We start from the raw sequence: 57,671 nt of genomic DNA on the forward strand, positions 1-57,671 counted from the left end.
AACTTGCTATCCATGAATATTTATATAATTTAAGGTTGTTTAACTTTATTCCAACCCTTTTTTTAAGTATAAAATCATATAAACTTAATGGTAAGTACGATATTATTCCTAATAAAACTATTATTAACATGTTTGACACTGTTAACTTATCTGCATATCTTTTAAATACATCCATATTAAAGGATTCAAATACATTCTTAAATTCTTTAATTACTACAATGAAAATTGCCAATGCAAAAATTATTTTTAGCCATTTAAACAATTTGTGCTTGTTCATTTATCAAATCCCTCCCTTAGTTTGTATATCAACAGTAATAAACTTGTACATATTTATATATTTTTTTACAAAATTCACACAAGCAATACACTATATTATAACTTATCTTACTAGTTGTATAAATTAAATTTATAAAATATACTTACACAATTGTAAATTATACCCTAATTTACATAATTTAACAAAAAACTCTTCAAATTTCAATATTTGTGTACATTTTGTGACTTCATTTTATATATTTTCACACAAAAACTTTCTTATGTGGTTAGTTGCATAAAAAAGGATAATATGTAATATTAGTATACATATTATCCTTTTTTATTATTCAACACCTTTATAGTAATGACCGGATGTTAATCCAGTATTTTCAAGCTCTTTGTATAATTTTTTAGATTTCATACCTATATTAAAATCATTTTCTATACACTCTTCAAAAGCTTCAATTATAGACTTTATTTCTTCATTTGATTCAAATGTTAAATCTATTCTAAATACATTTATTCCAGCTTTATTTAATTCACTTAAATCTTCTAATACACATAGTGGTTTAGAATTGTATATACTAGTTCTACAGAAAATATCTTGAGATAATCTGTAAGTCCCATCTTTAGCATCTTTTAGTGCATATAAACTCTTGTTGCAAATAGAACTTCTTTTATCTTTTTTACAGTTTCTAACTAAAACTCCCATTGGACAGTATTCACTAATCATAAGAGGTGTATATCCATAAACTATGCTTTCTATTTCACTATCAGTGTACTTTAACATATCTTTTATCTCTGTTAAATTTAACTCTTGAGATAAACAAATCGTATTTGCTCCTTCTGATTTATAGTGATTTATAGTTTCACTATTAAAAGAATTTAAGTAGCTACCTATATATATCTCTTTTCCCTTATATAAATTTACACAACCTAAATTTCCAGCTTGTACAGGTACTTTTTCAACCTTATTTAAAATAGCATAATCTTTATTTCTAAGAATTCTAGGAGGAGAGTAGATAAGCTTTATATTATTGTAACAAACTTCTTTAGCTTCTTCTAATGTGTTTATGTCTTCATAATATACTGCATCTATATCATATAATAATACAATTTTTAATTGTTCTATATTCTTAACTTTAACTCTTAGTTTTATATCTTTATCCTCTTTTATAACTTTTGGTGAATACTTTATAAAAGAATCTTTGAAGTTTCTATTTTTTATAACGACTCTTTCATTACTTAATTTATCTATAGCATCTCTTCTAAGTTGATTTAGTATACTTATTGGTAAACTTATATCTTCATCTATATCAACATCTATATTTCTCAATACATATGCTGTATTTCCTAGTTTCTTTATTTGAGATACTATTTTTTCCTCACCTAGAGCAACCTTCATGGCTTTCTCTACAAGCTTTTCATTTGTAACAGTTATATCATTTTCATATCCATCTTTTAGTCTAAGTTTTGGAGGTTGTCCAAGCTTTAATTCAATAGTCGCATCTATAGGAATTTTTATATTTTCAACATCTTCTTCAAATGATTTCTTAATAGTATTTAATAAATCACTATCTGATGTTTTATATACTATTTGTCCTTTTTTAGCTTCTCCTATAAAATCTAATTCTATAAGTTCTCCAGCTTCTCCTATATCACTTATTGTATTATTTTGCTTAATAATTCTTCCTATAGTTCCTCCACCTAAGTTAATTCCATCACCTTTTTTAAGTGTATTCTCTAATTTAATTTTTAAGCGTTTAGCTTTTTTATTGTAATCAATTACTTTTCCAATATAAAGTCCTACATTATTAGGTCGATTTGAGTTCATAACATCTTCTCCAACCTCTCCTAATAAGTATCCTTTTGTGAACTTTCTATTGAATATAGTATATAAATTATTCATAGTTTCATTTGATACATTTACTTGATTTTTTTCTAAATATGCATCTATAGTTTTTCTATAACTACTTATTACAGTTGCTACATATTCTGGACGTTTCATTCTTCCTTCAATCTTTAAAGAGTGTACTCCAGCTTCTATAACTCTATCTATTTCCTCTATTGTATTTAAATCCCTAGGGCTTAATAAATAATCGCCTTCTGTATCTATAACTTTACCTGAATTTATGTCTATTAACTCATACTTCTGTCTACATGGTTGAGCACATCTACCTCTATTTCCAGATCTGTTTCCTATCATACTACTCATTAAACACTGACCTGAATAGCATACACATAATGCTCCATGTACAAATATCTCAATATCAACATCAGTATTTTTACATATATGCTCAATTTCATCAATATTAAGTTCTCTAGCTAAAACAACCCTGTCAAATCCAAGGTTTTGTAAATATAATGTATCTTCTAGGGAATGTGCGACCATTTGTGTACTTGCATGCAATTCAAAATCTGGAAGTAACCTTTTTATTAGTTTAGCCATTCCTATATCTTGAAGTATAACTGCATCAACATCTATATCATATAAATATTTTATATAATTAAGAAAATCATCTATTTCATTTTGCTTTATAAGTGTATTTGCCGTTACAAATACTTTTACATTTCTTATATGCGCATACTTCACAGCTTCTTTTAATTCTTCTCTATCAAAGTTATTTGCTGAAGCTCTAGCACTAAATTCTTTTCCACCTAAATAAACTGCATTTGCTCCATTTTGTACAGCTGCTTTTAACGCATCAAAACTACCTACAGGTGCTAGTAATTCTGTATTCATAACTACCTCCTTATTGTCATTAAAAACTAAAACCTTCAGGTTATTTTTCCTGAAGGTTTCTAAAAGTATTCTATTATTTTAAAAGTTTTCCAGATGCTTTTATATAATTTAGCTCTTGTTCTAACTCTATGTTTTTCAACTGTAAATCATATAATTTGTTTTGGAAATCTGAAGCTAACTTTTCAGCTATTTCAGTTTTCTCATTAGCTTCATCTAAGTTCTTTTTAAGTTCTTCAATTTCTTCTTTAAGAGGATTCATTCCCTCTAATACATTAACTTTATTTTTTAGTTCTTCATTTAGAGAATCTATTTCATCTTGTTTTTTACCAAGCTCTTCAACTTTATTATTAAGTTCTAACTTTATTTTTTTCATCTCTAGTTGAACTTCTTGGTTAGGTTTTTCTGCTTTTTTAACTAATTCTTTATTCTCTTTAGTTAGCTTATCATTTTCTTCTGAACATTCAAATAGCAAATCAGTAATAGTTAATGCTGATAATATAGCCACTTGAGATGTACTAAGAATTGAATTAGCTTCTGATATTCTACTCATTTCCTCATCAACATAATGAGCTATTTTTATCATATAATCTTTAGATTTTTCAGATACCATAGGATATTCAGATCCATGTATCTTTACTGTAACTTTGTTCATCCTAACCCCCCCTACATTTGTTTCTTAATTAATTTGATCTTAAATTCGCATTTAGTTTTTCACTTAGCTCACTTACTATCTTATCATGAACTTTTGCTACGTCTTCATCAGTTAAAGTCTTATCTTTACTTCTGTAAGTTATTGAGTATGCTATAGATTTGTGCCCTTCTTCTATTTGAGCTCCCTTGTAAACATCAAATAATTGATAGCTTTCTAATATATCTGATCCATTAGCTTTTATTATATCTTCTATTTGTTTTACAAATACTTCATCCTTAACTAATAAAGCTATATCTCTAGTAGTTGCTGGATATTTAGGTAATGGATTATAAACTTTAGAATTATTTAAGTTCTCAAATACTAAGTCAATATCTATCTCTGCAACATATACTCTTTGATTTAAATCATAGTTTTCTAGTACATCTGGATGTAGCTCTCCGAATGTCCCTATACATATATTATTATACACTAATTTAGCACATCTTCCAGGGTGGAATGTTAAATTTTTAGTTTCTGGTTCAACTTCGTATCCATCAAATCCAACATTTGTTAATATAGTTTCTACTGCACCTTTTATAGAGAAGAAATCTACTTCTTTTCCGTACATTCCTATAGATAATTTCTTCGTTTCTACAGGTAATCCTTCTTGTGGTCTAAATGTATTTCCACATTCAAAAGCATAAACTTCTTCAACTTTATGAGATAAGTTTGTTGATATTACATCTAACATGTTAGGTATTAAAGTAGTTCTCATAACAGACGTTTCTTCACCTAAAGGATTTATAATTTTAACAAATTCTCTTCTCTCATCATCTTCAGCTAAGTTTAGCTTATCTACTCCTCTTGGACTTACAAATGAATATGTTAAAATTTCATTTAATCCAACAGCTATAGAATTAGATTTTACATTATCCATAAATTTTTGTTTATTTGTTTTTACTCCTGCTGTAGCATTACCTTCTAAAGTTGCAGATGGTATATTTTCATATCCATATATTCTAGCAACCTCTTCTAATATATCAGCATCTTCACATATATCTAATCTAAAACTTGGTACTTCTAATTCTAACTTATCAGATGAAATTAAATTACACTTAAACTCTAAGCTTTCAAGTATATTTATAAATTGATCCATAGGTACATTAACACCTAATAGTTTATTTATTCTTTCTGGGTTAGCAGTTATTTTTTGTACTTCTTCCTTTTTAGGGTAATAATCAAGCATACCATTAAGAACTGTACCACAACCTAATTCTTCTATTAATTGACAAGCTCTATTTACAGCAGCTTCTGTTAGATTTACATCTATTCCTTTTTCAAATCTTGATGAAGCTTCTGTTCTTAATCCTAATTTTTTAGATGTTGCTCTTATATTTTCCTTTGCAAAACTTGCTCCTTCAAGGAATATAGATGTAGTGTTATCTTTTACTTCAGAGTTTTCTCCTCCCATGATACCAGCTAAGTCTAAAGTCTTATCTTGGTTTCCTATAACTAACATATCTGATGTTAATGTTCTTTGGGCACCATCTAATGTAGTAAATTTTTCACCTTCTTGTGCAAGTTTTACTATCATCTTATTATATTTTATATCTTCTAAGTCAAATGCATGAAGTGGTTGACCAAGTTCTAACATAACATAATTAGTTATATCTACTATATTGTTTATAGGTCTCATACCTGCTTCTATAAGTCTTCTTTGCATCCAATATGGAGAAGGCCCTACTTTAACATCTTTAATAACCTTACCACAGTATCTTTTACATAATTCTGTTTGAACATCTATTTCAAACTTCATTTCTTCATCAGATCCATTTACAGTTATTTGTGGATATTTTAATTCTTTGCCTAAAGTTACTGCAGCTTCTCTAGCTATTCCTATTATTGATCTACAGTCAGGTCTATTTGATGTTATTTCAAATTCTATTAAAGCATCATTTATTCCTAATGCTTCTCTTACGTCCATACCTAGTTCAAATGAATCTTGGTGGTCTAATATATATATTCCATCTTTTTTATGTTCTTCTACATATTGAGAAGGTATAGTTAATTCTTCTGCTCCACAGAACATTCCCTCTGAAAGAACTCCTCTTAATTTACCTTTTTTTATTTTAAAATCACCTGGTAGAACAGCTCCTATTCTTGCAACTGAAACATAATCTCCAACATTTATATTTGTAGCATTAGTTACTATTTGAAGTATTTGACCATCAGCCACTTCAACTTTTGTAACCTTTAATCTATCTGCATCTGGATGTTGTTCTATTTCAAGTATTTTACATACTTCAACTCCATTAGTTTCTTTTCCGAAGAACTCTACTTTTTCAACCTTTGAACCAGTCATAGTCATCATATCAGCGAATTCTTGAGTTTCTCTATCTATATCAACGTAGTCTCTAAGCCATTTTAAAGGTACTAACATATCAAATCCTCCTAATTAAAATTGATTTAAAAATCTCATATCATTTTCGAATAATAGTCTTATGTCATCTATTTCATACTTAAGCATTGTTATTCTATCAAGACCCATACCAAAAGCAAATCCACTATAAACTTCAGGGTCTATTCCACAGTTTCTTAATACATTTGGATGTACCATACCAGCTCCTAATATTTCTATCCAACCTTCCCCTTTACACATCTGACATCCTGCACCTTGGCACTTAAAGCAAGTAACATCTACTTCTGCACTTGGCTCTGTGAATGGGAAGTTGTGTGGTCTAAATTTAGTTTTAGTATGTTCTCCAAATAACTTCTTAACAAACATATCTAATGTTCCTTTTAATTGAGCCATAGTAACATCTTTTCCGACTACAAGCCCTTCTATTTGATGGAACATTGGTGAATGTGTTGCATCTGGAGCATCAAATCTAAAACATCTACCTGGAGATATTATTTTTATTGGTAACTCTTCATTTTTCATTGTTCTAACTTGAACTGGAGATGTTTGAGTTCTAAGTAATAATTCATCATTTATATAGAATGTATCACTCATATCTCTAGATGGATGGTCTTTTGGTGCATTTAATGCATCAAAGTTATTTTCAACTGTTTCAACTTCTGGTCCTTCTGCTATCGAGAATCCCATTCCTATAAATATTTCATTTACTTCATCTATAATTTGAGATATAGGATGTTTTTTACCTACTTTAAATTCTTTAGCTGGCATAGTTACATCTAAAACTTCTTCAGCTAATTTTCTTTGCTTTTCAATATTTTTTAATTCATCTTTTTTAGTACTTATAGCAGTATCTATTGCTTCTCTAACTTCGTTAGCAACCTTTCCTATTACAGGTCTTTCTTCAGCTGATAATTTACCCATTTCTTTTAATATAGATGTTATTTCACCTTTTTTTCCTAAGTACTTAACTCTTAAAGACTCTATTTGCTCTATATCTTGCATGTCTTTTATTTCACTTAATGCTGCTTGTTGTAAATTAAGTAGTTTTTCTTGCACTATATTCACCCTTTCACTTTAATTTTTATACATCAAAAAAAGCCCTTCATCCCTATCTAGGGACGAAAGGCTATTGTTTCGCGGTACCACCCTAGTAGCTTGATTTATTAAAAATAATTCAAACCACTCGAAAAACGTAACGTGTTTTTAACGTCATAACCTACTTAAATTTCAGCCATGATACTCCAGAGGGAACTTCTTTTAATAACTTAGAAAGTACTTTCAGCCTAGGTACTTATCTCTGCGCTAAGGACTATTAAAATACTTTTCTCTTTCATAGTATTTTAAATATTAAACTTTGATTGTAAATTATATCATATATAGTGTGAATTTTCAATACAACTCTATTATATCATATATTTTTTGATTTCATACATAAGTATAGCTGAGCTTATAGCTGCATTTAAAGATTCAGCTTTTCCGTATATAGGTATTTTAACTAGTATATCTGATTTTTTTATAAGTTCATCATTAACACCATTAGCTTCATTACCTATAACAAGAGCTGTTTTATAGTTATATTCTACTCCATCATAAAAGTTATTTGTATTTAAATAACTTGATACAATATCAAATTTCCTATCTTTTAGTTCTTTTAATGCTTCATCTTGAGTCATATTTATTATTTTCATATCGAATATTGACCCCATTGTAGATCTCGTAACTTTACTATTATATATATCTACACAACCTTTTAAGTTTATTATAGCATCTACACCTGCTGCATCTGCTGTTCTTATTATAGTTCCCATGTTCCCTGGGTCTTGTATTCTATCTAAAATTAATACAAATCTGCAATTTTCATCTAAAATATCTTGAATATTATTTTTTTGTATACCAACAACTCCAACTATACCTTGAGTGCTTTCTGTATCTATAAACTCATTAAATATCTTATTTGTAGTTTTGTATACTTTTATATTTTTACTTTCTAAAACTTTTAAGAATTCAATATGTTCTTCTTTAGTCTCAAAATTTTCATTTATAAATACATATTGTAAATCTGCATTACAATCTATAGCTTGAGTTAAAATTCTAAATCCTTCTATTAAAAATTTAGACTCTTTTAATCTATTTTTGCTTTTTAAAAGAGATTTAGTTAATTTAACTTTTTCATTATCCTTACTACTTATCGATACTATCATTTTTTATTTTCTCCTAAATGAAAAGTCACTATCTGCTGTTATTGTACTTATTTTGCTGTTTTGACCTATAACAACTAATATACTTCCTGCATTTAATTTTTCTTCTGGAGATGGTGTAACATTTATAGTTTTATCACACTTTATAGCTAATACTGTTATTTCATATTTAGCTCTTAAATCTAATTCTATTAATGTCTTACCTTCCCATTCTCTAGGTGTAACAATTTCAACTATAGAATAGTCTGGATCTAACTCTATATGGTCTAATATATTATTTGAAACTAAATTGTGTGCTACTCTAACTCCCATATCTCTTTCAGGGAATACAACTCTATCAGCACCTATTTTATATAAAACTTTAGCTTGTAGTTCATCTTTTGCCTTACATACAATTTGCTCTACACCCATTTCCTTAGCTATTAACGTAGCCATTATAGAAGCTCTTATATCTGAACCTATCGCAATTATTGCTACATCAAAATTTCCCATACCTAAAGCTCTTAGTGCTTGTTCATCCGTAACATCTACAATCGCTGCATGTGTAACTTTCTCAGATATAGCTTGCACTGCATCATCACTTTTATCTATTGCCATTACTTGATGTCCTAGCAAATGCATTGTAGTTGCTACTGACGATCCAAATCTTCCACAACCTATAACTATATATTGTTTCATACCTGTTCTCTCCTAACTTTCTATCCTACTATAATTTTACCTTCTGGGAATCTTATAACTTGTTTTTTAACAGAATTTTTAGCGACTAAAGCTATAAATATAGTTAAAAATCCTACTCTTCCCATAAACATATACATCATTATTACTATTTTACCAAATACATTTAAATTAGGACTTCCTCCTATACTTGAACCTACTGTTGCAAATGCTGATGCAACCTCAAATGCAGATTCTATTAAGTCAAAGGACTCTTGTGTTAAGTTTATAATTAAAATCCCTAAAAATACAACTAATATTCCTATAAAGAATATTGCTATAGACTTTCTTACTGCATTAATTCCGACTCTTCTTTCAAATACCTCTATATCTTCTCTTTCAAATATAAAGCTTCTTACAGCAAGTACTATAGTTGCAATAGTTGTAGTTTTTATACCTCCACCTGTAGAACAAGGTGATGCTCCTATAAACATTAAAATAATCATTATAAATAAACTGCCTTGATGCATAGATGCTAAATCTATAGTATTAAATCCAGCAGTTCTAGGTGTAATTGATTGGAATAATGATCCTAATAATTTACCTTTTAATGAAAGATCTCCTAGTGTTTTAGGATTTGAATATTCTATAAATAATATAAATACCATACCAGTAATTATTAATGTTGCCGTTGTTATTAATACTACCTTTGAATGTATATTTAATTTAGATGGTTTTTTATTTTTTACTACATCTAAAATTACTGGGAATCCTATACCTCCAAGCACTATAAGAGCTGAGATAGTAAGACTTACAGTTATATTATTTACATACTTTGTAATTGAAGTAAATGGTCCACTTACATTTCCCATAAGGTCAAATCCAGCATTACAAAATGCTGAAATAGCATGGAAAATACTAAACCATGTTCCTTTAATTAAACCAAATTCCGGTATAAATACTGTTGATAATATTAACGCTCCAAATCCTTCTATTACAAATGTCATCAATAATACATATCTAGTTAGTTTAACTAACCCTGATAGATCAATTTGATTTAATGCCTCTTGTATAAGAAGTCTTTCTTTCAGATTTATCCTTTTTTTAGTTATTAATGCAAATAAAGTTGTTACTGTCATAAATCCTAAACCACCGACTTGAATTAATGCAATTATTACAATTTGTCCAAATAAGTTCCAATGTGTAGCTGTATCTACTACTACTAAACCTGTTACACAGACCGCAGACGTAGACGTAAATAAAGCATCTACAAATGGAGTAGATTCTCCCGTGTTTGTAGCAATAGGAAGTGTAAGTAGTATCGCTCCTATTAATATAACAGTAGCAAAACCAATTACCATTATTTGAGGTGGATTTAATTTATTGATCGGCTTTTTAATCTTTAAAATAAACTCTTTCACCTACTTTATCTCCTTCTGTATATATTATAATTAAATCTTCATTTTGTATAACTATATTATTGTGCTTATAACAATAATAAAATACATTATATACTTAGTTTTTAAATATATCTATACCTAAATGGAAATTTGTAATTTTAAAAATATTTATTATATCTTTACATAAATTTAACATATATAATTTTTTTAATTTGATAAAAATTTCACCTTGTTTTATATGCAAGTTTTATTAATTTTTCAGCAATTTTTTGTTTAATCTAATGTTTAAACGCATAAAAAAAACTCTGAGATTTAACCCAGAGTTTTATATAATTAAGCTAATTTTGATTTAGCAACTTCTACTAATTTAGCGAATCCTTGAGGATCGTTTATAGCCATTTCAGATAACATTTTTCTGTTAACTTCAACACCTGCTAATTTTAATCCGTTCATAAATCTTGAATAAGACATTCCGTTAGCTCTAGTACCTGCATTTATTCTTTGTATCCAAAGTTTTCTGAAATCTCTCTTCTTTAATTTTCTACCAACATAAGCATGCTTTAATGCTTTCATTACAAACTCGTTAGCTGGTCTGTATAATTTACTTCTTGATCCTCTGTAACCTTTTGCAAGTTTTAATACTTTCTTATGCTTCTTACGAGCGTTCATAGCTTTTTTAACTCTTGCCATCGTCGTAACCTCCTTCGTTTCTCTGTTCTAAATAATTTTTATCTATTTGTATTCGATCTTATAAGTATGGTAATAATTGTGCTATTCTTCTAGCATCACCTTCACTAACTACTCCAGACTTTCTTAATTGCATTTTAGTCTTAGCATCTTTCTTAGTTAGTATATGTCTTCTGAAAGCTTTACCTCTCTTTAATTTTCCACTAGCAGTCTTTTTGAATCTCTTAGCTGCTCCTCTATGAGTTTTCATTTTAGGCATATTAATATCCTCCTCTCAAATGTATATCTATTTTTTTGGATCTATCATTACAACCATGTTATTACCCTCAAATGCAGGGGCTTTTGTTGGTTCTCCAAACTCTTTTACTAGGTCTATAAACTTAAGCATTACTTGTTTTCCTAAATCCTTATGCCCTAGTTCTCTACCTCTAAATCTAAGTTCAACCTTAACTTTGTCTCCCTTTTTAAGGAATTTCATAGCTTGGTTAGCTTTTGTATTTATGTCGTTTTCTTCTATACCTGGTCTTAATCTAACTTCTTTTACAGTTACGACCTTTTGCTTTTTCTTAGATTCTTTTTCTTTTCTAGATTGTTCATATTTATGTTTACCATAATCCATTAATTTGCATACTGGTGGGTTCGCATTAGGTGATATTTTTACTAAATCTAAATTCTTCTCATTTGCCATTAATTGTGCATCTCTAGAAGTCATTATTCCAAGTTGCTCACCAGTTTCTGAAAGAACTCTTATTTCCTTATCTCTTATCTCATCATTGATTGCTAATTCCTTACTAATAGTAGGACACCTCCAATTTTATATTAAAAAAGGCGAATGATATCATCATCCGCCATATAAGTTACTACAATTAATAAAACTAATTCTTAAATCTTAACTTATATTTACCTTACTAACTTTATCGTTGTAAGGTGAGAAGCGGGCTTCTTCTTGTTTTTTATTACTCTATATACTATACCATCAGTTTAAATAAGTGTCAATTATTTTTTTAATTTTATAATTAATTATTTGATTTATGGACATACTTTTAATGAATTAAATATTTTTAATTTGAAAAATATAAAAATTTAATAATATTAATTTGAAAATCGGCAAATATATGTAATAACAACAATTTTTATAACTGAGGTGTTTGACTATGAAAATGTTAAATAATTTTTTTAAGAAAATCAACAACCCTGCGCCTGCGTTTAATCAGACCAAAATGGAAAAAGAAACTTCTAATGATAACTCTGATTCAACTAAGCCTAAAACAACATTCAATGATGTAGCTGGATTAGAAGAGGTCAAAGAAGAACTATTTGAAATAGTTGATTTTATGAAAAACCCAACAAAGTATCAAAAAATGGGTGCTAAAATTCCTAAGGGTGTTTTATTCTATGGACCTCCTGGTACAGGTAAAACATTGCTTGCGTCAGCTATGGCTGGTGAAACAAACGCATCATTTTTCAATGTAACAGGATCTGAATTCGTTGAAAAATATGTTGGTGTAGGGGCAAAAAGAGTTAGAACATTGTTTGAAAAGGCTAGAAAAGAAGCCCCTAGTATAATATTTATAGATGAAATTGACGCAATAGGAGCTAAAAGACATCTAGAAAGTAATAATGAAAAGGATCAAACATTAAACCAACTTCTTGTTGAGATGGATGGATTTAATAAAGATTCTAACATACTTATAGTAGGTTCAACTAATAGACTAGACTTATTAGATGATGCACTACTTAGACCAGGTAGATTTGACAGACATGTCCATATAGGAGAACCTAATTATCACACTAGATTAGAAATACTAAAAGTTCATACTAAAAACAAACCAATTGATAACTCCGTAGACTTAAACTTATTAGCTAAAAAAACTCACGGATTCAATGGTGCACACTTAGCAAATATAGCAAACGAAGCTGCCATATTTGCAGTAAGAGAAAGCAGCGAAAATATCAATAGTATTCATTTTGACAAAGCTATTGAAAGAGTTATCGCTGGACTTGAATCTAAAAGTTCAAAACTTATTGAAAAAGAAAAACGTATAGTGTCTTACCACGAAGCTGGTCATGCTCTAGTTAGTGATACATTAGGTATAAACCCTATACAAAAAATATCTATAATACCTAGAGGACAAGCACTCGGATATGTACTTCAACTTCCAGATGAAGATAGATATATCTATACTAAAGATGAACTTTTAGGAAAAATCAAAATCTTACTTGCAGGTAAAGCTGCTGAAGAAATAATATTTGGTCATAAATCTACAGGAGCTAAGGATGACTTGAAAAAAGTAACTGATATAGCAACTCAAATGGTTTGTGACTATGGTATGAGTAATCTTGGAGCTATGACTATAGATCAAAATCAAAAAAGCTTTTTATCAAAGCAAATCCAAGAAGAAACTACTAATATAATAGATTCTTGTTATAAAGAAACTCTTAATCTTCTAAACTCAAGTTTAAATGATCTTCATTTAGTTTCTCAACATCTATTTGACAAAGAAACTATGACTCATGAAGAGTTAAAAAATATAATAAGAAAAGAATGTGTATAAAAAAAAGTTAGCCTTAAAGGCTAACTTTTTTATTGTTTATTATGCTTGAATTACATTAGTTCTTTCTTCTACTTCTTTTAATACATTTGCAACAAACGCATCTACATCCATTGCACCCATTTCTCCATTATCTCTTGATCTTACAGAAACTTTCTTTTCATTAACTTCCTTTTCTCCAACTACTAACATGTAAGGAACTTTTTGAAGTTGAGCCTCTCTTATTTTATATCCGATTTTTTCCGCTCTATCATCAAGCTCTACTCTTATACCTTTATCAAATAATGCATTTCTAACTTCTTCTGCATATTCTTTAAATCTATCAGATACTAGTAATATTTTAGCTTGAACTGGAGATATCCAAGTTGGGAATTTACCAGCATAATGTTCTATTAATATACCTATAAATCTTTCTATACTTCCTAATGCAACTCTATGGATCATAACAGGTCTATGTTTTTCCCCATCTTCACCTACATAACTAATATCAAATCTTTGTGGTAATTGCATATCTAATTGTATAGTTCCACATTGCCAAGTTCTTCCTAAACAATCCTTTAAGTGGAAGTCTATCTTAGGACCATAGAATGCTCCATCTCCTTCATTTATTACATAAGGTAGATTTAATTCTTCTAAAGCTTCTCTTAATCCGTTTTCAGCTGCTTCCCACTCTTCATCTGTTCCCATTGAATCTTCTGGTCTAGTTGATAACTCTAAGTGATATTCAAATCCAAATGCAGAATACACCTTATCTATTAATGAAACAACACCTTTTATTTCATCTTTTATTTGTTCTGGTAGCATGAATATATGTGCATCATCTTGAGTAAATGCTCTAACTCTCTTAAGACCATTTAAAGCTCCAGATAATTCATGTCTATGAACTCTTCCTAACTCAGCCACTCTCATAGGGAAATCTTTGTATGAATGTTGCTTAAAGTTATAGTATAACATCCCACCTGGGCAGTTCATTGGTTTTATAGCAAATTGCATATCATCTATATCTACAGTGTACATGTTTTCTTTATAGTGATACCAGTGTCCTGAAGTTTCCCATAATTTTTGGTTTAATATTATAGGAGTTTCTATTTCTACATATCCGTCTTTTCTGTGTAATTCTCTCCAGAATTTTAATAATTCATTTTTAAGTTCCATACCTTTTGGTAAGAATAATGGGAATCCTGGCCCCTCTTCTGGTATGAAGAATAATTCTAATTCTCTACCTAATTTTCTATGGTCTCTTTTCTTAGCTTCTTCTACTAAGTGTAAGTATGCTTCTAAATCTTTGTTCTTTTCAAAAGATGTTCCATATATTCTTTGTAACATCTTATTTTTTTCATCTCCACGCCAGTAAGCCCCTGTTACGTTTTGAAGTCTTATAGCTTTAACCTTTTTAGTAGAAGATAAATGTGGCCCTCTACATAAATCTGTAAAATCTCCTTGTTTATAGAAAGATATAATTTCTCCTTCAGGTAGTTCTGATATAAGTTCTACCTTATAGTTTTCCCCTTGTTCTTCCATTAACTTTATAGCATCTTCTCTACTTAATTCAAATCTCTCTATAGCTAAATCTTCTTTAGCTATTTTTTTCATTTCAGCTTCTATCTTTTCTAAATCCTCTGGAGTTAATCTGTACTCTAAGTCTATATCATAGTAGAATCCATTTTCAATACTTGGCCCTATAGCTAATTTAGCTTCAGGGTATAGTCTTTTTATAGCTTGTGCTAGCATGTGAGCAGATGTATGTCTGAACACATCTTTTCCTTCTTCATCATCAAATTTAAATAAATTTAATTCGCAATCTTCATTAACTTCGAAATCTAACCCAACAACCTCTTCATTAACAGATGCAGCTACTATACTTCTAGCTAATCCTTCACTTATCGATTTAGCAATATCCATAACTGTAGTACCTTTAGAATACTCCTTTACAGATCCGTCTTTTAAAGTAACTTTTATCATGACCTTACCTCCTTAATTTTTTTTGTATAAAATAAAAAAACTCGGCCCATGAAAATCATGGGACGAGTAACATTCGCGGTTCCACCCAAGTTGGCATGTTATAAACATTGCCCTCTTGATGACTATAAGGTTGTCAACCGAGTACTTTTACTTATAAGCGCTTATAAGCTACTAAACTCTGCTCCAAGGTAGTTTTCAAATAGTCATTTTTAGATATACTTTCAGCCTATGATATATCCTCTCTGAAAATTGTTTCTATTTTACTCTTCCTTTTCATAGCAACTATATTAATATTAATACAAATTATATCAAATCAAGCGATATATATCAACTCTAAATATTATATAAATTTAAATATTTTTTTGTTACATAAAATTTATATAAAAATTGTTATTATACCTTGTATTATTCCTATAACAAAACCTAGTATTAATCCCAATAATTCTATATGCTTTAACTCATTGCTTGCTATACTAAGTATTATATCTTCTAATTCAAGTAAATCTAAGCTATCCACTTTTTCCTCTACTATTTGTTGTATATTTACTCTTTCATGCGCTTTTGATACAACTTCACTTCCTAGTTCATCAATAGAAGCACTAACTTCTTTTTCTATTATATCCTCTATATAGTTTTTTATAACAGATTTTATATAACTAGGTATAAGAGTCGCTTTTTCCTCTACTATAGAATTAACTTTAGACTTTATATATTCAGTAGCTTTTACTTTATCTTCTTCTGTTATTAAATTTTCTAATATATCATCTAAAGATACAAACTCATCTTGGATAACTTCTCCTATTTTTATAGCTATTTCTTTTCTTCGCTTCGGAATAAGCCCTATTATTTCAAAATTTGTAAGAGGTATTTTTATAGGATTTATAGGCCTAAATATAAGCTTTATAGCTAATTTATTAGTTACATATCCAATAATACCTCCAATAATTGCCATTATCAAAATTATATATATATTGTTCATCTCAAATCTCCTTATTATTTTAATTAGAAACAATATATATTTTATACTTTAATGATTTTTTTTCAATACATTTTTTAAATTTTAAGATTTATTTTTTTCTTCTACCTTTTCTTCAAATATCGCTTTTATAGTATCTATAATTTCTCTAGATGAGTTAGTTTGTAAAGAATCGTATATAATTATATGATTTGGGCACAAAGAAAGCAATGTACTAATTAGGAAATCTTCATAATTTAAATTTTCTTTTATAAACATATTTATTAACTCTTCATCATTTTCATTTTCTATTATGTTGTCATTTTTATCATATAATATAAACGAGTTATCTTTCCTTATGTATACTTTCAACGTGTCAATTTTAGTTTCTTGTACATTTATAAAATATCTTAATACACTAATAAATTCGTCATAATCTTTCTCTATTAAATATTCTTCTAGTGCATCTTCACAGATATTAGCTATATATCCCATTAGTTCTTTCATTCTAAACTTTACAAAACCATCCACATCTATATGGTCATTATTTAATATGTAATTATTCATTCTACAAAATATTATTTCTCTTAATAATAAATCTTTACTTTTAAATACTTCTAATGATTTTAAATATATTTTGTCTATTTCCTGATTATACTTATCTCCATATGATTTTTGTATATATTCCTTCAATATAACCTCTTTTATTACTTGCATCAAAATCTCTGTTATCTCTCTTGATATTTCTAGAACTGTTTCATCCGTTCTATCCTTAGTGCTTATTTTTATTTCTATAACATCATCATTGTAATTTATAATATTGCTAAACTTAGTTTGTTTTACAAATTGATTTACAGCTAATTCATATTTAGGCAATAAGCTCAGATAAATCTCTTTGTTGTCCATAGTCATCACTCCTTTCTAGTCATCAAAGGAATTATAGAACCTAAATCTAATAATTGTTCTTTGCTTAAACTTACTATTTCCTTATTTTTTGATTTTATAAATTTTTTTATAAGTTCATAATCTGGATGTTTTTTTACATCTCCTAAAAAAGCTATTTCATTTTTACTTATAAACCCTGTACATCCACCTATAAATCCATAATTTAATTGAAATAAATTTATATTTCCAGGTCTTATAAGAAGGCAATCTATACCGTATTGTTTTACAGATTTATATATCCCTTTATCAGAAGTTATAATTGAATTTTCATCAACTATACAAATCGAGCATTTGGAATATCCCTGTTTTACATTTATCTTTATAAGATTTTTTTTGTTTATGTAGTCTAAAATTTTTTCATCTGTATAATTAAAATTATGTATTGCAAATCTTCCCATCATAGTTACATTATATTGAATATTGTTAGGATATTTTTTTTCTATATAGCGACTTCCTTTAATTACATTAAATCCTAATGGAATTAATATCTCTGAATAAAACTCATATACATTTGGCGCTACTACTATATTTCCTTCACCTAAGTTGCATACACATATATCTGGATGATATTTTATAGCATCATAACATTCTTTACATTCTATAGTTTTTATTATTTGTATTTTTCTTCTTTTTAATTCTAGTTCTATATCGCAAGTAATTCTTTTATCTACCAACGCTAGACATAAATCACCATCAATTACAAAAGATTGTCTACTATGTACTACTTTCATTTCACCGTTCCTTCTATATCGATTTTACTTTTATAATGCAACTAATATTTTATATACTTATTTTCATTTTTAATAGACTAATAATAATTTTTTTATATTTATTTTAGACATAAAAAAAGATGATAGCAATGCTATCATCTTTTTTTATCTTTCACCTTTTTTATATGGATTCCCTAATGCTGCCGGAGCTTTAGAGGATTTTATAAATAACACTAACACCACTAATGTTATTACATATGGTATCATAGATAATAAATTCTCATTTATTCTAAATGGAAGTTCTGGGTTCCCAAAGAATACAGATAGAGCAGTTGAGAAACCAAATAGTAAACAAGCTGCCATAGCTCCTTGTGGCTTCCACTTACCGAATATAACAGCCGCCATAGCTATATATCCTTGTCCAGAGATCAATGTTGGTCTAAACGAAGAAACAATAGCTAAGCTCATAGATGCTCCTCCCAAACCAGCTAATATACCAGATGAAATTACCGCAATATATCTAACGCGATTTACATTAATACCTAAAGTATCTGCTGCTCCTGGATGTTCTCCAACAGATCTTATTCTAAGTCCTAACTTTGTTTTATATAAAACATACCACACTACAGCTACAAGTATAAATGCTATAAATACTGTTGCATAAGTGTTAAAAACTGTATTTAATATACTACCTTCTGCAAATAAACCATTTAAAGGTCTTGGTATTTTATCTTCCATAGCTATAGTTGGAGTCATCGTTGCTCCATCAAATAATATTTTTGAAGAAAATAATGCTACTCCAGGTGCAAGTAAATTTATAGCAACACCTGATATAGTATGATCTGCATTAAAACTTACAGTTGCAATAGCATGTATTAATGCAAATAAACCACCTGCTAATCCACCTATTAAAAAAGCTATCCATGGATTACCTACTAAATAACCTGCTGCTGCCCCTGCAAAAGCACCTATAGTCATCATACCCTCTAATCCTATATTAACTATACCTGAATTCTCTGATAATACTCCACCTAATGCTGTAAATATAAGGGGCGTAGAGTACATTAAAGTCGTACTTAAAATTAAAGCTAAATCTTCCATTATTCAAGTCCCCCTTGTTTCTTTTTATTCTTATATTTGATAAATAACATTCTTATTACACTACTTAATGCTATAAAGTAAACAATAGACCCTATAACAATGTTTATTACTTCTGATGGAGCTTGTATAGTTTGCATTTTTGTTCCACCATACTTAAGAGCTCCAAATAATAATCCTGAGAAAATTACACCTATAGGATTACTGTTAGCAATAAGTGCGACAGCTATCCCATCAAATCCATTTCCTTCTGGTGCTGCAAGTACTGTTATATTTTGTGCTACACCCATAACTTGAACTGCTCCTGCTAATGCTGCAAGCATACCTGCTATAGCCATAGATTTAAATATAGATGAATTTATATTTATTCCTCCATATTCAGCTCCAAATTTATTGTATCCAACACCTCTAAGTTCGTATCCTAAAGTTGTTTTAGATAATATAAAAGCTATTATTAAAACTAATATAATTGCTATTATTATACCCCAGTTAGCCTTTGTTGCTGGTCCTACTAGTCCCGTTAACCAATCTATACTTATGCTTGCACTCTCATTTATCATATGAGATGCTTCACTATTACCTTCTCTTAACCATGGTTGCATTATCATATAATTATTCAGATAAAACGCAATCCAGTTTAACATTATGGTAGATATAACTTCATTAACTCCAAATTTGGATTTTAAAAACCCTGCAAATCCTCCCCAACAGGCTCCCGCTAGTGCAGCTACAGCTAAAGTAAGAGGTATATGTATTATTGCTGGTAAATGAACTGTATATCCTACTATAGTTGCTGCTAAAGCACCTATAATAAACTGACCTTCTGCACCTATATTGAATAATCCTGTTTTAAACGCAAAAGCTATTGATAAACCTGTTAAAATTAACGGAGTAGCCTTTATAATAGTCCATGCTATATACTTAGGTTTACCGATTATTCCTTCAATCATTACTGAATAAGCTTCTATTGGATTAAATCCCGCTATAGTTAAAGCTATTGCCCCTACTAATAATCCTAAAAATATAGATATAATAGAAAATACTATCGTATTATTAGCAAAAGAAATTTTCTTTTTTGCCTTAACATCATTACTCATTATCTACACCTCCTGCCATCATAAATCCTAAAGTATTTTCATCCGCATTCTTAGCATCCACAATGCCAACTATTTTTCCTTCATAAATTACAGCTATTCTATCTGATAGATTCATAACTTCATCAAGTTCTAAAGATACTAATAAAACTGCATTGCCTGCATCTCTTTGTTCAACTATCGCCTTATGAACAAATTCAATTGCTCCAACATCTAACCCTCTAGTAGGTTGTGTTGCTATTAATACCTGAGGTTGTCCTGTCGCAGCTCTATCTACTCTTATGTTGTCAACCTCTCTACCAATTATGACCTTTTGTTGATTTCCTCCAGATAAAGATCTAGCCTTTAATGTAAAATCAGTTGGTCTAACATCAAATTCTTCTATTATTTCGTTTGCATGTTTTTCAATTTCTTTATTATTTAAAACTCCATTTTTAGAGAATCTTTTTTCTTTATATCTTTGTAAAACTGTATTTTCAGCAACTGTAAAATCTAGTATAAGCCCTCTTTTATGTCTATCCTCTGGTATATTTTTTATACCTTTTTTGAATATATTAATTGGCTTTTCATTTATAAGTTCAGATCCATTAACCTTTACACTTCCTGAATCTGCTTTTTTCAACCCAGTTAATATTTCAACAAGTTCAGATTGTCCATTTCCATCTACACCTGCTATTCCTAAAATTTCTCCAGCTCTTACCTCTAAAGATAAATCATTTAATACTTGTACTTTTCTATTGTCTTTAGCCCTTATATTTTTAACTTCAAGTATTATATCTCCTACTTTAGAATCTTCTTTATCAACTTTAAAGCTTACTTCTCTACCTACCATCATAGCTGCCAATTCATCTTCTGTTGTATCACATACCTTTACCGTTCCTATATCTTTACCTCTTCTTATGATAGTACAGTAATCTGCTGCCGCCTTTATTTCTTTTAATTTATGAGTTATTATTATTACTGATTTTCCTTGCTTAGTTAAGTTCTTTATAATATTCATAAGCTCATTTATTTCTTGTGGAGTTAAAACTGCAGTAGGTTCATCTAATATTAGTATATCTGCACCTCTGTATAAAGCTTTCAGTATTTCAACTCTTTGTTGCATCCCCACACTTATATCTTCTACTTTTGAATTAGGATCTACATGTAATCCATATTTTTTTGATAGATCACTAACATCTTCTATCGCTTTTTTCATGTCTATTGCTCCGATACCTTTTGTAGGTTCTGTACCTAGTATTATATTCTGAGCAACTGTAAATGGCTGTACTAACATGAAATGTTGGTGAACCATACCTATCCCATGAGATATCGCTACATTAGGGTTTTCCATTCTAACGTTTTCCCCTTTTATAAATATCTCCCCTGAAGTCGGATGATATAGCCCATAAAGAATATTCATTAATGTTGACTTTCCTGCTCCATTTTCACCTAATAAAGCATGTACCTCACCTTTATGTACAGTCAAATTTATATTATCGTTAGCTGTGAAATTTCCAAACTTTTTAGTTATACTTTTCATTTCTACAACTTTTAGACTGTGGTCTACATTGCTATTAATCATAGTTTATAATAACCCTCCTTATTTACTTATCGCCAATTTTATTATACTAAAAAATAAGTATTATAACAATTTAATTTCAACAAATAGTAGGTAATATTTTATTTATTGTACATACTTTTTGTTATTTTTTGTCATTTTTATAATTTAATTTTATATTTATTATAATTTAAATTTAAATTATAAGTTATAATACATTAGATTTCTTATAAATAACCATATTATTTATTTTTTATGTCATTCTAAATATTTATGTTATTTTTTGATAAATCCTCTTTATTTATAAAAAATTTTTTAATATTTTTTTAATTGTTTAATTTGCCTTCTTATATATAAAATTCATTTTAAATCTAATTTACATTTATTTACCTCAAACAATTTATTTAAATTTTTATAATAGTTAGTTTGGACGAAAAAAAAGACTAGCATAGCTAGTCTTTTTTATTAAATTAATTTAATTATTTTACATCTTTCATTGTAGATGGAACTTTTATTTCTCCACTCTTAATTTTGTCACCTTGTTTATTAACAAATTCTAATACATCTGGAGATACATCTTCTTTTGTAGTATCTGCTACTCCAACTCCATCTTCATTTAATCCATAAACAGTTACTTTTCCACCATTAAACTTACCATCAACTAAGTTTTTAACAGTATCATAAACCCCAACATCAACTCTCTTTATAGCTGAAGTTATAACAGTTTCTGGAGCAACACTATTTTGGTCTCTATCAACACCTATAGCTTTTTTACCAGCTTCTTTAGCTGCTTCTATAACTCCATTACCAGTATCCCCTGATGCATGGAATATTATATCTACACCATTAGATATCATTTGATTAGTTATAGATTTACCTTTTGCTGGATCAGCAAAACTATTTGCATATTGAGATATTACTTCAGCATCTGGTTTTGCAGCTTTAACTCCTGCTGTAAATCCAGCTTGGAAAGTTTCAATTACTGGTCCTTCCATTCCTCCAACAAATCCTACTTTATTAGTTTCTGTAAGTTTACCTGCTACTAATCCTACTAAGTATGATGATTCTTCTGCTTTAAACATTATACTTTCTACATTTTTAGGTGGTTTACCACCGAAATCAGCATCTATTAATGCAAATTTTTGATCTGGATAAGATTTTGAAGCATCACCTATAGCCTTTTCCATCTTAAATCCAACACCAATTACTAAGTTTGCTCCATCATCTATTGCTGTTTCTATGTTGTTAGCGTAATCTGATTCTTGCTTAGACTCTATGTACTTAACATCTACTCCTAAGTCTTTCTTAGCTTTTTCTAAACCTTCCCATGCACTTTGGTTAAAAGATTGGTCATTTACTCCACCAACGTCAGTTATCATAGTTACTTTTACTTTGTCATCCCCACCTGAATTGCTGTCTTTTGAATCTTTAGAAGGACTACATCCTACTAACATCGATCCTGCTAATACAGTAACAAGACCTATAGACAATAACTTTTTAAGTTTCATAATTACCTCCTATGAACATCTTTCTTATAATTTCTTACCATAAATTTTACACTATATGTAAAATATTTTCTACATTTAATTTTAATTTTATTCACTTTTTTTAATATTTAGTGTATACAATTTAAAAAAATAAGAAGATAGGAAATCTTTATCATAATCATAATAAGATTTCTTACCTTCTTTTTGAACCTATTTTTCAGTATATAGTATACACTTTATCTTAAATTAGGATACCCTATTTGTCTTAACGCTTCAAATAATACTATAGCCACAGAATTTGATAAATTTAAAGATCTAGCTTTTTCTATATCAACCATAGGTATTCTTATTGCAGTTTCTAAATTATCCATTATTAAGCTTTCAGGTAATCCTTTAGTTTCTTTTCCAAACACTATAAATGAATTTTCTTCATATTTTACATCTGAGTGTGTTTGTTTAGCTTTAGTTGTTGAGTAAAAGAATTTAGCATCTGGGTTTTGTTCTCTTACTTCATCAAAACTATCATAATATTTTATTTCAACTAAATCCCAATAATCTAAACCTGCTCTTTTTAGATATTTGTCATCCATACAAAAACCTAAGGGTCTAACTAAGTGAAGAGTTGTACCAGTTGCAGCACAACTTCTTATTATATTTCCTGTATTTTGTGGTATTTCAGGTTCTACCAATACGATATTTAAAGACATACGTAATCCTCCTTAACATTTTATAAGTCTAATTATATCAAAAGTTTTCATTTCTAAAAACTTATAAAAAAAATAAAATAATATAAATCTCCTTACATTAGGAGATTTATATTATTTCAGAGTTCAAATTTTTGGTTGTATCTACCTTTTTCTTTGTTCCCTTTATTAAAACTTTATTTTTAGGAGGGTAGTAGCTTTCATTAATTAATTCTTCATTTATAGAAGATCCATCTTCATTCTTATAAACTCTGTATGTTTTTACTTTGTATCCATTTCTGCCTTTGCTTTCTATTCTAGTTTCTCCTTCATATAAAGCTTTGCTTTCTTTTTCTATAGTTTTAGGCTTTATAATTCCTAATATATCAGTTCTTATATCTACTATTTTTTTATCATTTTCATTCCCATATATAGTAGTTATTATTTTATTATCTCTTACCTCATTTTTTATTAGAATAGGACTTTTATAATTATTTTTAAATATTAAATCAATATTTCCATAAGATACAGTAGCATCTCTTCCTTTTTCTATATATCCACTAGGTATACTATGATTTCTAGCTTGTACGATTTCAAGTCCTGAGTATAGTGCAGCATTATATACAGTACTAGATACCTGACATATTCCTCCACCCATTCCTAATTGCATTTCTCCATTTACTATTATAGGCGCACTCTTAAATCCTTGTTCTGTGCTTCTTTTACCTATAATATTATTAAATGAAAACTCTTCATTATAGTCTATTAATACATTATTTATTTTATTTATAGCTAATTTTATGTTACTAACTCTATTTTGATTTTTCGAGTTAAATTTTGTTTCATATTGACCTAATAATGTATTTATATTTGCCAACTTTTCATAAGTATATTTTGGATTTATCGTTTCTGTATATATATTAATATTTCCAAATTTTTTATTTTTTATATTTTTATCAATTTCACTAAGTAAAGCTTCTTTCTTTAAATTAACTCCATATACCTCTTTACTAATATTAAAATTGTTATTTTCTACTGTTATAGTAGCATCAACTGGTGTAATATCTATTTCTTTGGACAAATTATTGATATATTCATTTAATTTTGCTTTATCATATTCAGTATCAACATTTAATTTTATACTTTTACCTATACTTAAATTAAATTTTGTTTTTATATTATTAAAAAAGTCACTATCTCTACCTATGTTAATAGCTGTATTTACAGCATCATCTACTTTAAATTTAAAGTTAATTTCGTTTAAAGATAGATTATATTTCTTATCTCCATAAAATAATTCTATAGAATCTTGCTTATATAGAGAATTATTTAGTTTTTTTATCGCATCACTTTCTGTCAGTCCTGAGACATCAATATTTTCAATATATATATTTTTATAGATTTTACTTTCTTTGCTCATACAATAAGATTTATACGTCAATCCAAAACAATATAGCATAACTAATGTTACTAAGAAAAATATTTTCTGTCTCTTCAATTTTAGTCATTCCCTTCTTTATAATAGTCACAGTATTCAACTAATGGGCATATATTACATTCTGGTTTTCTTGCTTTACAAATTCTCCTTCCATGAAAAATTATTAAATGATGTGCTTTTGACCATCTTTTTTTCGGTAAAACTTTCATAAGTTCAAATTCTGTTTTTTCAGGAGTATCAGTTTTTACTAACCCAATTCTATTAGATACTCTAAATACATGAGTATCTACAGCAATTGCATCAACTCCAAAAGCATTACTTAGTACTACATTTGCAGTTTTTCTTCCCACTCCAGGAAGCTTTGTCAATTCTTCCATATTATCAGGCACTTGACCACCATAATTAGAACAAAGCAATACTGATGTTTCTTTTATTTTTTGAGCTTTGCTTTTATATAGCCCACAACTTTTTATTTCTTCACTAATTTCAAATGTATTAAGTTTAGCAAATTCTTCAGCTGTATTATACTTTTTAAACAATTCAGCTGTAACTTTATTAACCCTAACATCAGTGCATTGAGCAGATAATATAGTTGCAATTAGAAGTTCAAATGGAGTTGTATAATTTAATTCACACTCTGCATTTGGGTATGTTTCTTCTAATATATCTAATATTTTTTTTATATTTTCTCTATTTTTCTTTTTTGCTTTTGCCATTTTAAATTCCCCCTTGTTGTAATTTTACATATATAATATATAACAATTTTAAACATAATTTAAACATATATAAATTTATACTTATTAAGTTTTCTATCTATTTACTTATATTATTTATCAAAACAAAACAATATATATACTATAATTATATTTATTATCTTGTAATATTTTGTTATTTGCCCAAAATAAAGGAACTGCAGTAAAAATGCAGTTCCTTTATTTTTTATTTATCTAATTCACTATATTTTTTTAATTTTTCAATGGCTAAACTTTTAACTTCTTCAAAAGTTTTATCTGTCAATATTTCTATAGCCTCTTCAATTCTATCTATAGGATATATATGAAATCTACCTTCATTTATAGCATTTCTTACTTCTTCAACAAGAACTAGATTTCTAAGGTTATTCCTTGGTAATATTACACCTTCACTTCCTGTTAAACCTTTTTTCTTGCATGCATAATAAAATCCTTCTACTTTTTCAGTAACTCCACCTACAACTTGTATATCTCCTTTTTGATTTATAGAACCAGTTGCACCAATATTTTGTTTTATGGGAACACCACTTAATGATGATAACATAGCATAAAGCTCCGCTCCAGATGCACTGTCTCCATCTACACCACCATAGTTTTGTTCAAAACATATATTTGCATTAAGTGATAAAGGAAATTCTTGTGCTAAATTTTCTAGTAAAAATCCATTTAATATAAGAACGCCCTTACTGTGTATAGGTCCACTCATTTCAACTTCTCTTTCTATATTTACAATTCCAGAGCTTCCAGGTGCAGTAGTGACGGTTATTCTACAAGGTCTTCCAAATGAGTACTCACCCATATTTAAAACTGATAATCCATTTATAACTCCAACTTTAGATCCAGTTGTTGATATTAATGTAAATCCATTTTCTATAGATTCATCCATTTTCTTTTCTATTTTACTAAATCTTTCTCTTCTCTCTTTAATTGCTTTTAACACATCTTCTTTATCTACATATTCAGATCCTCTTATTTTTGAATAAGCATCTCCTTCTACTAAAATCTCTACAATTTTATTAAATTTAGTTGATAATTTTTCTCTATCACCTGTTATCCTAGTACTATACCTAACAACTTGCTCTACACCTTCATAAGTAAAATGATTTAAATTGTTACTATTACAATACGAAGCTATGAAGTTTGCTAATCTAGTTTCATTATAATCATTTTTTTTCATTTCATTGTCAAAATCTACAAATATTTTAAAATATTTATTAAACTCAGGATCATAGTTGTATAGTAAATTATACATATAGTTATTTCCTATAAGTACTACCTTTATATTGACAGGTATCTTTTCTGGCTTTATAGCTGTTTGTGTATCTAAAGTTATTTCGCCTTGTTGTATTGTTTTTTTAAGTATATCCCAAGATAAATTGTATCTTAAAAGTTGATCCACATACAGTACTAAGTAACCTCCATTAGCTTTATGCACTGCACCTGGTAACAACTTAGTGAAATCTGTTTTTACAGTACCATTATAGTACTCGTATTCCGCCTTCCCAAATAAGTTTGCCGGACTCGGGTTTATTTCCACAACTACAGGCGCTCCACATCTATCTAATCCATTATCTACCAACAAGTTCACTTTATATCTTGTAAAGTGTTCTTTATCGTACTTTTCTTTCAAATCTTCTTCATCCATATAGAATAAGTACACATATTCTAAAATATCATTTTTAGTATCATCTAAATACTTTCTTGCTTTTTCAAAGTCTCCATATCTTTCAAGTAAACTATCTATATGTGGATCTACTATATATTTCCCTACTTCATATTCTAAATCTAAAAGAGCTTCTTTTGCATCTTCTTCTATATCTTTAATTTTATATGCAATTTGTATAGCTGCATTTTCTAATTCCTTTTTAACTTTATAAAATTCTTCAGAAGTTGTATCTACATCTTCATCTTGTGGCGTGAAAATCATACCTACCTTACTATTTTTTAATTTAAATCCTTTTTCTTCTCCATACTTCTTAATTTTTTGGAGTAAGTTTTCTTTTTCAATTTCAAAGTCATCTAATAACTCATTTTTACTTATTTCAAATTCTTCACTTTCGAATGCATCCTTAAGTTCATCCAATAAACTTTCTATTAACTTTTCCATATCTTTCTTAAATAATTTACCCATACCTTTATCTAGTGCAATAGCTATAGGCTCTCTGCTATTTTCAAAGTTATATACATAGCACCAGTCTTTATGGTCATTTTTATTTTCTGCATGCATTTTTAAAGCACTAAGTACATAAGTAGTTTTCCCTGTACCACTATCCCCAGCTACAAAGATGTTATATGCAGGATTATCTATTTTAAGTCCAAGCTCCATAGCTTTTGTTGCATTTTCTTGCCCTATTATCTCATTTAAGCCCTCTAGTTGAGAGGTATTAGCATATCTAGCCATATCCATCCCCCTTTAAAATTCCTTTTTATATAATATGTTTCTATCTACTAAATGTTAAGTAAAAAAATAAAAAACTTCTAACTGTACAAGTTAAAAGTTTTATCTTTCTAGTATTTCAATATTTCTTTGTATTATCTTTTTACCTCTCCAACTAAAAGCTTTTTCTTTATATCTTCTTCTAAATTCTTTGTTTGATATATTATTTATTTCTTCTTCTTCTAAATTGTATATCAATTCTTCTTTGAATTCTTTAATATTTGTTTTTGAGATACTTATGTTGTGTGGGCATACATCTTGGCATATATCACATCCAAATATTTTTTTATTATTTTTCAATGCAATTTTTTCATCTTCACTTAAATCTTCTTTTTTCTGAGTTATATATGATAAACATTTTTTAGGATTCATTTCAAAATCACCTAGTATAGCTTTCCCAGGACAAGATGTTATACATTTTCCACATTTAGCACACGATTTTTCGCTTTTTTTATCTGATTCAAAATAATAGTTATTTATTATGTATCCTATAAAAACAAAAGAACCATACTCATCAGTTATTATATTGTTATTTATTCCATAATACCCTATTCCACTTGCACTTGCTAAATATCTATCCACTAATGGTCCATTATCTGCAAATATCATATATTGAAACCCTTCAATTTCACTATCTATATAATCTGCAATTTGTTGTAATTTTTCTTTTACAACTATATGATAATCCATTCCATAACAATACTTTGATAAATTAGAATCTACTACATCTTCAACGAAGTACGGGAAAGCACATACGATTATACTCTCTGCATTTTCCATGCTAGCTCTCGGATTAATTCTTTTCTCAATAGATGTTTCTTCCATTCCTGTTATAAAATCTTTTTTTGTTCTATCTTTTATAATATTCTCTAAGTCGTGATAAGGTCCAACTCCTGCTATTCCTACACAATTAATTCCTATACTTTTACAAAATTCTTTTAATTTATTTTTATTCATAAATTTCCCTTTCATTAATTTCTATTTACATTTATAATAACTAAGGTATAAAGGATGTGGTATATATGATAAAGTTGACAATTCCAGGTAGACCAATAAGTAAATCCAATTTTAAACTTCACAATATTCACGGTCAATCTTGGATGCCCTCTAAAGGCAAACACTCTAAGTACTTAGCATATGAAAATATGATTGCTGGATATATAAATACACAATACGATGGCCCCTGTATAGAAGAGGACCTTATAACTGTGTTGAAACTATATTTTCCAAATAAAAAAATGGGCGATTTACATAACTATCCTAAAAGTATATGTGATGGAATAGAAAAAAGCGGTATTATAAAAAATGATAAACAGTTAAAGCCAGTTCTTTTGTTTGATTTTATAGATAAAGAAAACCCAAGAGTAGAAATAGAGTTATATCCTTTGTCTGAGTACAAAGTTGATTATACTATTACTAAGAAATAGCAAATCCCCCTTTATAGGGGGATTTTTTTACCCTAAAATATTGGATACATCTTTTAGCATTTCTCTGATAGGTAATTCATATGGGCACTTACTTTCGCACTTCCCACATTCTATACAATTAGAAGCATTTACATCTAAACTTTTATATCTATCTTTTGACCACTCTTTTAAGTTGTATCTACTATAATATCCTTCAAGTAAAAAATTCATAGGTATATTTATCCCTACAGGGCAAGGCATACAGTATTCGCAACGTCTACAAAATCTATTCCCTAATTTTTTTATAATATCTTTTATCTCTAAATTTTCCTCATCAGTTATATTAAGATTATTTAAGACTGATGTATTTTCAATAACTTGATCTACACTATCCATTCCTGGAATAACTACATCTATATAGTCTTTAGATAATATATATTTTATAGCTAATTTTGCATTGTCAATAGCTCCTCCAGCAAGAGGCTTCATTACTATTACCCCTATCCCATTTTTATTAGCTTCTTTAAATATTTCATCAGCTTGATCTTCTACTATATTATACGGAAACTGAATTGTATCAAACTTCCCACTATTTACTGCTTTTTTTATTGTATCTATACTGTGACTCGTTATTCCTATATGCTTTATTTTTCCTTCTTCTTTACATTTTAAAAGAGCTGCATAAGCCATATCATTATCAAATATTCCATCATATTCATCTGGCTTTAAATTGTGAAGCTGATATAAATCTATATATTCAGTTTTAAAATTATTTAAACTTATATTTACATCTCTTATCATATCATCATAACTTCTAGACATACTTTTAGTAGCTAATATAAATTTATCCCTTTTACCTTCAATTGCATTCCCTATGTACTCTTCACTTATAGTATATCCTCTAGCTGAATCTATAAAGTTTATTCCTTGATTTATAAGCTCATTTATAACTAAATTTGTATCTTCTTGAGTTATTCTTTGTATTGGAATCCCTCCAAACCCAACTCTATTTAATTCAATATTAGTGCTTCCTAATTTTCTCATAAATCATCCCCCAATTTTATTTCATTTTTTTGATTTTCATAAATAATTAATTTCTCTTTTTATAAATTAAGACGATACTTTCTAAATATCGTCTCTTATTTTTATATTATATATGATTTTATTGTATTTGTTTTATAATATCTTTTATCATTTCAATTTCTCTTTTATGACCCTCATCTTCTAATGGAGTTTCTAAGAAAAACGGTAAATGTTTTAACTTAGGATGAGTAATAAATCTTATTATTGCATCTAATCCTATCTCACCTTCTCCAATACAAGCATGTCTATCTTTTTTCGCTCCAAAAGGCATCATGCTATCATTAAGGTGAACTGCCTTTAATTTATCTAAACCTATAATATTATCAAAATCATCTAAAACCGAATCTAAATCATTAACAATATCATATCCAGCTGAAAATACATGACAAGTATCTAAACATACGCCTAGCCTTTCATTATGATCAACCTTATCGATTATAGCCTTTACCTGGTCAAAACTAAACCCTATTTCAGTTCCCTTTCCAGACATCGTTTCAAGTAGTACCATTATATTTTCATTTCCAGTTATAGCTTCATTAAGCGCATTAGCTATTTTATCTATCCCTGTATCTACTCCTGACCCAACATGGCTACCTGGATGAAAACACATATATTCAATTCCTAAAGAATCCATTCTTTGAATGTCTTCTTTTATAACCATTCTTCCAAATTCATAAACTTCTTCCTTTGCACCAGCTAAGTTCATTGTATATGGAGCATGTGCTAATAGTGGGCCAAATTTATTGTCTTTTCTTATTTGTTGAAATTTCATTATATCTTTTTCATCAAAAGATTTAGCATTGCCACCTCTTGGATTTCTACTAAAAAATTGGAATGTATTTGCTCCTATACTTACAGCTGTTTCTGCAGCTTTTGCAAAACCTTTTGCTATCGAAATATGTGGTCCTATTACTATCACTATGTTCCCTCCTAAATTTTATATTCGTTTATAATATACCCAAAAAAATAAGTATCAACAAATTTTGTTGATACTTTATGCTTTGCATTTTTCTTCTAATGGTATCGTTATCAATGCTAAGTCGTATTTCATCTCAGCTTCATTATGTTTTCTATTTAATACAATTTCATTAATTTTTTCTTCTATTGTATTGGATAACTCTTTTATTTCGCTTTTACTTAAGCAAACTTGATTATAATTAGCTATGTACTCACTATCTATATCATTTTCCTCTATAGCTTTATAAAATAAGTTACTCATATTCTCAAACTTCGATATGCATATATCCCCTATATCTTTATCTTCTGTATTACTGTTAAAATTTAAAGCATTCTTACCTATAACAATATGCTTAGCTGTAGGATAATAATACTTTTCAACAATTCCAGATTTAACCTTCTCTTCTACTAAATCTAGTACGCCAACCTTATACAAAGTCTTTATGTGGTAATTTATTTTTGCATGCGGTTCATCTAGCAATTGAGATAATTGTTTTGCTGACAACGGAATTGATTTAAACGCATTTAAAATATCTATTCTTCTTGGATGTGCAATTGCTTTTATGCACTCTAAATCTCTTAGTACTAAAACTTCTTTCATTCCCCCACCACCCATAAAAATATTTAATTATATAAATAATTATATATTATCAAGTAGTAATTGTCAAAAAATTCTCTATTTTAGAATATATTTATTTTATACTGTTCACTTAAAGATTCTAATATCTTTATACCCGCAATACTATTACCTTTTTTATCAAGGGCAGGTCCATATATTCCAATTCCCATCTTTTTAGGAACTGAAGCTAATATACCACCTCCAACACCTGATTTTGCAGGAATCCCAACTTTTATTGCAAATTCTCCAGATGCGTCATACATTCCACACGTTACCATAAACGTCTTAACTATACGCGATATTCTTTCATCTATAAGTCTTTCTCCCGTTTCAACATCCACTCCATAAGATGCTAGGTTAACTCCTATTCTAGCTAAATCTATACAATCAATTTCTATAGAGCATTGTTTGAAGTATAAGTCTAAAACTTCTTCTACATCGCCATCTATAAACCCATCATTTTTCAAAAGATAAGCCATAGCTCTATTTCTATCTCCTGTTAATTTCTCCGATTCATATATATCATAATTTATTTTCAAATTATCATTTTTAGCTAGTGTTTTAAAAAAGTTTAACATTTTTTCTTCTTTTTCTTTAAGGTCTTTCCCTTTTATCATGGAAGTTGTAACTATAGCTCCTGCATTTATCATAGGGTTACAAGGCTTCTTACATTCTTTCGTTTCTAATTTCATAATAGAGTTAAATGGGTCTCCACTAGGCTCCATACCAACTTTAGAAAATACATGTTCCCAGTCATTTTCACTAAGCACTAAAGCTAATATTATAGGCTTAGATATGCTCTGGATTGTGAACTTTTTATCAAAATTTCCAGCCGTATGAATTTCATTATTCATATCAATCATGCATATACCTAAATCATCTTGTCTTGCATTTTTTAATTCTGGTATATAAGTTGCTACATGTCCATAATTTGTATATTTTCTGTTGTCTTCAAGTATTTGTTCTAATACATTTTCCATACACATTCCTCCTTATTTTTTAATAACGTCACAAGATTATAAGTAATATAATACAAAAAATCCTGGGTTTATGTCAACTTCCCAGGATTCCAAGTCTAATCAACAATTCTACTACCTCCAATAAATTCTCTAATTATAGATGTAGGAGGTATATCTAATTCATCGTCTAACTCTACAAAATATTGTAAAAACTTTAATATTCTATTAGACTCTATAAATGCTTCGTTGTCATCTTCAATTTGTTCTAAAAGTGGCTTTGCATATTTCTTTAAAACTGCTAACTCATATAAACAAGCTGAGTTAAACATTATATCAGCTTCTTCTTGATAAGGGAATATATTTTTATCTTCTCCTCTTCTTACTGACCACCAATTTAAAATAGTTTTTTCAGCACTATATCCTCTAAAATTGTAGTCTCTCACTATTCTTCTTATAAGTCTTAAGTCTGTTGTTGGTATTCTATTATGGTTATCTAAATTTATTTGAGTAAGAACACTTATATATATTTTAAATTTATCCTTATCATCTATACTCTGTGTTAGCATTGGATTTAATGCATGTATACCTTCTAGAATAATAGGTTGGTCTTTTTCAATTTTTAAAGTTTTTCCACTAAATTCTCTTTTTCCTGTTTTAAAATTAAATTTTGGAAGTTTAATTTCTTCACCTTTTAATAATTTTTCTAAATCACTGTTAAATAATTCTAAGTCTATTGCATATATAGATTCAAAATCAAAATTACCAAACTCATCTAAAGGAGTATCTTCTCTATCAACAAAATAGTCATCTAAAGAAATAGGCACCGGATGTAAGTTATTAACTTTTAATTGTATAGATAATCTGTGTGCAAAACTTGTTTTTCCAGATGAAGATGGCGCAGCTATTAATATAACTCTTTTATTATTTTCTTTTATTATGTCTGCAATTTGTGATATCTTTTTTTCATGCAATGCTTCAACTATACTGATTATTTCTCCGTATTTTTTACTTTCTATAGCTTCATTTAAGCTAGCAACCTTATCTATTCCAATAAGTTCAGACCAAATTTCTGACTCTTTATATATATTAGAAAGCTTTGGCTGAGCTACAAAATTTTGAGGTTCATTTTTATTTTCTTTGCTTGGTCCTAATATAACTACTCCTGATTGCCATTTTTTTATATCGAAAGTTTTAACATAGCTAGTAGACGGTAACATATGACCATAAAAATGATTTATATATCCACCGCATTTATATAATTTCACATCTTCATATTCTTTATACTTTAATAATTCTGCCTTTGCATTTTTATTATTATTTTTAAGTATTTTTATTGCTTCCGATTTATCTGTAACAATTTTTTCTATTTTTAAATCAGATTCTATTATACTTTTTACTTTTGCCTTTATTTTTTCTATATCTTCTTCTGTAACTTCACTTTTATTATTTTTTATTTCACAGTATAATCCATTTGATAATGAGTGTTCTATTGTAACCTTACACCCATTAAAAATTTCTTCACATGCTTTTATAAAAATCAAAGACAACGTTCTCATGTAAACTCTCATTCCATCTGGTTGGGTTGTATCAATTAATTCTAAATTACAATCTTTATCTAAAGTACTGTTTAAATCTTTTAATTTATTTTTTATTTTTCCTATTGTTACTATACCCTTATATCCATTACTTAAATCTTTAGCTATTATATCTAAAGCTACATTTTTAGGATATTCATAATTTTTATTATTAATTTTTATATTTATATTTTCCATAAATCTTTCTCCTATCCTTTAATATGTCTATTTATAAAGTTAGAACGATTTATTTTACATAAACCGTTCTAACACTTTTATAGATTCATCTATATCTTCATATTTAATTTCCAAAACTGCATATTGAATCTTCATAGACATTAAACTTTTTAAACTTTCTAAATCTAAAATTCCTTTTCCAATCCCAACATGCAAGTCTTTTTTACCATCATTATCACTTAAGTGTATCAAATTTATTTTGGAATTTAATATATCTACAAAACAGTCCTCATTAATTAAGTTATGACCTGTGTCATAACAAAATTCAATATTGTCTATATTATTTAATATATATTCAAATTCATTTACTGTTGTTCCTATATTACATATATCTCCACCATTTGTATATGTATTTTCTATAAAAACATGCTTATTTTCTAAGTTTATTAACTCAAGAAATTTTATAGAATTATCTAAATACTTTTGCTTATTTCTCTCAAATCTAGACTTTATTACATATCCTAAGTGCATATTAAAATATTTTATATCAAGTTCTTTTAATTCTGAATTCATTTCATATATAAACTTTACCCATGAATTTCTTATATATTCTACATTTTCGCAAGTGTTTAATTCCATAGGTAAGTGTATCCCTATACTTATGTTATTTTCTTTGAACTCATCTTTATATAATAAAACTTTTTTACATTCAATTAAGTTATCTATCCCTATTTCTATATGATTTATATTTTTATTTGTTTTACATATATAAATAGCACGATCTATTTCATGAACTAAAGCAGATATTCCTAACTTCATTTTAAACTCCTATGAAACCTTACCAATTTTATTAAAAGGTAATAATCTAATCACAACTTTACCCATTATATCACTTTCTTTTACTATACCCACCTCAGGATCTCTACTATCCATACTGTTACCTCTGTTGTCTCCCATTGCAAATATATATCCTTTTGGAATAGTTGTGTCTATTTCTCCTTCAGTTTTTTGACCATGTATATAAGGTTCATTTTGAAGCTTTCCATTTATATACACATCTCCATTTGTAATCTTAAGATGGTCACCAGGAACACCTATAACTCTTTTTACTAAATCTTTTTCTTTTCCATTAGCTTGCACTAAATCAGATTTAAAAACTATAATATCTCCTCTTTGAGGCTCTTTATTGTTGTAGGCAACTCTATTTATTATTAAATAGTCTTTTTCCTCAAGTGTTGGGTACATTGATGAGCCTTGTACTAATGTAGGTCTAACAAAGTGAGTTATTACAAGTGCTATGACTAGTGAGGTAACTATTATTTTTATCCATTCTATTATTTCTTTTTTAACATTTGCGCTCAAATTCACCATCTCCTCCATGTTCTACATACTTAGATAAAAGTTCTATAACTATATCATTTATATGTTCATACTTTTTAGTATTTATTCCCAAATCTAAAAGTTCACACGCCTTTATCAAGTCATAAACAACTTCCATAGGACTTCCATAAATTTTTTCAATATCTTCCTTACTTACACCTCTAAATCCATGGCCTACAGGGCTTTCATTTCTAAGTCTTATTAAATTTTCAAGCTTTTCACTATTTAGTATTTCAAGAACTCTGTCCATCCTTTTAGTTTGTTTTAGATATCTTTTTATATACTGAGTTACACCATGTATAAGATTACCATTATATATATTATACTTCTTTTTTAATGTATATAGTATATTTTTCTTAGACACCATATTGCCATGCATTGACACTGTATACCTCTTACCTTCTTTCGTATTAACAAAGATATATTTAAATAAAGCTTCTTTTAATCTATATAATCTTCCTAAAAAATCTATATATTCTTCATTAACAATTTGAATTTTTATATTTTCAATTAACTCTGATAGTATATCTTCAGGTTCTCCTTTATTTAAATTTTCTAAATTAGTTATAAGATTTTTAATTTCTTTTCTCTCCAGCATTTGTTCACTTAAATTATTAGTAAGTTTAAGTGCCGTTTTAAAATCAAAATTAGTAGCATATTTACATGATTTTAATAAATAATATAAATCTCCACTCTCTATTCCGCATTCAATTAATATATCTAAAACACCATCGTAATCATATCTTTGCAAAAACTTAGATATTACTAATTCTTGACTTTTGTTTATATAACTCATAAAATCACTCCTATTTATTTTTTATGTTTATGTTTCTTTTTCTTTAATCTTAAAAAACGTCTTCTAGCATAATCTGTGTATTCATCTAACTTATCTAAGCTTATTTTCCATAAATAAATTAAGTAAATAACAAAACATATAGAAGCCCCTGTCGTTTTTATCATAGCTAAAATATCAAATACTCCATGTAAAGCTATCGGTATTAAAATCAACTTAGCTAAAAATACTTTTCTTACTTTAGGCTTATCCAAATTAAACTTATACATAGATAAGTAATATCCCATATTTATTGCAAATAAAACATGTGCAGGAATAGATATTACAGCCCTAGCTAATCCAATTTGTAATAAGTTTAATTGGTTGCCATGAAAAATATAAATAAGATTTTCTATTGTAGCAAATCCGAGAGTCGTAAATATACTGTAAACTATTCCATCTAATTTTTCTGTATAATGCCTACTTCTTAAAGTATAAGGAATTAAAATCATAATTTTTAAAATTTCTTCTGTTGCAGCTGCTACTACAAATGCAGTGTAAACTAAGTTTAAATGCGAATTATCAATCTTAGCTTTAAGTAATATATCTTCAATAGCTATTGCAGGTATACTTATCAATGTACCTATAAAAAATAATCTTATAAGTACCTTTATAGGTTCTTTATCATATTTATCTTTTATATATATCCATATTAAAATCGCTATTGTAGGCGCTAGAGATATTATTAACAAGTCTAATTTCATTTTTTGTATTACCTTTCTTTTTTATCATTCATATTATATTATTTCCAAATATCTTAACAAAATAATACCTTTATTCATACTATGTATAGATAAGTTGATTTTATATAAGAAAGGAGTTTTTTTATGCAAGATGGTTTTTTAACTGTTAGCGTTGTAGATAGCACTACTAACTTTCCAGTTGTAGGTGCAAACGTAAACGTATACTCCGTAGGAGATGACAATAAAGCCTCGACAGTAATTTATCAAAATTTAAAAACCGATATCTCCGGTCAGGTTGTTGGCTTAAATCTAGCTGCTCCAGATTTAATATATTCTCAACAACCAAGTGATGTAAGACCTTACAGTCAATATATAGTAGAGGTTATCAAAGATGGATACGAAACAATTATAATTAATGGTACACAAGTTTTGGCAACCGTTATAGCTCAACAAGGTATACAAATGGTACCTCGTCAAAGAAGTAAGCGCTTATATAGTAGACAAAACGAAATAGTAGTGGATATAGGAGCTCATACATTATGGGGTACTTATCCTCCTAAAATTCCTGAAAGTGACCTAAAACCTATTCCACCTCCAACAGGGTTCGTTGTTTTAGATAATCCAGTAGTCCCAGAATTTGTAGTTGTGCATGATGGCTTGCCTGAAAACAAAAATGCTCCTGACTATTGGGTGTATTTTAAAGACTATGTAAAAAATGTTGCTTCTTCAGAGATTTATTCTACATGGCCAACAGAAACAATACTGGCTAATGTAATAGCAATTGTTTCATTTACATTAAATAGAGTTTTTACTGAATGGTATAGAAGTAAAGGTTACTCATTTACCATTACTTCAACTACAGCTTATGACCACAAATATATTCACGAAAGAAATGTATTCGATACTATAAGTATTGCTGTAGACGAAGTTTTCAACACTTTTATAAAAAGACCTCCAACTGCTAGACAGCCTTTATTAGCACAATATTGTGATGGAAATAAAACTCAATGTCCTGGTCAAATGACTCAATGGGGAAGTAAAAATTTAGGAGATCAAGGCCTTAGTTATGAAGAAATTTTAAGAAAGTTTTATGGTGAAAGTATAGTCCTTGAAAAAGCTCCAATAGTAAGTGGAGTTCCTGTATCATTCCCTGGCGAAGCTCTAAAAGTAGGCTCTTCAGGTAAAGATGTTAGAACAATTCAAAATCAATTGAATGCTATTTCTAAGGGATATCCTGCAATTCCTAAAGTTAAAGAAGATGGAGTATTTGGTCAAGATACCGCAAACTCTGTTAAAGTATTTCAAGGTATATTTGGATTACCTCAAAGCGGAATTGTAGACTTTAAAACATGGTATGAACTTTCTAGAGTTTATGTTGCAGTTACAAAAATAGCTTCTTTAAATCCAACAATTTAATCGAAAAATTTAAATAGTGTAGTAATATTACTACACTATTTAAATATATTTATATATTTTTCATTTAAAATGTGGTTTATTTTATCTGCACTTATTCTAAACTCTGGAATTCCACCTGCAAAAGGAGCTATTTCATACAAATCAAAATATATAACTAACTTATCATCTTGAATGTAAAATTTTTGATTTTCAGAAATTGATTTAAAACTATATTCTTGTTTATTTTCTTTTATTTCATCCCTTATTAAACCATTTATAACCTTCTTATAATCTGAGTTTTCTTTAAATAAATCTTTTAAATTTAAGTTTTGTCCGTTTTCTATAAATATATTATATGAACTATTCTCATAGTATCCATGAGCCCCTCCACTATATTGGTAAATTTTAATTAAAATACTTAGCATTGAATCACTATTCTTTTTAACATCAAAATCTACGTTATATATATACGGAGTTATATATTCTTTAGGTGTATTTTTTAAAAAGTCTTTAGCTTCTTCTTCTACTTCAAAATACCCATTCATTATGTCATTTTTTATAAGTTCATTTATATTCTTCTCAATATTTTTATTTTCAGTTATTATGATTGGTACATTTATTATACTATTTATATACTCATTGTTTTTAGTTATAGTTTGTGTGTCGATTTGTGCCACTATTGGGTTTGTGTTTATATCTTTTATCTTATTATTAAATGCTGTAACTGGAATTTTAAAATCATAAATATTTTTTCTATTACTAATTTGGTATGGATTAAAATATACGCATATACCTTCATTAGTTATATAGTAATTTGTATATTTATCTATTCTTATTTTATTTTTATCTATTTTAATATTTTTTTTATTAGCATCATTAATAATGTAATTTTCTATTGTGTCTTTGTAATCTTGATTATTTTTTAAAAAATTGTCTATATATATTCTTTGCCCTGTTTTTAAATCAAATACATAACTATCTTTTATTCTTTCGTATTTCTTATTTTTTATATATATATCTTTATATATAAGAATATTTAATACATTTTTATCTTCAAATACCACATGATAATTTATGTCTATTTTCTCACCTTTATAATTTTTAGAAACATCTCTTTTTTGTTTTTTTAAATTAATAAATTCATTTATATTTTTTCTTATATATGTATTTATATATCTTTCTATATCTTTATCCTCATAGTCTACAACTGGCATATTTACATTAAATTTAAGTCCATCATAATCAATACTACTTTTATCTGCTATTATCTTTACAGTTTTAAAACCTTGTATTATTGATGTTTTTATTTCATTGATACTCATATTTTCATTTAATTTTAAGTTTATAAAAATAGCAGAAATTGATACAATTGTAATTATAATTAAGGATATAATCTTTTTTATATTTACCATAGTATATATTCCTCCTGTTGCATAATATATAGTATGTGATTTATAAGTAAAAAATATTATATCTATATTTTGTAATACAATTTATTTTTCTTAATTTACTAACAAACATATACTTTTTTAAGCATAAAAAAAGCCTTAAAGTTAAACTTTAAGGCTTTTTATTTATCTTCCTAATATTTTATTAATTTGTTGTTTGTATGCGTCAGCTTTAGCTCCGTATATAACTTGGATTCCTTTACCAACTTCCATAACCCCAACAGCACCAAGTTCTTTAAATCTAGTTTTTTGAACTTTAGAAGTATCTTTTACTTCAACTCTTAATCTAGTTATACATGCATCTACAGAAACTATATTTTCAGCTCCTCCTAATGCCTCTAAAACATATGGTGCATTTTCTTCTATTTCACTATTAGCTGATTTTCCACCTTTTTCTGCTTGATAATCAGCTTTTGTATATAATTTTGTTTCTTCTTCATTTTCATCTCTACCTGGAGTTTTTAAGTTTAATTTAAGTATTAAAGTCTTGAATAAGAAGTAGTAAACTACTGCATATACAGCTCCTACCATTATAACTCTTAACCAGTTAGTTGGAACTCCTGCTCCAGCTGGAAGTATTCCAAATAATGAGAAGTCTATAAATCCTCCAGAGAATGTCATTCCTATAAATACATTTAATACATCCATTAGTAAGAATGAAATACCTGCAAGTATACAGTGAACTCCATATAAAACTGGTGCAACAAATAAGAATGTAAATTCTAATGGTTCAGTTATACCTGTTAAGAAAGATGTAACTGCTGCTGATAATAATAAACTTCCAACAACTTTTTTCTTACTTGGAGCAGCTGTATGATACATTGCTAATGCTGCTGCAGGTAATCCAAACATCATGAATGGGAATTTACCAGCCATAAATCTTGTTGTTCCTGCTACTATTCTTGACATAGTTTCTGGTGAAGCTCCTACTAAATCCTGCATACTTCCTAATTGTGCAAAGTATGCATAGTTTGCACCTTGAACTGTTTGCCAAGCTCCATCTATTAAAACATGACCATCAACAAAAGAACCAAACCAGAATGGTGTATAGAATACATGGTGTAATCCAAATGGTATTAATGATCTTTCTATAACTCCGTAGAAGAATGTTCCTACTGCGCCTGCATTGTTAACTCCTAATGCTATAAATGCTATTCCATCTTGAACAAATGGCCAAACAAATGCAAGTATTCCACCTACAATTGCCATAGCTATTGAAACTACTATTGGAACAAATCTTGATCCTGAGAAGAATCCTATAACTTGTGGTAATTGTATATTGTAATATTTATTGTGTAAAGTAGATGTAACTATACCAGTTATGATACCACCAAATACAGACATATTAAGTGTGTATATACCTAATGTTGTAGTTACATATGTTGCATACTGAGCTGGAGTGCTATCTGGAGTTATAACTCCTAATTGTGTAACTCCTAATCCAAGTAATACACCTATAACTTTATTCATTATTAAGAATCCAAATACTGAAGCAAGTGCTGATGTACCTTTATCCTCTTTTGCAAGTCCTACTGCTGTACCAACTGCAAATAATAGAGGTAAGTTTCCAAATACTATATCTCCTACACCTTGCATTATCTGTAAAATTACTGTTACTGCAGGTATAGATACAAATGCTATTAGTGGTTGGTATATAGCTGGCGCATTTTGTAATGCTGCTATATTAAGAAGCGCTCCACCAACTCCTAATAATATCCCTGCAACAGGTAATGCTGCTATTGGAAGCATTATTGCTTTACCTATTCTTTGTAAAAATTGAAGCATATTATAATTCCTCCTTAATTTTTTAGTATGACTAATCAAATTAAATTTAAATTAACATTTTATACATATTACTATGATAAATAAAAAAGAGCTAAAATATTCATATTTTTACGTATTATAAAATAATCGTATAAATACAAATATATTAGCTCTTGCCTGCTTTACCAGTAACACGCTCATTTATTAAGTATATGTTAATTATAGCATCTAATTTAAACCTTGTAAACAGTTTCCCGACTTTTTTCTACATTATTTTTTTGTTTTTGTTATTAGTCTGTCAATGTGTAGTGTAATGAATCCTATTTCATTTTCACTTAGCTTTATATCATAATTTTCATTTAAATAATTGCATAATGTTTCAGATATATTGTATGAGTTCTTTAACTTTTCCTTTATATGATCTAATAACATATTTTCTTCTGAAATTCCTTTTACAGCTCTATTTATAGCTAGCCTTAAATGTATTATCAGCCTATTATAATATATAGAATCTTTGCATATATTTATACCTAATTCTTTTTCTAAAAAATCAATAGCTTCTTTAATTATTATAGCTTGCTTAGCACTATCAACAACTTTTGTTTTATTTAATATTCCATTTATATGCATCGTTACAAACGCAACTTCATCTTCTGTTAAATTTATACCTAGTGCTCTATTTATAAAATCAATTATATCTTTAGCTAAATCCCACTCATATTCATATAGGGTTTTTAATTCTGCCTTAAATTGATTTTCTAAATATATATTGTCAAAGTATCTTTCTATAGCAAATACTAAGTGGTCTAACAATGCCATATGAGATTTATCATTCATATCCACATTTATACTATTATCTAATATAGATAAACTTTCTGTGGCAACACCAATATAGGTTGGATTTATAGAGTTATATAATTCTTCTATATTTTTATATCTATCTTCATTTATAACAAATATTTTTTCAATTTTATTAGTATCTTTAAAAATTGAATTTACAGTTGCCTTAAATCCAATTCCACTTCCTACTAAAATGTACTCTTTATTTTGATTTTCTTCTACGCATAAGATAACATTATTATTGAAGCTCTTTATAATTTTGTACATATATGCCCTCCTAACTATAGACTATGTGAGAGTTGAATTAAATATGGTTTTCCCATATATAAATATACAATATTTCATACTTTAAGTACACCTGTTTATTTATAATTAATCGCTAAATTTACATAATATTAAATATTTTTATAAAACTTTTTTTATCCAAAACAAAAATCTAATTTAATATTTTATTTTCATTTTTGTCCTTTTAGGGTATAATATGCATTAGGTATATACATAACTTTTTAACAATCTTGTTATTGTTATTAAAGTTAATTTTCTTATGGAGGTTTTTAATATGTTAGTTTCAGCTAAAGAAATGTTAAACAAAGCTAGAGAAGGTAAATATGCTGTTGGTCAATTCAACATAAATAACTTAGAGTGGACTAAAGCAGTATTACTTACAGCTCAGGAAAACAATTCTCCAGTTATACTAGGGGTATCTGAAGGTGCTGGTAAGTACATGGGTGGATATAAAACTATAGTTGGTATGGTTAATGGAATGTTAGAAGAATTAAATATAACAGTTCCAGTAGCTCTACATTTAGATCATGGTAGTTATGAAGGAGCATTAAAAGTAATAGAAGCAGGATTCTCTTCTGTAATGTTTGATGGTTCTCATTATTCTATTGAAGAAAATATAGAAAAAACAAAAGAAGTAATAAAAATAGCAAATGCTAAGGGGATATCTGTAGAAGCAGAAGTTGGTTCTATAGGTGGAGAAGAAGATGGTGTTGTTGGTGCTGGTGAAATAGCTGACCCTAATGAATGTAAGTTAATAGCTGATTTAGGTGTTGATATGTTAGCAGCTGGTATAGGAAACATACATGGTCAATATCCAGAAAATTGGGCTGGATTAAACTTTGATGCTTTAGAAGCTATAAACAATGTTACAGGAGACATGCCATTAGTTTTACATGGTGGAACAGGTATACCTGCTGATATGATAAAAAAAGCTATATCTTTAGGTGTTTCTAAAATAAACGTTAATACAGAGTGTCAATTAGCTTTCGCTGCTGCTACTCGTAAATATATAGAAGAAGGAAAAGACCTACAAGGTAAAGGTTTTGACCCTCGTAAAGTTTTAGCTCCAGGATTTGAAGCTATAAAAGCTACTGTTAAAGAGAAAATGGAATTATTCGGTTCTATAAACAAAGCTTAATATATAAATTGAAAGCTATCTCACAAATTGAGATAGCTTTTTTTATTTATATTATTTTAATTTTTCTTATATAATTTTACAATTGTTTCAACATGAGGAGTATTTGGGAACATGTCCATGCATTTAACCTTTTCTACCTCATATCCATATTTTTTAAACTCTACTAAGTCTAATACTAAAGTTTTTGGATTACAAGATATATAAACTATTTCTTTAGAATCAAATTTTGATATATCTCTTATAGCATCTTTATGAACTCCTGGTCTTGGTGGATCTACTATTATTATATCTGGCTTAGCTTTTAATTTATTAACTGTTTTAGCTACATCGCCTGCTATAAATTCACAATTTGTTAAGTTGTTTAACTTTGCATTTTTATTTGCAGCTTCAACAGCTTCCTCTATAATCTCTATCCCATAAACTTTTTTAGCTTTCTCAGCCATAACTTGTCCTATTGTTCCAGTCCCACTATATAAGTCAAATACTACTTTATCATTATGTTCCCCGACAAACTCTCTAGCTATTTTGTATAATTCTTCAGCACCTTTAGTGTTTGTTTGGAAGAATGAGAATGGAGATATTTTAAATTTAAGACCTAAAAGTTCCTCTTGTATATAATCTCTTCCATGTAAAACTATTAGTTCATCACAATTAACTGCATCTGCTAACCCGTCATTTATTGTGTGTAATATACTTACTAAATCAGCTTTTAAGTCTAAGTTTAGAAGCATATCTTTATATTCTGTCATATCGAAATCTTCTTGAGATGATGTGACGATGTTAACCATCATTTCATTTGTATTTATACCTTTTCTTACTACAAGATTTCTTAAATAACCTTTATGACTCATGTTTCTGTAATAAGGTGTATTCTTTTCGTTAAAATATTCTACTGTAGATGTTAAAACATTTATAAAGTCATTGTCTACTAAAAAACATCCATCAACAGTTAAAATATCAATATGCTTTCCTTTTTTGTGTAATCCTAAAGTTAATGGTCCATCTTTCATTTCATCCCCGAAAGTATACTCCATTTTGTTTCTATATTCTTTAGTTTGAGGACTTTGCTCGATACCTTGGAAGTTAAATCCAAATATATCTTGCTCTAAAAATAAATCCATTACTTGTCTTTCTTTTATTTCTAATTGTTTTTCATAAGGCACAGATAAAATACTACATCCACCACATACGTTAAAATGCTTGCATGGTGTTTCAGTCTCTAGTGGTGAACTTTCTAAAAGTTCCATCATTTTTACTTCCGCTTTTCCACTTTTAGTTTTTTTAACCGAAGCCTTAACTTTTTGTCCAGTTATGCCGCCTTTCATATATATGTCTCTATTTCCTAAACGACTTACTGACGTTCCTCCAAATTCCATTTTATCTATCTCAAATTCTATGATATCTCTTCTTTTCACTCTTTAATCCTCCGTATACAAAATTATCTTTCTTCTATTAATTTAACTTCTTCTTCTGTTAATTCTCTATATTCTCCCAACTCTAAACTTTCATCTAGATTTAGTTTTCCCATAGAAAGTCTCTTTAAGTACGTAACTTTTTTATCTACACTTTCAAACATCCTTTTTACTTGATGAAACTTTCCTTCATGTATAGTAAGTTCTATTTTAGATACGTCTCCACTTTCAAGAATAGTAAGTTCTGCTGGCATAGTTTTATAGCCATCATCTAATATTACGCCTTCTTTAAAAGCTTTTATATCATCTTCTGTTACAACTCCATCAATTTCTGCAAAGTAAGTTTTAGGAACATGACTCTTTGGTGATAAAACCCTATGTGATAATTGTCCATCATTAGTTAATACTAATAACCCCTCAGTATCCTTGTCTAACCTTCCTACTGGAAACGGTTCAAATGCTAATGATTTCTTATCTATTAAATCTAACACTATAGGATCATGTTTATCAAAAGTAGCTGATATATATCCATCTGGTTTGTTTAACATTAAGTATATAAATTCTTTATATTCTATAGTTTCTCCATCAAAATTTATGATATCTTTATCCGTATCAACTTGAAGACCCGGGTTATTTTCTATTTTCCCATTTACTTTAACTAGTCCATTTTTGCAATCTCTCTTTATTTCAGCTCTACTTCCATAGCCTAAGTTAGAAAGTACTTTATCTAATCGTTGTTTTTTAGCCATAATCTGTACCTTCCTTTAAAAATGTTCTCCATTTTCATAATACTTTTCTTTCTCAAAGACTGTAAAAGCTAAATCCATACTTTCTACATCTAAATTATTTCTTATACTATCAGTTATAATTTTAGCAACTACATCTTGAACTTCCTGTCCTCTATCAAACCATGCAACTTCTACAAAAGGATATACCTCTGCAATCTTCCCATCTCTTATAGCAACTGACTTTATACACTCTATTTCAAAATAATCTCTTGGGCATTTAACTGCTTCAACTAATTTATCTATCATATTCTCGCTTATTTTACATACATCAGTTTCATTTATTCCTCTTATTTTTATTTGTGGCATCCCATTTCCATCCTTTCTTTTATTTTTATTCATCTTATTTTATAGGTATTATTATACTTTTAATTTTTCATTATTACAATTTATATTCTTTTACATTAAAATGGGGGTGTCTTAAATGTTTTTATTTAAGGCATCCCCAAAACTATTTTTAGCTATAAAATTTAGAATCTCCATTTAATTGTTTTTTTCCTATTAAATCAGTCAAGCTAGTAAGTGATGCAATACTTATATCTTTAAAGCTTATTACAAACACCAACTTAAAATCTGTAAATGTTTCATCTATACTATACACATTAAAAAAGCATCTTATATCATCATTTAAATACTGTTCTCTTAAATCCGACTCAATTTCATCTGTAATATCTTTTACAAAAGCTCTTACATCTTCAAATAATATTTGAAATTCTTCTACAGTAGCTTCTTCACCTAGTTCTTCAAGTAGTTCATTAATCTCTTCTACTGAAAACATACTATCATCTAACTGACAATCAAATGCCATTATGCTGTCTTCTTTTATATCTTTAGATATATCTTGAACACTAATAAAGTCTTCACGTTCACTTAACATGTGTTTTATATCTTTACTTTTTATACTTATTGTTTGTTTTTTATTATTTATTTTAACTTCTAACAACTATCTAGCCCCCCACTTTAAGTTTATTGGAGACTTAATATAAATGCCTTTATATCATCCCAATTTTTTACTCTTATTATATTTTCATTTTCAATATTCTTGTTATAATTATTGTCTAATAATAATACAGTTAATCCTTCAGATGCCAATTGTTCAGCATTACTTGGATTATCTTCTATAAATATATTACATTCTAATTCTTTTGCTTTACTAACTTTGTAATCACTTCCTAATAAGTGTACATCTATATATCCTAAATCATTATCAGATAGCCATCCTGTAGTTATATCCTTCAATATCTCACTTCTAGCCGTAACAAAGTACAAGTTATGGTTTTCATTTAATTCCTTTATAACTTCTTTAGCTCCATCTACAACATTAGCTTCTTTGTAAGCATGAATGAAATCAGTGTGGAATGATTGTAATAAATCATCTAGTTCAACTTGATATAATTCTTCTAACTTATGTGTTACACAATCTTCTTCTGTTATTTTTTTATTGTACATATCATTTAAGTACGGAATAAAATGATATGGATTAGTTATCGTTCCATCTATATCTATGCATATATTTAACTTTCCCATTTTTACCTCCAAATAAAACTTTATATTATTGTAGTTAACACATTATAACATACTAGATATTATAAATCAAAATAACACTATTTAGTATATGTTTGTGTTTTAAAAAAATTCACTTTGGTTACTTATTATGTCTAAATAATCTATAATTCTAAACGTAAAAAAAGCTTGTACAATACAAGCTTTTTATGTTCTACGTTAAACATTATATCAAATTCCTATAAACTTTTTATTGTATCTACAAAATTTTTAATTTCCTTATCAGATAAGCTAAGATATTCTTTTATCTGACTTATATACTTTAAGTTTTTAGTTTTTAACATAGTTTGTGCACATTCCATAGCTTTGCCCCTTAAAATATAAGCCTTTTGTACACATATTTTAGAATATTCTAATTGGTTAGTCGCATCTTCATTAGAAAGTTTAGGCACTTCCATGTCTTCATAAGTTTGCACTACTTCATCACACATTTCTTTAGCATATGCAACATCTTTTTTAGCTTTGTTTATAGTATTAACATTTATATCTAAATTTTTAGTATTTGGAAGGCATTCCCTCATAGGTACTAATGCTTTTCTTTCTATTTTATATATTTCACTTTTAAAGTTTTGTACTGTCTCTTTATCACTTTTTTGCATAGATACACTATCTACTTCATTTGTATTAGATTCTTCTTTCTTAGAAGCATTCTCTGTATTTGAAGATTGCTTTTCACTATTTTCAACTTTCTTGGTTTCCTTTAACTCCGATTCTTTAGCTTCTATTTTTTCATTTTTATATTTGCTTTCTTGGTTATCTTCATACTGTTCATTAAAAGCATAGCTTCTATATTCTAAAATTTCTTCTATTTTATTTATCGTACTTATATATATATTACAGATTACTATAACAGTGGCAACTACTACATACATACCTCCATATATACTCGCCCTTTTAAAATCTTCTTTGTTTTTAAACAAGACCCATAAAGGCAATATATATAAAAGTAAAATTACTAATGCCCATCTCACATTAACAACTCCTTTACCTAAAGTTTATATTTCAGGTTTGATATATTAATAGTATTTACCATATTTTATTAATTAATCCATAATTTTTATCAAATTAAAATCTACATAATCACAAGATACCAAATTATATTCAACTTCATTTCTAATTCCCTTTAATCCCATTTTAAATGATTCTTTTCCATGTAAATGACCATATACCACTTTTTCAACTCCGTAAGACTCATATATTTCTGTAAATAAAGATGGATCTAATTTATCATTAGTAGGTGGGTAATGTGTTATAACTATTATCTTTTTAAATCCAGCCTTCTTAGCTGCATCTAAAGAAAGTTTTAGTCTATGAGCTTCTCTTTTATAAATTTTCTCATCATCTTCTGTAAATTTAACATCATTAGGGCATATCCATCCTCTAGTTCCACAAATTGCATATTCTTCATATTGATAAAAGTTATTTTGTAAGAAACTCATATCATCATATAATTTATTTAATTTTGCTACTGTCGTCCACCAATAATCATGGTTTCCTTTTACATATATCTTTTTTCCAGGAAGATTATGTATTATATTTAAATCTTCTTCTGCCTCGTTCATATTTATAGCCCAAGATGTATCTCCAACAATTAATACTGTATCTTCTTCATTAACTTTACTTTTCCAACTATTAATTATCTTCTCTTCGTGATTATCCCAGTTATCTCCAAATATGTTCATAGGCTTATTAACAGCAGTTGAAAAATGTAAATCTCCTATTGCATATAAACTCATGTTAATGTCCTTTCTAAATTATATTTGATTTTCTTAAGCGTAAAAAAAAGAAGCGAGATTACTACCCTCTTCTTTTTTTATTATACCCTTCTAAAAGGGTATCTATCTCATTTTTTAAAGCTAGTATTTCAGTTATATCTCTTTCCGTATCAATCCTATCTAATCTTCTTTGATATACTATAGCTTTATGAGTTTCACCTAAATCGTAAAGCTCTTGTATTTTTCCTAAAACATCTCTAACCGTTATAGATTTAACTTGATACATAACTTGAGCTTTCATTATATGCTCTCTAATTTCGCTCATCTCTTGATCTAGTAAAAATGCTGCATCAGCCGCTCTTCTCAATCTCATAGCTAAATCCTCTGGTATATAGTGTTCATATTTATATTTTAAAGAATGCTCTATCGTAGCCCAAAAGTTCATAGCTAGAGTTCTTATTTGAATTTCACATAGAATTTCTTTATATCCTAACGCAGTGTTTATAGGATATCTTATTATTACGTGGTAACTTCTATATCCACTATCTTTAAAGTTTTCAATATAATCCTTTTCGTAGACTATCTCCATATCGTTTCTTGATTTTATAAGATCTACTATAGTATATATATCTTCAACGAATTGACACATTATCCTTATTCCAGCTATATCTTCCATATCTTCCAAATTAGCAATATCTAGCCTCTTTGCTTTTGATATTATGGATGAAATTTTTTTAGTTCTTCCTGTTACAAACTCTATAGGAGAATACTCTCCTCTTTTTAGAAACTCTTTTCTTGTATTCTTAAATTTAACTTTCAGTTCTTCCACAGCGTGTTCATAAGGAACAAGTATCTTATCCCACTTTTCGTATTCCATTATTTCTCACCCTTTATTTTCAGATTTGTCAACTTCTATATTTTAACATAAATTATATTCATTTTGTATAATAAAGAACATCTCCATCTTCTATAAAATATTTAATTTCACCTAATTTATTTAGGTAACTTATCATTCCAACCAACGTTGACTTAAAGAAGTGATATTCCTTATAATTATAACTTAAATTATTTTCATTCAATATAATTTTCAAAATAGACTCTAAGCTTGTAGGCTCTTTCATTATATTTCTTATTTGATTTAAATATTTATTTACTGACTCTCTATGTTTATTTAATAAGTCTAATGTTTCAAATTTATCTAACTCTTTTTTACAATGACCCAACACAGCATATTCAAAATCTATTGTTTGTAATAAATCCAATGAATTTAAATATGCTTCTACATCAAATATGAATAATAAATCAAACTTATATAAAAGTTCCTCGCCTACTAGCATGTCTCCTAAAAAAAGCACCTTATCTTTAGTTAGTACTCCTATTGAACCAGCTGTATGGCCTTTTAAATCAATTATTTCTATATATTCGCCATTTATATGTAATTTTCCTGGTTTTATAGTCCTATCTATACTTACATTTTTCATATTTTTACTCATTAATATATTATCAAAAAATTCATTAGTATTTCCACCCATTATATATGTAGAAAATAAGATAGGATTATCTATATACAACTTTGAATAGAAACTAGACATATTTACTAAATTAGGGTATTTTTCTTTAAATTGATATCCCGCTCCATAGTGGTCATTGTGTTCATGCGTGTTTATCATCCATTTTATAGTTATTCCTTCTTTTTCTAAATCTCTAATTATATTTCTAGGTCTAACACCTGGAAGCCCTGGATCTATAATCAAAGCACTTTTATCACTAAACACATAAACCCCAGTGTTTGTTCCTCCTCTTATGTAAAAAGAGTTTCCTTTTATATTTTTAAATCTCATTAGAATCACCTTACAATACTATTGTTTTTAATCTATCTAAAGCACACTTTCTTACGCTCTCATCTTTTGATACTCTTATTTTTATATTATAAGCTGTATCTTCGTATAATAATGATTCTATAAAATACTCTACGATACCTCTATCCTTGAATTCTATATTCATTATTCCTTTTGAATAAATTTTCGAATCTAATACCATCATAGAATCTGCAAAGTTAAGTCTTTCATCTTTTCTCAAATATCTATCGTTTGGTTTAAATGATTCACAGTAATTTATTTTAAAATTCACAACATCATTATTAATTTCAAATTTATATTTATCTTTTATTAAAGATGCATACTCTTTATTTCTATTACTTATATTTTCTAAGTTTGAGTTATAGTCTTCTTTTGTCCAGTGTCCATATATTCTGCAATTTAAAGGTCTCACTTCATAAATTAAGCATCTATTATTTTCATCTTTAAATGGACAAGGACTCTTTTTTACATATTCTAAGAAATAATAATCTATAACCTTACTCAAACATTTTTTTCTTAAATCTTCATCAAGGCTTAAATAATGGTATATATTTATAAATTCAATTAAATTTATACCTACTGATTCCATACAACAATTACCACACCCTGTACAATTTCCATTAGGTACAGATTCATATACTTTATTTAACTCATCTATTAACTTATTTTCTTTTGCAAAATTTATGCTTTTCTCTATATCAATCTTTTTTAGGCTAGCCATTATTAATACTCCTTGTTATAATTATTAGGTTAATACAAACACTTATTATAACATATTTTTTCGAAACTTATTAGGAGGTACTTTTATATGAATAGATATACAAAAGTTATAAATATGATGGAAAGTTACTATACAAAAGATTATGAAAAGAAGAAAAAAAACGTAACTAAAGTTAGGGAAGTAAGAGAAGATACTGTTAGAAAATTCTTCTTACAAGGTGATTGCGAAGTTTTAGTAATATTAGAAGATAGCGGTAGAGAAATACTATTAGATGACTTTTCTTCAGAAGAAGATATAAAAAAATACTTAGGCCCTAAATTTATAAATAAAAAATAATTCTTTCTCCCTAAAATTTTAGGGAGTTTTTTTGATTTTTGTGTTATAAAACTTAAAATTGAGGTAATAATATAATATATAAATATTTAAACAATATTTAACTCAATCTCCCCAATTGTGAGCTTTCGTTCCCCCGATGAAAGCTCTTTTTTATTATAATATTGATATTTAAAATTTTTGGAGTATAATAGTTTATTAATAACTATTAAGGAGTTGTTGTTTATGATTAAAATAGGAAATTTAAATTTAGATACAGAATTTGACTATAGGATTATAAGAGAGGAAGATAACGATATAGACTTATTTATTGATATTAATTATAGAAGCTTAGATATAGATTGTGGCGATAGTAGCATTTTCTTTGCATCAAGGTTACAATTTCCATTCGTTAGATCAATAATACTTAGATTCAATAAATTAAATAATTTAATGACAGTACATCTTATGAGAGATATTGATTTATTCTCTGCATTCGCAAACTTTGAAATTGATTACTCAAATTCAATTATATCTATTAAAAACGATAAGGAAAAAGTAATTTTTACTAAACAAGCACTATAATTGTAAATAAATAAGGGGGCCTTAATAGGCCCCTTTATTTATTACTTATAATCAAAGTATAGTATACCATTCTTCACTAGTCAATTTGTTTTCTGAAAATTCTCATTTCTTATTTTTTATCAACTTTTCCAAATGCAGTTAAGTATATATCTTTTAATTCTGATACAAGTGGATATCTTGGATTAGCTGGTGTACATTGATCATCAAATGCATCTAAAGCTAACTTATCAACTGCAGCTTCAAAATCTTTTCCACTTACTCCACATTCAGCAATTGTTCTTGGTATATTAAGTTCAACTAATAATTTATTTACAGCATCTATTAAACTATCAACGCCCTCTTCTGTAGTTTTAGCTTTTAACCCTAAGTATCTTGCTATTTCAGCATACTTCTTATCAGCTACAAATGATTTATATTTAGGGAATGCTGAGAACTTAGTTGGTTTAGTTGCATTATATCTTATAACATATGGTAATAATATTGCATTAGATCTACCATGTGATATATGGAATTCTGATCCTAATTTATGAGCTAATGAGTGATTTATTCCTAAAAATGCATTTGCAAATGCCATACCTGCCATACATGATGCATTATGCATTTTTTCTCTTGCCTCTTTGTCACTACCATCTTTATATGCTCTTGGAAGATATTCAAATACCATTTGTATAGCTTTTATAGCTAATGCATCTGTATAGTCTGTAGCCATTACTGACACGTACGCTTCTATTGCATGAGTTAATACGTCTACTCCTGTATCTGCTGTAACAGCTTTAGGAACTGTCATAACAAAGTTAGGGTCTATTATTGCTATATCTGGAGTTAGCTCATAATCTGCTAAAGGATATTTTACGTTATTAACTTTATCTGTTACTACTGCAAAAGATGTAACTTCTGAACCTGTTCCTGAAGTTGTAGGTATAGCTACCATTTTTGCCTGTCTTCCTAATTTAGGGAACTTAAATACTCTTTTTCTTATATCCATAAATCTTAGTCTTAAATCATCAAAGTTCACTTCAGGATTTTCATAGAATAACCACATACCTTTAGCTGCATCCATTGATGATCCTCCACCTAAAGCTATTATAGTATCCGGTTTAAATTGTCTCATAACATTTGCCCCATTTAATACTGTATCTACTGATGGATCTGGTTCTACATCTGAAAATACTTCTATCATAACTGGGTTGTTTCTCTTTCTTAAATGATAAGTTAATTTATCTACATATCCTAATTGAACCATCATTCTATCTGTAACTATCATTACTCTATTAGTATCTGCCATTTTCTCTAAATAGCTAACTGATCCAAATTCATGGTAAACTCTCTCTGGTATTCTAAACCATTGCATATTATTTCTTCTCATAGTAACTTTTTTAATGTTTATTAAGTTTACTGCTGATACATTGTCTGTTGTTGAGTTATTACCCATAGATCCACATCCTAACGTTAATGATGGCATATTTACATTATATATATCACCTATTGCTCCATGAGTTGAAGGTGCATTTACAAGTAATCTACCTGTTCTAACCTTTTTCCCAAACTCTAGTATTATATCGTCGCTATTTGAATGTATAACTGCAGAGTGTCCAAGTCCACCAAATTCTGTCATTTCTACACATTTTTGTATTCCTTCTTTATACCCTTTTACTTTATAACAAGCTAAGACTGGACTTAATTTTTCTTTAGATAATGGATGATCATATCCAACTCCTTCAAGTTCAGCAACTAATATTTTTACATTTTTAGGTGCATTCTTTATACCTGCCATTTGAGCTATTTTATAAGCACTTTGTCCTACTATGTCAGCATTTATTGTACAACTCTCTTTGTTTATAACTAATCCTTCTAATAATTCTTTTTCTTCTTTATTTACGAAATAGCAATCATAAGATTTCATTAATCCTACCACTTCATCATAAATTTCTTCATCTATTATTACAGCTTGTTCTGATGCACATATCATTCCGTTGTCAAATGTTTTTGATAATATTAAATCATTTACTGCTTGTTTTGCATCAGCTGTTTTTTCTATATAACATGGTACGTTCCCTGCTCCTACTCCTAACGCTGGTTTTCCAGAAGAGTATGCAGCTTTAACCATACCTGGTCCCCCTGTTGCTAATATTAATGACACTCCATCATTTTTCATTAAAGCGTTTGAAGCTTCAATTGATGGCTCTTCTATCCATTGAATACAATCTTTTGGTGCTCCTGCTGCTATAGCTGCATCTCTAACTATTTTAGCAGCTTCAGATGAAGACTTTTGAGCTGATGGATGGAAGCTAAATATAATTGGATTTCTACTTTTCATAGCTATTATAGATTTAAACATAGTTGTTGAAGTTGGGTTTGTTACAGGAGTAACTCCTGCTATAACACCTATAGGTTCTGCTATTAACTTATAATTTTCTTCTTCATTTTCCTCTATAACACCAACTGTTTTTTTGTACTTTATACTATTATAAACGTACTCAGTTGCAAATATGTTTTTAGTTACTTTATCTTCGAAAACTCCCCTTTTAGTTTCGTCTACAGCAAGTTGAGCAAGTTCTATATGTTTATCAAGACCTTTCATTGCCATTTCTTTAACAATCTTATCTACAGCTTCTTGATCTAACTTCAGCATCTCAGCTTTAGCTATATTAGCTTTTTTAACTAAATCGTTAACCTTTTCAGATGCTGTCATTTCTTTTAAACCATTCATATTCACTACCTTTTTAGCTTCTTTAGTCATTTTAAAATCCTCCCAAGATATTAGTTGATTTATATCAATGTTAGTTAATTAACAAACTTTATGTTTATATAATATATCCTGAGAAAACAATTGTCAATAATTTTTCGTTAATTTTTTATCTATTCGTTAAAATATTTTTTAAAATGAATTTTAAAAGTCTATTTTCATGTAATTTTTTGTATAAAAAAAGCTATTGATTATTAGATCAACAGCTTTTTTTATAAATTCCAATTACTATTCTTTAAAATTTATAATAACTTCTTTATATCCTAAATTTTTTAGATTACCTTCTAAATTTTTCTTTATACTAATCTTAACTTCCTCTAAAAACCCTTCATCTATAACTTTCTTTTCATATTCTTTCTTGCTATTAGATAGTTCTTTTAAAACCTCATTTACCTCAACTCTATTGAATAGTGCATTTTTCACATCATATATATATACATTTTCTTCATCTATATAGTGTTCTATTATCCCCCACTTATTAATGTTTATAGTTATTGAATTTCTTGTGTTGTTTGCAATTGTTATGTCTTTTAAGTTTACTCCACCCTTTACTATCCCATTGTACTTTATAATAAAAGATTTTTCTGTGAATGGAATTTTAATATTTTTAAAACTTTTATCCTTAGTAATAGTAACTATATTGCTATAATTGTACTTAGAAGTTGAAAGTTCTGCTACTTTTTCTATTGTATTTAATACCTTAGATGTGTCCTGTGGTGGTTTTTCGGAAAAAATTAGTCTTGATGAAATTATCCCCCCTATTAAAATACCTATAAATATAAACAGTATTAAA

At 28.1% G+C, this 57,671-nt stretch carries 54 protein-coding genes and 3 other annotated features (2 of these 57 running past the window's edge); of the genes, 6 read left to right on the forward strand and 48 right to left on the reverse strand.

The window, feature by feature from the left end; translation table 11 throughout:
* From mprF to infC, 11 genes are all read right to left on the reverse strand, one after another.
* Nucleotides 1-277, reverse strand: partial view of a bifunctional lysylphosphatidylglycerol flippase/synthetase MprF gene (gene mprF, locus ACN6I1_RS12605; RefSeq protein WP_419742125.1) — the start only. The gene continues 2,258 nt to the left of window position 1, outside the view; the window shows 277 of its 2,535 coding nt (coding positions 1-277); it begins with the start codon at nt 275-277; the stop codon falls past the left edge of the window.
* Nucleotides 278-598: 321 nt separating this feature from the next.
* Nucleotides 599-2,998, reverse strand: coding sequence for a DUF3656 domain-containing U32 family peptidase (locus tag ACN6I1_RS12610; protein ID WP_419742126.1), 2,400 nt, complete (start codon nt 2,996-2,998; stop codon nt 599-601).
* Between the two features lie 73 nt (nt 2,999-3,071).
* Nucleotides 3,072-3,650 carry a cell division protein ZapA gene (gene zapA, locus ACN6I1_RS12615; protein WP_419742127.1) on the reverse strand — a complete coding sequence of 193 codons (579 nt, stop codon included), beginning with the start codon at nt 3,648-3,650 and terminating at the stop codon, nt 3,072-3,074.
* A gap of 28 nt (nt 3,651-3,678) precedes the next feature.
* Entirely contained in the window at nt 3,679-6,069 is a 2,391-nt protein-coding gene (pheT, locus tag ACN6I1_RS12620; protein WP_419742128.1) for a phenylalanine--tRNA ligase subunit beta, read from the reverse strand.
* A 15-nt stretch (nt 6,070-6,084) separates the two neighbouring features.
* Entirely contained in the window at nt 6,085-7,104 is a 1,020-nt protein-coding gene (gene pheS, locus ACN6I1_RS12625; protein WP_021428375.1) for a phenylalanine--tRNA ligase subunit alpha, read from the reverse strand.
* 55 nt (nt 7,105-7,159) lie between these two features.
* Nucleotides 7,160-7,391 (reverse strand) — a binding site (T-box leader).
* A gap of 60 nt (nt 7,392-7,451) precedes the next feature.
* Entirely contained in the window at nt 7,452-8,249 is a 798-nt protein-coding gene (locus ACN6I1_RS12630; protein ID WP_419742129.1) for a TrmH family RNA methyltransferase, read from the reverse strand.
* A 3-nt stretch (nt 8,250-8,252) separates the two neighbouring features.
* Nucleotides 8,253-8,924, reverse strand: a complete 672-nt coding sequence (locus tag ACN6I1_RS12635; RefSeq protein ID WP_021428431.1) for a potassium channel family protein — start codon at nt 8,922-8,924, stop codon at nt 8,253-8,255.
* 20 nt (nt 8,925-8,944) lie between these two features.
* Entirely contained in the window at nt 8,945-10,321 is a 1,377-nt protein-coding gene (locus ACN6I1_RS12640) for a TrkH family potassium uptake protein (protein WP_419742130.1), read from the reverse strand.
* 312 nt (nt 10,322-10,633) lie between these two features.
* Nucleotides 10,634-10,990 carry a 50S ribosomal protein L20 gene (gene rplT / locus ACN6I1_RS12645; RefSeq protein WP_021431715.1) on the reverse strand — a complete coding sequence of 119 codons (357 nt, stop codon included), beginning with the start codon at nt 10,988-10,990 and terminating at the stop codon, nt 10,634-10,636.
* Nucleotides 10,991-11,048: 58 nt separating this feature from the next.
* Nucleotides 11,049-11,246 (reverse strand): 50S ribosomal protein L35, encoded by a 198-nt coding sequence (gene rpmI / locus ACN6I1_RS12650; protein ID WP_021428430.1) that lies wholly within the window; start codon nt 11,244-11,246, stop codon nt 11,049-11,051.
* Between the two features lie 27 nt (nt 11,247-11,273).
* Nucleotides 11,274-11,783, reverse strand: coding sequence for a translation initiation factor IF-3 (gene infC, locus ACN6I1_RS12655; RefSeq protein WP_419743308.1), 510 nt, complete (start codon nt 11,781-11,783; stop codon nt 11,274-11,276).
* An 18-nt stretch (nt 11,784-11,801) separates the two neighbouring features.
* Nucleotides 11,802-11,941 (reverse strand) — a sequence feature (ribosomal protein L20 leader region).
* A gap of 200 nt (nt 11,942-12,141) precedes the next feature.
* On the opposite strand from infC, the gene ACN6I1_RS12660 reads away from it, so the two are divergent.
* Nucleotides 12,142-13,542, forward strand: coding sequence for an ATP-dependent metallopeptidase FtsH/Yme1/Tma family protein (locus ACN6I1_RS12660; protein ID WP_419742131.1), 1,401 nt, complete (start codon nt 12,142-12,144; stop codon nt 13,540-13,542).
* Between the two features lie 39 nt (nt 13,543-13,581).
* Here ACN6I1_RS12660 and thrS read toward each other — a convergent pair whose 3' ends face one another.
* From thrS to queG, 13 genes are all read right to left on the reverse strand, one after another.
* Nucleotides 13,582-15,501 (reverse strand): threonine--tRNA ligase, encoded by a 1,920-nt coding sequence (thrS, locus tag ACN6I1_RS12665; protein WP_419742132.1) that lies wholly within the window; start codon nt 15,499-15,501, stop codon nt 13,582-13,584.
* A gap of 55 nt (nt 15,502-15,556) precedes the next feature.
* Nucleotides 15,557-15,787: a binding site (T-box leader), on the reverse strand.
* Nucleotides 15,788-15,877: 90 nt separating this feature from the next.
* Nucleotides 15,878-16,480, reverse strand: a complete 603-nt coding sequence (locus ACN6I1_RS12670; protein ID WP_035116936.1) for a DUF445 domain-containing protein — start codon at nt 16,478-16,480, stop codon at nt 15,878-15,880.
* Nucleotides 16,481-16,561: 81 nt separating this feature from the next.
* Nucleotides 16,562-17,362 (reverse strand): putative sporulation protein YtxC, encoded by an 801-nt coding sequence (locus ACN6I1_RS12675; RefSeq protein ID WP_419742133.1) that lies wholly within the window; start codon nt 17,360-17,362, stop codon nt 16,562-16,564.
* Between the two features lie 5 nt (nt 17,363-17,367).
* The gene (locus ACN6I1_RS12680; protein ID WP_419742134.1) at nt 17,368-18,132 is read right to left on the reverse strand and encodes a DUF6873 family GME fold protein; all 765 of its coding nucleotides are present in this window, start codon (nt 18,130-18,132) and stop codon (nt 17,368-17,370) included.
* Between the two features lie 144 nt (nt 18,133-18,276).
* Complete coding sequence (locus tag ACN6I1_RS12685; protein WP_035116942.1) at nt 18,277-19,212, reverse strand: ABC transporter permease; 936 nt, start codon at nt 19,210-19,212, stop codon at nt 18,277-18,279.
* Nucleotides 19,212-20,306, reverse strand: coding sequence for an ABC transporter permease (locus ACN6I1_RS12690; RefSeq protein ID WP_021428498.1), 1,095 nt, complete (start codon nt 20,304-20,306; stop codon nt 19,212-19,214). The genes ACN6I1_RS12685 and ACN6I1_RS12690 overlap by 1 nt, the downstream gene beginning before the upstream one ends.
* A complete protein-coding gene (locus ACN6I1_RS12695; protein WP_419742135.1) occupies nt 20,299-21,867 on the reverse strand; it encodes an ABC transporter ATP-binding protein in 1,569 nt (522 codons plus the stop codon). Before ACN6I1_RS12695 ends, ACN6I1_RS12690 begins: the two co-directional genes overlap by 8 nt.
* A 455-nt stretch (nt 21,868-22,322) precedes the next feature.
* A complete protein-coding gene (locus ACN6I1_RS12700; RefSeq protein WP_021431705.1) occupies nt 22,323-23,351 on the reverse strand; it encodes a BMP family lipoprotein in 1,029 nt (342 codons plus the stop codon).
* A gap of 215 nt (nt 23,352-23,566) precedes the next feature.
* Nucleotides 23,567-24,037: a tRNA (uridine(34)/cytosine(34)/5-carboxymethylaminomethyluridine(34)-2'-O)-methyltransferase TrmL gene (gene trmL, locus ACN6I1_RS12705; protein WP_021431704.1), complete on the reverse strand. Its 471-nt coding sequence runs from the start codon at nt 24,035-24,037 to the stop codon at nt 23,567-23,569.
* 106 nt (nt 24,038-24,143) lie between these two features.
* Entirely contained in the window at nt 24,144-25,511 is a 1,368-nt protein-coding gene (locus ACN6I1_RS12710; protein WP_419742136.1) for a VanW family protein, read from the reverse strand.
* 2 nt (nt 25,512-25,513) lie between these two features.
* Complete coding sequence (gene nth, locus ACN6I1_RS12715) at nt 25,514-26,167, reverse strand: endonuclease III (protein WP_021428395.1); 654 nt, start codon at nt 26,165-26,167, stop codon at nt 25,514-25,516.
* A gap of 223 nt (nt 26,168-26,390) precedes the next feature.
* Nucleotides 26,391-28,604 (reverse strand): Lon protease family protein, encoded by a 2,214-nt coding sequence (locus tag ACN6I1_RS12720; protein ID WP_419742137.1) that lies wholly within the window; start codon nt 28,602-28,604, stop codon nt 26,391-26,393.
* 99 nt (nt 28,605-28,703) lie between these two features.
* On the reverse strand, nt 28,704-29,597 hold the full coding sequence (gene queG, locus ACN6I1_RS12725) for a tRNA epoxyqueuosine(34) reductase QueG (RefSeq protein WP_419742138.1): 894 nt from the start codon (nt 29,595-29,597) through the stop codon (nt 28,704-28,706).
* A 65-nt stretch (nt 29,598-29,662) separates the two neighbouring features.
* Between queG and ACN6I1_RS12730 the strand changes: the two genes are divergently transcribed.
* The gene (locus ACN6I1_RS12730) at nt 29,663-30,067 is read left to right on the forward strand and encodes a RusA family crossover junction endodeoxyribonuclease (protein WP_021431699.1); all 405 of its coding nucleotides are present in this window, start codon (nt 29,663-29,665) and stop codon (nt 30,065-30,067) included.
* 27 nt (nt 30,068-30,094) lie between these two features.
* Here ACN6I1_RS12730 and ACN6I1_RS12735 read toward each other — a convergent pair whose 3' ends face one another.
* The 9 genes from ACN6I1_RS12735 to ACN6I1_RS12775 form a co-directional block, all read right to left on the reverse strand.
* Nucleotides 30,095-31,090 (reverse strand): aldo/keto reductase, encoded by a 996-nt coding sequence (locus ACN6I1_RS12735; protein WP_220795979.1) that lies wholly within the window; start codon nt 31,088-31,090, stop codon nt 30,095-30,097.
* Nucleotides 31,091-31,208: 118 nt separating this feature from the next.
* On the reverse strand, nt 31,209-32,048 hold the full coding sequence (locus tag ACN6I1_RS12740) for a deoxyribonuclease IV (RefSeq protein ID WP_021428448.1): 840 nt from the start codon (nt 32,046-32,048) through the stop codon (nt 31,209-31,211).
* A gap of 75 nt (nt 32,049-32,123) precedes the next feature.
* Nucleotides 32,124-32,687, reverse strand: coding sequence for a winged helix-turn-helix domain-containing protein (locus ACN6I1_RS12745; RefSeq protein WP_024619966.1), 564 nt, complete (start codon nt 32,685-32,687; stop codon nt 32,124-32,126).
* An 80-nt stretch (nt 32,688-32,767) separates the two neighbouring features.
* Nucleotides 32,768-33,685, reverse strand: coding sequence for a glutaminase A (gene glsA / locus ACN6I1_RS12750; protein WP_021431697.1), 918 nt, complete (start codon nt 33,683-33,685; stop codon nt 32,768-32,770).
* Between the two features lie 95 nt (nt 33,686-33,780).
* Nucleotides 33,781-35,436 (reverse strand): nucleoside kinase, encoded by a 1,656-nt coding sequence (locus tag ACN6I1_RS12755; RefSeq protein ID WP_419742139.1) that lies wholly within the window; start codon nt 35,434-35,436, stop codon nt 33,781-33,783.
* 54 nt (nt 35,437-35,490) lie between these two features.
* Nucleotides 35,491-36,234, reverse strand: coding sequence for a TIM barrel protein (locus ACN6I1_RS12760; protein WP_419742140.1), 744 nt, complete (start codon nt 36,232-36,234; stop codon nt 35,491-35,493).
* Nucleotides 36,235-36,243: 9 nt separating this feature from the next.
* Complete coding sequence (gene lepB / locus ACN6I1_RS12765; RefSeq protein WP_419742141.1) at nt 36,244-36,777, reverse strand: signal peptidase I; 534 nt, start codon at nt 36,775-36,777, stop codon at nt 36,244-36,246.
* Nucleotides 36,761-37,591, reverse strand: a complete 831-nt coding sequence (locus ACN6I1_RS12770) for a hypothetical protein (protein WP_021428508.1) — start codon at nt 37,589-37,591, stop codon at nt 36,761-36,763. Before ACN6I1_RS12770 ends, lepB begins: the two co-directional genes overlap by 17 nt.
* A gap of 14 nt (nt 37,592-37,605) precedes the next feature.
* Nucleotides 37,606-38,331, reverse strand: coding sequence for a PrsW family intramembrane metalloprotease (locus tag ACN6I1_RS12775; protein ID WP_419742142.1), 726 nt, complete (start codon nt 38,329-38,331; stop codon nt 37,606-37,608).
* Between the two features lie 123 nt (nt 38,332-38,454).
* Between ACN6I1_RS12775 and sleC the strand changes: the two genes are divergently transcribed.
* Nucleotides 38,455-39,726, forward strand: coding sequence for a spore cortex-lytic germination protein SleC (gene sleC, locus ACN6I1_RS12780; RefSeq protein WP_024619963.1), 1,272 nt, complete (start codon nt 38,455-38,457; stop codon nt 39,724-39,726).
* A gap of 35 nt (nt 39,727-39,761) precedes the next feature.
* Here the strand turns inward: sleC and ACN6I1_RS12785 are convergent, their stop codons facing one another.
* The 3 genes from ACN6I1_RS12785 to ACN6I1_RS12795 form a co-directional block, all read right to left on the reverse strand.
* Nucleotides 39,762-41,117, reverse strand: a complete 1,356-nt coding sequence (locus ACN6I1_RS12785) for a DUF3298 domain-containing protein (RefSeq protein WP_419742143.1) — start codon at nt 41,115-41,117, stop codon at nt 39,762-39,764.
* A gap of 162 nt (nt 41,118-41,279) precedes the next feature.
* A complete protein-coding gene (locus tag ACN6I1_RS12790; protein WP_247012181.1) occupies nt 41,280-42,938 on the reverse strand; it encodes a PTS transporter subunit EIIC in 1,659 nt (552 codons plus the stop codon).
* 249 nt (nt 42,939-43,187) lie between these two features.
* Nucleotides 43,188-44,024, reverse strand: coding sequence for a PRD domain-containing protein (locus ACN6I1_RS12795; RefSeq protein ID WP_021431688.1), 837 nt, complete (start codon nt 44,022-44,024; stop codon nt 43,188-43,190).
* A gap of 292 nt (nt 44,025-44,316) precedes the next feature.
* Here ACN6I1_RS12795 and fba point away from each other — a divergent pair, with 292 nt between their 5' ends.
* Nucleotides 44,317-45,180 carry a class II fructose-1,6-bisphosphate aldolase gene (gene fba, locus ACN6I1_RS12800; RefSeq protein ID WP_021431687.1) on the forward strand — a complete coding sequence of 288 codons (864 nt, stop codon included), beginning with the start codon at nt 44,317-44,319 and terminating at the stop codon, nt 45,178-45,180.
* Between the two features lie 56 nt (nt 45,181-45,236).
* Here fba and rlmD read toward each other — a convergent pair whose 3' ends face one another.
* The 10 genes from rlmD to ACN6I1_RS12850 form a co-directional block, all read right to left on the reverse strand.
* Nucleotides 45,237-46,595, reverse strand: coding sequence for a 23S rRNA (uracil(1939)-C(5))-methyltransferase RlmD (rlmD, locus tag ACN6I1_RS12805; RefSeq protein WP_021431686.1), 1,359 nt, complete (start codon nt 46,593-46,595; stop codon nt 45,237-45,239).
* Nucleotides 46,596-46,618: 23 nt separating this feature from the next.
* Entirely contained in the window at nt 46,619-47,341 is a 723-nt protein-coding gene (locus tag ACN6I1_RS12810) for a pseudouridine synthase (RefSeq protein WP_419742144.1), read from the reverse strand.
* Nucleotides 47,342-47,356: 15 nt separating this feature from the next.
* A complete protein-coding gene (locus tag ACN6I1_RS12815) occupies nt 47,357-47,686 on the reverse strand; it encodes a DUF1904 domain-containing protein (RefSeq protein WP_024619959.1) in 330 nt (109 codons plus the stop codon).
* A 148-nt stretch (nt 47,687-47,834) separates the two neighbouring features.
* Nucleotides 47,835-48,320: a hypothetical protein gene (locus ACN6I1_RS12820; RefSeq protein WP_021431684.1), complete on the reverse strand. Its 486-nt coding sequence runs from the start codon at nt 48,318-48,320 to the stop codon at nt 47,835-47,837.
* A 23-nt stretch (nt 48,321-48,343) separates the two neighbouring features.
* Complete coding sequence (locus ACN6I1_RS12825; protein WP_021428469.1) at nt 48,344-48,904, reverse strand: 5' nucleotidase, NT5C type; 561 nt, start codon at nt 48,902-48,904, stop codon at nt 48,344-48,346.
* Nucleotides 48,905-49,119: 215 nt separating this feature from the next.
* A complete protein-coding gene (locus tag ACN6I1_RS12830) occupies nt 49,120-49,911 on the reverse strand; it encodes a hypothetical protein (protein WP_419742145.1) in 792 nt (263 codons plus the stop codon).
* A gap of 72 nt (nt 49,912-49,983) precedes the next feature.
* A complete protein-coding gene (locus tag ACN6I1_RS12835) occupies nt 49,984-50,676 on the reverse strand; it encodes a metallophosphoesterase (protein ID WP_035116991.1) in 693 nt (230 codons plus the stop codon).
* Between the two features lie 61 nt (nt 50,677-50,737).
* A complete protein-coding gene (locus tag ACN6I1_RS12840) occupies nt 50,738-51,532 on the reverse strand; it encodes a GTP pyrophosphokinase (protein WP_021428441.1) in 795 nt (264 codons plus the stop codon).
* Nucleotides 51,533-51,590: 58 nt separating this feature from the next.
* Nucleotides 51,591-52,496, reverse strand: a complete 906-nt coding sequence (locus ACN6I1_RS12845; protein ID WP_021431681.1) for an MBL fold metallo-hydrolase — start codon at nt 52,494-52,496, stop codon at nt 51,591-51,593.
* Between the two features lie 10 nt (nt 52,497-52,506).
* Nucleotides 52,507-53,235: a YkgJ family cysteine cluster protein gene (locus ACN6I1_RS12850; protein ID WP_021428409.1), complete on the reverse strand. Its 729-nt coding sequence runs from the start codon at nt 53,233-53,235 to the stop codon at nt 52,507-52,509.
* A gap of 87 nt (nt 53,236-53,322) precedes the next feature.
* Here ACN6I1_RS12850 and ACN6I1_RS12855 point away from each other — a divergent pair, with 87 nt between their 5' ends.
* On the forward strand, nt 53,323-53,571 hold the full coding sequence (locus tag ACN6I1_RS12855; RefSeq protein WP_021428389.1) for a hypothetical protein: 249 nt from the start codon (nt 53,323-53,325) through the stop codon (nt 53,569-53,571).
* 222 nt (nt 53,572-53,793) lie between these two features.
* Complete coding sequence (locus ACN6I1_RS12860) at nt 53,794-54,132, forward strand: hypothetical protein (protein ID WP_419742146.1); 339 nt, start codon at nt 53,794-53,796, stop codon at nt 54,130-54,132.
* 109 nt (nt 54,133-54,241) lie between these two features.
* Here the strand turns inward: ACN6I1_RS12860 and adhE are convergent, their stop codons facing one another.
* A complete protein-coding gene (gene adhE / locus ACN6I1_RS12865; RefSeq protein ID WP_419742147.1) occupies nt 54,242-56,872 on the reverse strand; it encodes a bifunctional acetaldehyde-CoA/alcohol dehydrogenase in 2,631 nt (876 codons plus the stop codon).
* Nucleotides 56,873-57,106: 234 nt separating this feature from the next.
* Nucleotides 57,107-57,671 carry the 3' portion of a DUF4230 domain-containing protein gene (locus ACN6I1_RS12870; protein WP_021428438.1) on the reverse strand. It continues 38 nt past the right edge of the window, so the window shows 565 of its 603 coding nt (coding positions 39-603); its start codon lies beyond the right edge, outside the window; it ends in the stop codon at nt 57,107-57,109.

Source organism: Paraclostridium dentum (assembly GCF_048568265.1).
GTDB classification, from domain to species: domain Bacteria; phylum Bacillota; class Clostridia; order Peptostreptococcales; family Peptostreptococcaceae; genus Paraclostridium; species Paraclostridium dentum.

Bases quoted from the DNA above. Each gene is read 5' to 3' on its own strand.
- ACN6I1_RS12610 (WP_419742126.1), bottom strand. From the start codon at position 2,998: ATGAATACAGAATTACTAGCACCTGTAGGTAGTTTTGATGCGTTAAAA.
- zapA (WP_419742127.1), bottom strand. From the start codon at position 3,650: ATGAACAAAGTTACAGTAAAGATACATGGATCTGAATATCCTATGGTA.
- pheT (WP_419742128.1), bottom strand. From the start codon at position 6,069: ATGTTAGTACCTTTAAAATGGCTTAGAGACTACGTTGATATAGATAGA.
- ACN6I1_RS12630 (WP_419742129.1), bottom strand. From the start codon at position 8,249: ATGATAGTATCGATAAGTAGTAAGGATAATGAAAAAGTTAAATTAACT.
- ACN6I1_RS12635 (WP_021428431.1), bottom strand. From the start codon at position 8,924: ATGAAACAATATATAGTTATAGGTTGTGGAAGATTTGGATCGTCAGTA.
- rplT (WP_021431715.1), bottom strand. From the start codon at position 10,990: ATGGCAAGAGTTAAAAAAGCTATGAACGCTCGTAAGAAGCATAAGAAA.
- rpmI (WP_021428430.1), bottom strand. From the start codon at position 11,246: ATGCCTAAAATGAAAACTCATAGAGGAGCAGCTAAGAGATTCAAAAAG.
- ACN6I1_RS12660 (WP_419742131.1), top strand. From the start codon at position 12,142: ATGAAAATGTTAAATAATTTTTTTAAGAAAATCAACAACCCTGCGCCT.
- thrS (WP_419742132.1), bottom strand. From the start codon at position 15,501: ATGATAAAAGTTACTTTAAAAGACGGATCTGTAAAGGAGTATTCTAAA.
- ACN6I1_RS12670 (WP_035116936.1), bottom strand. From the start codon at position 16,480: ATGAACAATATATATATAATTTTGATAATGGCAATTATTGGAGGTATT.
- ACN6I1_RS12675 (WP_419742133.1), bottom strand. From the start codon at position 17,362: ATGGACAACAAAGAGATTTATCTGAGCTTATTGCCTAAATATGAATTA.
- ACN6I1_RS12680 (WP_419742134.1), bottom strand. From the start codon at position 18,132: ATGAAAGTAGTACATAGTAGACAATCTTTTGTAATTGATGGTGATTTA.
- ACN6I1_RS12685 (WP_035116942.1), bottom strand. From the start codon at position 19,212: ATGGAAGATTTAGCTTTAATTTTAAGTACGACTTTAATGTACTCTACG.
- ACN6I1_RS12690 (WP_021428498.1), bottom strand. From the start codon at position 20,306: ATGAGTAATGATGTTAAGGCAAAAAAGAAAATTTCTTTTGCTAATAAT.
- ACN6I1_RS12695 (WP_419742135.1), bottom strand. From the start codon at position 21,867: ATGATTAATAGCAATGTAGACCACAGTCTAAAAGTTGTAGAAATGAAA.
- ACN6I1_RS12700 (WP_021431705.1), bottom strand. From the start codon at position 23,351: ATGAAACTTAAAAAGTTATTGTCTATAGGTCTTGTTACTGTATTAGCA.
- trmL (WP_021431704.1), bottom strand. From the start codon at position 24,037: ATGTCTTTAAATATCGTATTGGTAGAACCTGAAATACCACAAAATACA.
- nth (WP_021428395.1), bottom strand. From the start codon at position 26,167: ATGGCAAAAGCAAAAAAGAAAAATAGAGAAAATATAAAAAAAATATTA.
- ACN6I1_RS12720 (WP_419742137.1), bottom strand. From the start codon at position 28,604: ATGGCTAGATATGCTAATACCTCTCAACTAGAGGGCTTAAATGAGATA.
- queG (WP_419742138.1), bottom strand. From the start codon at position 29,597: ATGAATAAAAATAAATTAAAAGAATTTTGTAAAAGTATAGGAATTAAT.
- ACN6I1_RS12730 (WP_021431699.1), top strand. From the start codon at position 29,663: ATGATAAAGTTGACAATTCCAGGTAGACCAATAAGTAAATCCAATTTT.
- ACN6I1_RS12735 (WP_220795979.1), bottom strand. From the start codon at position 31,090: ATGAGAAAATTAGGAAGCACTAATATTGAATTAAATAGAGTTGGGTTT.
- ACN6I1_RS12745 (WP_024619966.1), bottom strand. From the start codon at position 32,687: ATGAAAGAAGTTTTAGTACTAAGAGATTTAGAGTGCATAAAAGCAATT.
- glsA (WP_021431697.1), bottom strand. From the start codon at position 33,685: ATGGAAAATGTATTAGAACAAATACTTGAAGACAACAGAAAATATACA.
- ACN6I1_RS12755 (WP_419742139.1), bottom strand. From the start codon at position 35,436: ATGGAAAATATAAATATAAAAATTAATAATAAAAATTATGAATATCCT.
- ACN6I1_RS12760 (WP_419742140.1), bottom strand. From the start codon at position 36,234: ATGAAGTTAGGAATATCTGCTTTAGTTCATGAAATAGATCGTGCTATT.
- ACN6I1_RS12770 (WP_021428508.1), bottom strand. From the start codon at position 37,591: ATGAGTTATATAAACAAAAGTCAAGAATTAGTAATATCTAAGTTTTTG.
- ACN6I1_RS12775 (WP_419742142.1), bottom strand. From the start codon at position 38,331: ATGAAATTAGACTTGTTAATAATATCTCTAGCGCCTACAATAGCGATT.
- sleC (WP_024619963.1), top strand. From the start codon at position 38,455: ATGCAAGATGGTTTTTTAACTGTTAGCGTTGTAGATAGCACTACTAAC.
- ACN6I1_RS12785 (WP_419742143.1), bottom strand. From the start codon at position 41,117: ATGGTAAATATAAAAAAGATTATATCCTTAATTATAATTACAATTGTA.
- ACN6I1_RS12790 (WP_247012181.1), bottom strand. From the start codon at position 42,938: ATGCTTCAATTTTTACAAAGAATAGGTAAAGCAATAATGCTTCCAATA.
- ACN6I1_RS12795 (WP_021431688.1), bottom strand. From the start codon at position 44,024: ATGTACAAAATTATAAAGAGCTTCAATAATAATGTTATCTTATGCGTA.
- fba (WP_021431687.1), top strand. From the start codon at position 44,317: ATGTTAGTTTCAGCTAAAGAAATGTTAAACAAAGCTAGAGAAGGTAAA.
- ACN6I1_RS12810 (WP_419742144.1), bottom strand. From the start codon at position 47,341: ATGGCTAAAAAACAACGATTAGATAAAGTACTTTCTAACTTAGGCTAT.
- ACN6I1_RS12815 (WP_024619959.1), bottom strand. From the start codon at position 47,686: ATGCCACAAATAAAAATAAGAGGAATAAATGAAACTGATGTATGTAAA.
- ACN6I1_RS12825 (WP_021428469.1), bottom strand. From the start codon at position 48,904: ATGGGAAAGTTAAATATATGCATAGATATAGATGGAACGATAACTAAT.
- ACN6I1_RS12835 (WP_035116991.1), bottom strand. From the start codon at position 50,676: ATGAGTTTATATGCAATAGGAGATTTACATTTTTCAACTGCTGTTAAT.
- ACN6I1_RS12840 (WP_021428441.1), bottom strand. From the start codon at position 51,532: ATGGAATACGAAAAGTGGGATAAGATACTTGTTCCTTATGAACACGCT.
- ACN6I1_RS12845 (WP_021431681.1), bottom strand. From the start codon at position 52,496: ATGAGATTTAAAAATATAAAAGGAAACTCTTTTTACATAAGAGGAGGA.
- ACN6I1_RS12850 (WP_021428409.1), bottom strand. From the start codon at position 53,235: ATGGCTAGCCTAAAAAAGATTGATATAGAGAAAAGCATAAATTTTGCA.
- ACN6I1_RS12855 (WP_021428389.1), top strand. From the start codon at position 53,323: ATGAATAGATATACAAAAGTTATAAATATGATGGAAAGTTACTATACA.
- ACN6I1_RS12860 (WP_419742146.1), top strand. From the start codon at position 53,794: ATGATTAAAATAGGAAATTTAAATTTAGATACAGAATTTGACTATAGG.
- adhE (WP_419742147.1), bottom strand. From the start codon at position 56,872: ATGACTAAAGAAGCTAAAAAGGTAGTGAATATGAATGGTTTAAAAGAA.